This is a genomic window from Huaxiibacter chinensis, assembly GCF_022171985.1.
In the GTDB taxonomy this organism is placed as follows: Bacteria; Pseudomonadota; Gammaproteobacteria; order Enterobacterales; family Enterobacteriaceae; genus Enterobacter; species Enterobacter chinensis_A.
In genome coordinates this window covers 338,510-394,177 of sequence record NZ_JAJVHF010000003.1, presented here as the reverse complement: position 1 = coordinate 394,177, position 55,668 = coordinate 338,510, and the positions used below count along the sequence as shown (strand labels likewise).

The following is a 55,668-nucleotide window of genomic DNA, read 5'->3' as shown; positions in this document are numbered from 1 at the left end:
ATCACATGCAGCTTAAACGTGTGGCAGAAGCCAATCTGCCAACCCCATGGGGCGATTTCCTGATGGTGGGTTTTGAAGAACTGGCAACCGGGCAAGATCACGTCGCGCTGGTATTTGGTGACATCTCGGGGCAAACCCCGGTCCTGGCGCGTGTTCACTCTGAGTGTCTGACGGGCGATGCCCTTTTCAGCCTGCGCTGCGATTGCGGTTTTCAACTGGAAGCGGCACTTTCGCAGATTGCCGAAGAAGGTCGCGGCATCCTCATGTATCACCGTCAGGAAGGCCGTAATATCGGTTTGTTGAATAAGATCCGCGCCTACGCGTTGCAGGATCAGGGCTATGACACCGTCGAAGCGAATCATCAGCTGGGCTTTGCCGCCGACGAGCGTGATTTCACCTTGTGCGCGGACATGTTCAAACTGTTAGGCGTCGATGAAGTGCGTCTGCTGACGAACAACCCACGTAAAGTAGAGATTCTGACGGAAGCGGGGATCAATATCGTTGAGCGTGTGCCCCTGATTGTGGGCCGCAACCCCAAAAACGCGCATTATCTCGATACCAAAGCCGCCAAGATGGGACATCTTCTCAGTAAATAAATGGTTTGCCCGGCAAACGCATGCCTTTGCCGGGCAACGGTTACTGCATTAATTCAGCATATTACGAATCACATAATGCAATATGCCATCGTTCTGGTAATAGGTCAGCTCGGTCGCCGTATCAATTCGACAGCGGCATTCCAGCACTTCCGTTTTCCCGTCCGCACGCGTTAACTGCACCGGCACCGTCGCACCGGGGGTCAGGCTTTGCAACGCCCGGATATCGATGCGTTCTTCTCCTGTCAGCCCCAGCGTTTTACGCGTCACGCCCTGCGGGAATTCCAGCGGTAAAATCCCCATACCAATCAGGTTAGAACGGTGAATACGTTCAAACGACTCGGCAATCACGACACGCACGCCCAGCAGTCGTGGACCTTTCGCGGCCCAGTCGCGGCTGGAACCAGAACCGTACTCCTTACCGGCAAGCACCGCCAGTGGCGTACCCTCCTGCTGGTATTTCATGGCCGCATCGTAAATTGAGATCACTTCCGTGCCGGGCAGATGACGCGTCATCCCCCCTTCCACGCCGGGAACCATTTCGTTACGGATGCGAATATTGGCAAAGGTGCCGCGCATCATCACTTCGTGGTTACCGCGACGCGAACCGTAGGAGTTAAAATCACGACGCTCAACGCCCCGGCTTTGCAGATAACGTCCTGCCGGGCTGTCTGCTTTGATACTCCCTGCCGGCGAAATATGGTCAGTGGTGACTGAATCCCCGAGCATGGCGAGAATGCGGGCACCGTGAATATCCTCCAGCGGTTTAGGCTGCGCTTCCATATCGTTGAAGAACGGTGATAAGCGAATGTAGGTGGAATCACTCTGCCAGTCGTAGGTATCCGAACGCGCCACGTCGATGGATTTCCACTCGGGTGTGCCTTCAAACACTTCGGCATACTCTTTGCGGAACATATCCGTCGACACTTTTTCAACCGCGCGGGCAATTTCCTGAGCAGAAGGCCAGATATCCTTCAGATAGACAGGATCGCCTTTTCGGTCATGGCCAAGCGGATCGGTTGCGAGGTTAATATTCATATTCCCCGCCAGCGCATAGGCCACTACCAGCGGCGGTGAGGCCAGCCAGTTGGTCTTGACCAGGGGATGAATTCGACCTTCAAAGTTACGGTTACCGGAGAGCACAGCACCGACGGTCAAATCCCCCTGCTTAATGGCCTGCTCAATGGGATCCGGTAACGGGCCGGAGTTACCAATACAGGTCGTACAGCCATAACCCACGAGGTTAAACCCCAGCTCATCAAGGTATGGCGTCAGTCGCGCCTGCGCCAGGTAATCCGAGACGACTTTCGACCCCGGGGCCAGCGACGCTTTAACCCACGGCTGGCGTTTCAGGCCCAGCGTCACCGCTTTTTTCGCCAGCAAGCCGGCTGCCATGAGTACGCTTGGGTTAGAGGTGTTGGTGCAGGAGGTAATCGCCGCGATAACAACCGCACCATCCGGCAGTTGATACTGATGTCCGTTCATAACATAGTCGACGGGACGGTGATCTTTTTGCGCCGCATTCACCTCCAGTTCGTTACTGGCCGCGAACGCTTTCGGCACCTCCGCCAGCGCCACGCGATCCTGTGGACGCTTAGGCCCGGCAAGGCTCGCTACCACTTCGCCCATATCCAGCTCCAGCGTGCTGGTGAACACAGGTTCATCACCGGTATTGCGCCACATGCCTTGTGCTTTGGCATAGGCTTCAACCAATGCAACCTGTTCATCGCTGCGTCCGCTCAGCTTCATGTATTCAAGCGTAACGCCGTCGATTGGGAAGAATCCGCAGGTGGCGCCATATTCCGGCGCCATGTTGGCGATGGTTGCCCGGTCGGCAAGCGGTAAGGAATCCAGGCCGTCACCATAAAACTCAACGAACTTGCCCACGACGCCATGTTTACGCAGCATTTGCGTTACCGTCAGCACCAGGTCCGTTGCGGTAATGCCCTCGGATAATTTACCCACCAGCTTGAAACCTACCACATCCGGGATCAACATCGAGACGGGCTGACCCAGCATGGCGGCTTCTGCTTCTATGCCCCCCACGCCCCAGCCAAGGACGCCCAGACCGTTAATCATGGTGGTATGTGAATCGGTACCCACCAGCGTATCCGGGTAGGCGATCCACTCTTTATCCTGCAGCTCGCTCCAGACGGCTTTTCCAAGATATTCCAGATTCACCTGGTGGCAGATGCCAGTGCCGGGCGGGACAACGCTAAAACGGCTGAAGGCCTGCTGGCCCCATTTCAGGAAAACGTAGCGTTCGTGGTTACGCTCCATTTCAAGACGGACGTTTTCTTCAAACGCGTCGTCATCGCCGAAGTGGTCAACGGTGACGGAGTGGTCAATGACCAGATCGACCGGAGAAAGTGGGTTCACTTTTGCGGTATCGCCACCAAGGCGCTTGACGGCTTCGCGCATCGCAGCAAGATCGACCACGGCGGGTACGCCGGTAAAGTCCTGCATCAGGACCCTTGCCGGACGATAGGCAATTTCCCGGTCGGCATGGGCATGTTCCAGCCACCCCGCAAGGGCATGAATGTCTTCTGCCGTGACGGACGCTTCATCCTGCCAGCGAAGTAAATTTTCCATTAAGACTTTCAGGGACTTGGGGAGTCGCGAGATGTCTCCAAGTGTGTTAGCGGCCAACGGCAAGCTGTAGTAGTGGTAGGTCTTGTTCTCTGCCTGCAGCGTATCCTTACTGGCTTCGCGTAGGGTTAACGACATAAGCTCCTCCTTCATTACAGGGATACCCCGACAGTCATCGGGGCTGTAATTAAAGATAACACAAACATGCCGTAACGTTTTGATAACAACCCAAATTGATAAACCGCCTGGCCAGGCTGATATGAGACCCAACAAAAAACCTCGCCGGAGCGAGGTTTTTACGTTTAGTTTAGGGCCAGCCAGATAAGCTGGGACCAGAACAGGATGGATACAGTGAAAGCGCCGATCCATGACCAGTATTTAGCGTTCTGTAGGATATTCATCATCGTAACACCAGACTTTTATATATATACCGGACCGGGGTAATTCCCCATTGAATATTGCTGATGTGTATTTATTAAAGAGTACAAAAGCGCAGTCATTATTAACCCTGGGGGCTTTATGACTAAATTATTGTTTTTTCGGTTCGTCTTCCGCGAACAAATCAATAAAGGCCTGCTGCTGTGCCGTCAGCGTCCATGAGGTGGGCACGCTTGTCGCAAGTACCTTACTTACTTTGCGATTGTCGTCACATGGGCGACACAATTTCTTAACCCGTTCAACCTGCAACAGAGCTGCCATATTCATCCCCAGTAATTCCAGACCAGTAACGCCACCACCACCCAAAACAGGGCGGAGCCAAGGAATACCGCCAGCCAGGCTTTACGTTTAAGCGCTGGGTCCCTTTGCGGCTCTTCACTTCCTGACGGCATTGCTAACCTCATACAATCGATATCGCTTATCATTTCGCTACCAAACAATCGGCATAAGTAATCATGACTGAGATAAATCCTAAAGAAACTTTAGTCGAAAAGCCAGCGAATTTACGTATGAAAACGTATGAAATATTCAATCTTTTGACATGAAATAAATAATTGAAACGTGGAATTTGCGTAGCGGGGAATTACTTTCTACTTTTGTCGCAAATTTGCGACAGTTTGCCCCTGAGTTTCTCGCGGTTATGCCGTTTAAACAGGGCGTAAATGAAGTTGATGATAATTCTAATTTAGCTTTAAGGAGGGAAAACGGTATCTTTCGCCACCGGAAAGATACCGACGGTGATTATTTTTCAGGAAGCTTAATATCGTTAAACATCGCTTCGATATCTTCATTCGATCGCAATGCAACGGCGGTATCCACCACGTCACGAGTCAAATGCGGTGCAAAGCGTTGAATAAAATCATACATATAGCTTCGCAAGAAGGTGCTGCGACGGAAACCAATTTTGGTGGTGCTGTGGCTGAATACATCATGCGCGTCCAGGCGAACCAGGTCTGGATCCGACACCGGATCGACGGCCATGCTCGCAATGACCCCAACGCCCAGCCCCAGTCGGACATAGGTTTTGATCACATCCGCGTCGGTGGCAGTAAACACAATACGGGGTGTTAAGCCAGCGCGATTAAACGCGGTATCCAGTTCAGAACGTCCGGTAAACCCAAATGTGTACGTGACCAGGGGATACTGTGCCAGCTCCTCAATGGTGACCGACCCCTTGCCTGCCAGAGGATGATCGGGCGTGACCACAATTGAACGGTTCCAGTGGTAACACGGCAGCATAACCAGGTCGTCATAGAGATGCAGCGCTTCGGTGGCGATAGCGAAATCCGCATTGCCCTTCGAAACGGCTTCAGCAATTTGCGTCGGCGAGCCCTGATGCATATGAAGCGATACGCGAGGATAGCGCTCGATAAAGCCCTTGATGACGCCGGGAAGAGCATAACGCGCCTGTGTGTGTGTCGTGGCGATATACAGAGAACCTTTATCTGGCCAGGTATGTTCCCCTGCCACGGATTTAATGGCGTCGACTTTCGAGAGCACTTCCCGGGCGATACGGATAATCTCCTGCCCTGCGGGTGTCACCTGAGTCAGGTGTTTGCCGCTGCGGGCAAAGATCTGAATGCCAAGTTCATCCTCCAGCATACGCACCTGCTTGCTGATGCCAGGCTGGGAGGTGTAGAGACCTTCTGCGGTGGAAGAGACGTTGAGATTGTGGTTAACCACCTCAACGATATAGCGAAGCTGCTGTAGTTTCATGCCAGACCATCCGATTGAGCGCACACGGGCAATCGCTTAAGACGATTTAATAATAAGAAATGGGTTAACTATAACCACTATATCATTTATATCCTGACTGTATAGTACGGAACAAAAAATAATAACCGTGCAATAAAAAAGGGCCGGAACACCGGCCCTTTAAAGGTAACTAACGGGAATGAAAGGTTATTTCTTACCTTCAACCCATTTACCGTCCACAAAGAATGCAGACCAGCCGGTCGCTTTACCCTCTTTTTCAGCGGCAACATACTGCTGCTTGGTTTTGCGGCTAAAGCGGACCACGGTTTCGTTACCTTCAGGATCGGCCTGCGGCGCGTCGGCCAGATAGCGCAGCTTCTCCGGTAAACGATCGCGGAAACGATACAGTTCAGCCACGCGTGGGGCGCGCGTTTCACGGGATTTCGGGAAGGTGTTGGCCGCAAGGAAAACACCCGCAGCACCATCACGCAGCACGAAATAAGCGTCTGATTTCTCACACGGCAGTTCAGGCAGCGGAACCGGATCTTCTTTCGGCGGCGCCACTTCCCCGTTACGCAGGATTTTACGCGTGTTCTTACATTCGTCGTTGGTACAGGCCATGTACTTACCGAAACGCCCCATTCTCAGGTGCATTTCAGAACCACATTTTTCGCACTCCACGATCGGGCCATCATAGCCTTTAATGCGGAACTCGCCCTCTTCGATCTCGTAACCGTCACAGGTCGGGTTATTACCACAGACATGCAGTTTACGTTTAGGATCGATCAGGTAGCTGTCCATCGCGGTGCCACACTTCTGGCAGCGGCGTTTTGCACGAAGCGCGTTGGTTTCCGCGTCGTCGCCTTCCAGGACGTTAAGCACTTCGTTTTCAGGCACCAGGTTAATGGTGGTTTTGCAGCGCTCTTTCGGTGGCAACGCATACCCGGAGCAGCCCAGGAAGACCCCGGTGGTGGCAGTACGAATGCCCATTTTACGACCACAGGTCGGGCAATCGATGCTGGTCATCACCATCTGATTTGGCTGCATGCCGCCTTCTTCAGGATCCTTCTCCGCTTTGTTTAACTGAAGCGTAAAGTCGCTAAAGAAGCTGTCGAGCACCTTTTTCCATTCTGCCTGATGATTGGCGACTTCATCCAGACGGTCTTCCATCTGTGCGGTAAAGTCGTAATTCATCAATTCGCGGAAGTTCTCTTCCAGCCGATCGGTGACAATTTCACCCATTTTTTCGGCATAGAAGCGACGGCTTTCGACACGAACATAACCGCGATCCTGGATGGTCGAAATGATCGAAGCATAGGTCGACGGACGGCCGATACCGCGTTTTTCCAGCTCTTTTACCAACGACGCTTCACTGAAACGCGCGGGTGGTTTGGTAAAGTGCTGGGCCGGGAGCAGTTCTGTCAGGGACAATTCATCCCCTTTGTTCACTGCGGGCAGCGTACGATCTTCATCGCCTTTACGCAGGGCTGGCATCACTTTTGTCCAGCCATCGAAGCGCAGGATACGGCCACGCGCTTTCAGGCGGAATTCACCTGCGCCAACGGTCAGCGTGGTGGAGTCGTATTTTGCCGGAGTCATCTGACAGGCAACGAACTGACGCCAGATAAGCTGATACAGCTTCTGCGCGTCGGCTTCCATGTCTTTTAACGCTTCGGCCTGCACGGAGACGTCAGAAGGACGAATGGCTTCGTGCGCTTCCTGAGAGTTCTCTTTGCTGGCGTACTGAATCGGGCTTTCCGGCAGATATTTTTTACCGAAGTTATCGCTGATGTAGTCGCGTAACTGGGTCACGGCATCCTGGCTCAGATTCGTTGAGTCAGTACGCATATAGGTGATGTAACCCGCTTCGTAAAGACGCTGCGCCATCATCATCGTTTTCTTCACGCCATAACCCAGACGCGTGCTCGCCGCCTGCTGGAGTGTCGAAGTAATGAAAGGCGCACCGGGTTTACTGCTGGTCGGTTTATCTTCGCGATCCACCACCTGATAACGGGCTTTTTCCAGCAGGGCTACCGCAGCCATGGTCTGATCGCGGTTTTCCGGGCGGAACGCCTTATCGTTGTGATGCGTCACCTGCAGCGGCAATGCATCGCCGCCAGGCGTGGTGACATTTGCGTCAATTTCCCAGAACTCTTCCGGAACGAACGCTTTGATTTCGCGTTCGCGCTCAACAACCAGACGCACTGCAACGGACTGTACACGTCCAGCGGAAAGGCCACGGGCGATTTTCTTCCACAGCAGTGGCGAAACCATGTAACCCACAACGCGGTCCATAAAGCGGCGCGCCTGCTGGGCATTAACACGGTCGATATTCAGTTCACCCGGCTTTTCAAACGCCTGGCGAATCGCATTCTTTGTGATCTCGTTAAAGACAACGCGGCTATAGCGTTTGTCATCACCACCGATAATTTCCCGCAGGTGCCATGCAATGGCCTCCCCTTCGCGGTCAAGGTCGGTTGCGAGATAGATATGGTCGGCTTTCTCTGCAAGCTGCTTCAGCTCGTTGACGACTTTTTCTTTCCCTGGCAGCACTTCGTACTGAGCCTGCCAGTCATGCCATGGGTCGACACCCATACGGTTGACGAGCGCACTACGTTCATCCTTTTTAGGCTTCTTAGCCCCTTTGGTGGAGGTAGAGTCTGCGCTCTTTTTGCTGGCTGAGCCACTTGTCGGCAAATCGCGGATATGACCAACGCTGGACTTAACCACGTAGTCATTACCCAGATACTTATTGATCGTTTTGGCTTTTGCCGGGGACTCAACGATGACGAGAGCTTTACCCATATTCACCTTTACCTAATTTAATTCTTCCAGGAATACGCCGCACGTTGATTTCCCTTCCGCTAGCGACGAGCCATGTATATTGCGACGACGCCAGGGGATATCAACCCCTTTTTCTGAATGAACGCCGTAAGAGATGCGTCCAGGCGATTGAGTTATCGGGCTTTTTTCTCGCACTGAAATGACTATGCGACGAGCTTTGGGTCGAATGTCAAGCAATTCTGTTGCCAGAATGACGAAAGCGCACACTGTACCTGATAAAATCTGTTACGCAACTTTATTAGCATGCAAAAGCAAATCGCGCCAGCCCAGCACCTTTGCTTTAGCCCCTCAAAAAACAGGGAAAATTTGCCCATGGTGCAGGTCAGGCGTAGACTAATGTCACTGTTTAAGGAGTGGAAAATGCAACAAAGTACCCAACCTATCAATCGCGTGACGCTGCTTCTCGAAGCCAACAAACTGATCCGTGAACATGAAGACACCCTGGCGGGTATCGAAGCCACCGGTGTTGAACAGCGCAACGGCGTGCTGGTGTTTAGTGGCGAGTACTACCTGGATGAACAAGGTCTCCCGACACCCAAAAGTACGGCGGTATTTAACATGTTCAAATACCTGGCACATACCCTCTCTGAGAAGTATCACCTGGTCGATTAAACAAAACGCGAGGCAAATGCCTCGCGTTTTGTTTGGTGCTCAAAGCAGCGGTTTCTGGCCTCGCTGTAGCCAGCGCAGCAACAGACGATCGGCACTTTCAGCCGCACTGTTGGTGAATCGGTCGATCATTCTTTTGCGTTGCGTATAGCGCACGCCGATAAGTTCGCGACCGTCCATCAGCCCCAGTAACAGATCGTCACTGGTTCCCACCTCGTCAACCAGCCCTTTTTCCCGGGCCTGAATGCCGTACCAGTGTTCACCTGTCGCCACCTGGTCAATATCCAGAGACGGACGCATTTCTTTAACGAAATCCTTGAACAGCAGATGGGTTTCGTTGAGATCCTCGCGGAACTTCTGCCGCCCTTCTTCGGTATTTTCACCCAGCAGGGTCAGGGTGCGTTTGTATTGCCCTGCCGTGTGCAGTTCAATATCGATCTCTTTGTTTTTCAGGAAGCGATTAAAGTTCGGGATTTGTGCCACCACTCCAATCGAACCCAGAATAGCAAACGGCGCGGCAACGATTTTATCGGCCACGCAGGCCATCATGTAGCCTCCGCTTGCTGCAACCTTATCAACAGCCACGGTGAGCGGAATATTCTTCTCACGCAGACGCTGCAGTTGTGACGCCGCCAGGCCGTAGCCGTGGACCACGCCGCCGGGGCTCTCAAGGCGCAGAACCACCTGATCTTCGGGTTTTGCTACCGCCATCACTGCCGTCACTTCTTCCCGCAGCGAGGTGACTTCATGCGCATCCATACTGCCTTTGAAATCGAGTACATAAACACGTGGTTTGAGGGCTGCCTGTTGCCCCTGTCTGGCGTTGACTTTCGCCGCTTTCTCATCCTGCTTGTGCTTTTTCTTTTGAGCTTTATGCCACAGTTTTTGCTGATACCTGTCCAGCAACCCCACGGACATATCCTCCTGCATCTCCTTATATTGCTCACTTAAGCGGGTGATGCGTAACTCACCACGCTGACGCTTGCGCTGCGTCAAATTCACCACCAGGACGGCGATGACTGCGATGGCGATGACAACCGTCGCGATTTTCGCCAGAAACAACCCATATTCAGAAAGTAACTCCACGTGTTCCACCTTGATTTAGCCACGACTCTTTCATGCTCAGTGTACAACAGCCAAAACCAGGCGTCTCGTTTGCGACACCTGAGTTGCGAGGCGTTGTCAGAAAGAGATCATTCATCGCCAAATCATTGCAAATTGTTAATTTGGAAGTGTTATCTCCTGTAGACTGATTGAAATCACGCGCCATTTCGGGCATAAACCCGAAAAGCGAACAGAACAGAAGGCGTAGCAGCGCGTGCATCGCGCCACAGGAGTCACCGTGCATTATCAACCGCAAAAAGATTTACTGCAGAACCGCATCATACTGGTCACCGGTGCCAGCGACGGGATTGGCCGCGAAGCCGCCCTGACCTACTCACAATACGGCGCAAGGCTTGTACTGCTTGGTCGTAATGAAGAAAAACTGCACCAGGTCGCCCAGGAGATAGCCGATGCAGGCGGTGCGCCGGCTCGCATCTTCACCCTCGATCTCCTGACCTGCACACCAGAAACCTGCCGCGAGCTGGCCGAGCGTATTGCTGAGCACTACCCACGCCTGGATGGCGTCTTGCACAACGCGGGCCTGCTGGGAGATGTCTGTCCGATGGATCGGCAAAACCCGGATGTCTGGCAACAGGTCATGCAGGTGAATGTGAATGGCACCTTCTTCCTGACTCAGGCACTCCTTCCTTTATTACTCAAGTCTGATTCCGGATCGCTTGTCTTTACCTCTTCCAGCGTGGGCCGTGAAGGCCGGGCAAACTGGGGAGCCTATGCGGCGTCAAAGTTTGCCACGGAAGGAATGATGCAGGTCCTGGCGGAGGAGTATCAAAACCAGGCGCTTCGCGTCAACTGCATTAATCCGGGCGGCACACGCACCAAAATGCGCGCCAGCGCCTTCCCCACTGAAGATCCACAAAAGCTCAAAACGCCGGCTGATATTATGCCGCTCTATTTATGGTTGATGGGTGACGATAGCCGCCGCAAAACCGGAATGACCTTTGATGCCCAACCGGGCCGTAAACCAGGAATTTCGCAATGAGTGAAGATCGTCATCAGCAGCGCCAGCAGCGACTGAAAGAGCAGGTTGATGCGCGTGTCGCCGCCGCGCAGCAGGAACGCGGTATCGTTATCGTGTTTACGGGCAATGGTAAAGGGAAAACCACTGCCGCGTTTGGTACAGCGACGCGGGCCGTCGGCCACGGTCAACATGTGGGCGTAGTGCAATTTATTAAGGGTGAATGGCCCAACGGTGAGCGTAATCTTCTTGAGCCGCACGGCGTGGAGTTTCAGGTTATGGCGACCGGTTTCACCTGGGATACCCAGAATCGCGAAAGCGATACCGCCGCCTGTCTCGCCGTCTGGGAGCACGGCAAAAGAATGCTGGCCAATCCGGACCTGAACATGGTCGTGCTGGATGAGATCACCTATATGGTGGCCTACGACTATTTACCGCTGGATGAAGTGCTGGAGGCGTTAAAAGCGCGCCCCTCTCATCAGACGGTCATCATTACGGGTCGTGGCTGCCATCGGGATATTCTTGATTACGCGGACACGGTCAGCGAACTTCGCCCGGTGAAACACGCGTTTGATGCGGGAATAAAAGCGCAGATTGGCATCGACTATTAATAAAAAACCCGGCAGCGCCGGGTTTTTTTACGTTAGCCGTTGTTGTTACGGCTACCGGAGCGACGTCCGGTGCTTACCTGAGTATGACGTTTCACCGCACGGCGAATCTGATTCGCTTTCACACGGCGACGATCTTTCTCAACCGCCACTTTTGACGTGGTTTCCGGCGCCAGGCCTACCAGCTCGCGCAGGTAGTTAGTCTGGGTTAAATCAAGCTCGGTGTACCCCCCGCGCGGCAGCCCTTTAGGCAGCAGGATATCGCCGTAGCGAACGCGGATCAGTCGGCTGACCTGAACGCCAACGGCTTCCCAGAGACGGCGAACCTCACGGTTGCGGCCTTCAGTGAGGGTCACGTTATACCACTGGTTAATCCCTTCACCACCGGTAAATTTAATGGTTTTAAAGGCGGCCGGGCCGTCTTCTAACTGAACGCCACGCGACAGATCGCGCAGTTTATTTTCATCAACTTCACCGAATACGCGCACCGCGTATTCGCGTTCGACTTCACGGCTCGGGTGCATCAGGCGGTTCGCCAGCTCACCGTCGGTGGTGAACAGCAGCAGGCCGCAGGTGTTCACATCCAGACGCCCAACGGCAATCCAGCGTGCGCCACGCAGTTTTGGCAGGCGGTCAAATACCGTCGGACGGCCTTCCGGATCGTTGCGGGTGCACAACTCGCCTTCTGGTTTGTAGTACGCCAGCACGCGACAAATCTGCTCTGCGGATTCTTTCACCGAGATGATGTGCCCGTCGAGACGGATCTTCATCCCGGGAACGACTTCCACGCGATCGCCCAGCCTGGCAATTTTGCCATCTACGCTGACACGACCAGCTTCGATAATCGTTTCGATTTCACGGCGTGAACCGTGGCCGGCGCGCGCCAGCACTTTCTGTAATTTTTCGCTCATTGAGCATCCTTCAGGTGTCGCCTTCACAGGCGTCGAATAGGGTCAATTATCGCGGCAGGGCCGCAATAATGATGGCCGCGTAGTATAGCGACTTACATGATTACAAGAAAGGTTTAACGTCGCCCACGCCTTCACGAATGACTTCAGGTGCTTCTTCGGTGAGATCAACCACCGTGGTGGGCTGTTGTCCCAGGTAGCCGCCGTGAATCACCAGGTCGACAACTTTCTCCAGACGATCCTTAATTTCATCAGGATCGGACTCGGTAAAATCGCTGCCCGGCAACATTAAAGAGGTGGACAACATGGGTTCGCCCAGCGTTTCGAGCAGCGCCTGAGCGATGGGATTAGACGGAACGCGCATTCCGATAGTTTTACGTTTTTCCTGCAGCAGGCGACGAGGCACCTCTTTCGTCCCTTTCAGGATAAAGGTGTAGTTGCCCGGCGTGTTGTTTTTGATAAGACGAAACGCCACGTTATCGACATAGGCATAGGTCGACAACTCGGACAGGTCGCGACACATCAGCGTAAAGTTATGGCCGTTCGGCAGCTGGCGAATCCGACAAATGCGCTCCATTGCGCCTTTATCTTCAATTTTGCATCCCAGGGCGTAGCCCGAATCCGTTGGATAGACGATGACCCCACCTTTGCGGACGATCTCCACGGCCTGATTGATCAGGCGTGGCTGCGGATTATCTGGATGAATATAGAAAAATTGACTCATACTTCCCTCTCTTCAATTTGGTGCTGCGGCTGTTCCCAGAGCTGCCAGACCGGCTCCACGCCTGCGGGCAACCAGAGCTTGCGCCCCAGTTCTATCCACGCACAAGGCTGATGGAAATCAGATCCTTGTGATGCCAGTAATCCATACTGGCGGGCATAGGTCGCCAGCTGTGTACGCTCGTTGGGTGCCTGCTGACATTGCGAGACTTCCATCGCCTCACCGCCGCATTCGGCAAAGTGTGCCAGCAGTCTTTTCAGCCACTTAGCAGAAAGGTTATACCGGCCCGGATGCGCCAGTACGGCCTTGCCGCCAGAATGATGAATGACATCAATAGCTTGTTTTATTGTACACCACTGTGGCGGAACGTAGCCGGTTTTCCCGCGTGCCAGATATTTTTTAAAGACATCGGCAAAGTTATTCGCTTTCCCGGCTTCAACCAGAAAACGTGCAAAGTGACCGCGGGTCACCGCGCCCCCGTTAGCCAGTGTGTAAGCCCCGTCGAGCGCGCCCGGAATTTGGGCTTTTTCGAGGCGTTCGGCAATCAACACCGCGCGCTGGTGGCGACGCTCTTTTTGTTCGTTAAGAAACGCACGCAGCAGGGGATGCTCAATATCAATGTTCAGACCCACGATGTGGATCTCATGGTTTTCCCAGACGGTGGATATCTCGACCCCTGACACCAGGTTCAACGGGATTCCGCTGCGAAGGATTTCTGCCCGTGCAGCCGGAATCGCATCCGTTGTGTCGTGATCGGTAATAGCCAGGGTACCCACCCGCATTTCCACGGCCCGATGAACAAGCGCTTCTGGCGTAAGCAGACCGTCAGAGGCCTGCGTATGGCTGTGTAAATCATAAATCACGGCGTAGTTTGTTTCGCTCAAAGCAGTTCTCATCACAGGTTTATCAAATGCAGTCACCCCATGATAACGGGTTGGCGCGAAATTCTGAAATCAAGGGTTGACAACATGCCATCGAACTAGTTAACTAGTACGCAAGTTCACACAATACAGGTATCTGAAAATGAGAGCACTTATCACTCTGCAAGGCTGGTGGCGTACTTCCTGACTTACGGGCAGTGTCATTCGTCTGCGAAACGCAAACAGATACCCGGCCCGCGATTAAGCGGGCTTTTTTTGAACAGAATTAATGAGAATAAGATCATGCAAACCGGCAAAACACATCTTGAGTTACTGGCCTGCGATGCGGCTTATCGCCATAACCCCACCGCGCTGTTTCATCAGCTGTGCGGTGCGCGACCGGCAACCCTGCTGCTTGAATCCGCGGACATCGACAGCAAAGATGATTTAAAGAGTCTGCTGCTTGTCGATAGCGCGTTGCGCATTACCGCGCTTGGTGACACTGTCACCCTTCACGCGCTGTCGGATAACGGCTCCGCCCTGCTTACGCTGTTAGATACCGCGCTGCCGGCAGGTATCGAGAATGAACAGCGCCCTGATATGCGTGTGTTGCGTTTCCCGCCCGTCAGCCAGCTGCTGGATGAAGATGCCCGTCTGTGCTCCCTCTCGGTCTTCGACGCGTTTCGTCTTCTGCAAAATCTGGTCGAGGTCCCGGCGCACGAACGCGAAGCCATGTTCTTCGGCGGGTTGTTTGCCTATGACCTGGTCGCGGGTTTTGAAGCGTTACCGGAAACCGACCAGGGCAATAACTGCCCGGACTACTGTTTCTATCTGGCCGAAACGCTGCTGGTTATCGACCATAAAAAGAAAAGCACCCGCATTCAGGCCAGCCTGTTCACCCCGTCGGCCGCAGAAAAAGAACGTCTCGAACATCGCATTGCACAACTGCAGCAGCAGATGAATGAAGAGCCGCCTGTCTTACCGGTGCAGCACGTTGAACATATGCGCTGCGAATGTAACCAGACCGACGACCAGTTCGGCGCAGTGGTGCGTCAGATGCAAAAAGCGATACGCGCGGGCGAAATCTTCCAGGTGGTTCCTTCTCGTCGATTCTCCTTACCCTGCCCGTCGCCGCTGGCGGCCTATGATGTGCTGAAGAAGAGCAACCCGAGCCCGTACATGTTCTTTATGCAGGATAACGATTTCACCCTGTTTGGCGCGTCACCGGAAAGCTCTCTGAAGTATGACGCCACCAGCCGCCAGATCGAAATCTATCCGATCGCCGGCACGCGCCCTCGTGGCCGCCGCGCCGATGGAACGCTGGATCGCGATCTTGATAGCCGCATTGAGCTGGAGATGCGTACTGATCAAAAAGAGATGTCCGAGCATCTCATGCTGGTCGACCTGGCCCGTAACGACCTGGCCCGCATCTGCACCCCGGGCACACGTTATGTGGCCGATTTAACAAAAGTAGACCGTTACTCCTTCGTGATGCATCTGGTTTCCCGCGTGGTGGGTGAGCTTCGTCACGACCTCGATGTCCTTCACGCCTACCGCGCCTGCATGAATATGGGCACCCTGAGCGGCGCGCCAAAAGTGCGCGCCATGCAGCTTATCGCCGCAGCCGAAGGGCGTCGCCGGGGGAGCTATGGCGGTGCTGTCGGGTATTTCACCGCCCATGGCGACCTGGATACCTGCATTGTCATCCGCTCCGCCTACGTTGAGGACGGCATCGCCACCGTTCAGGCCGGCGCGGGCGTTGTTCTGGATTCTGTTCCGCAGTCTGAAGCTGACGAAACGCGTAATAAAGCCCGTGCGGTATTGCGCGCGATTGCCACTGCACACCATGCCCAGGAGACTTTCTGATGGCTGACATTCTGCTTCTCGATAACATCGACTCCTTTACCTATAACCTGGCAGACCAGCTTCGTGCCAGCGGGCATAACGTGGTGATTTACCGTAATCATGTTCCGGCGCAGACGCTGATTGAGCGTCTGGCTACCATGCAAAATCCGGTTCTGCTGCTGTCACCCGGGCCGGGTACACCGAGCGAAGCCGGTTGTATGCCTGAATTGCTGACCCGCATGCGCGGCAAGCTGCCCATCGTCGGTATCTGTTTAGGTCATCAGGCCATCGTTGAGGCATATGGTGGCTATGTTGGCCAGGCGGGTGAAATACTGCACGGAAAAGCCTCGAGCATCGAACATGATGGTCAGGCGATGTTTGCGGGTCTGCCAAATCCACTGCCGGTTGCCCGTTATCATTCCCTGGTGGGCAGTAACATTCCAGCGGGCCTGACCATTAACGCCTCATTTGACGGCATGGTCATGGCCGTGCGGCACGATACCGATCGCGTGTGCGGCCTGCAGTTCCACCCGGAATCTATTCTGACCTCAAACGGTGCTCGCCTGCTGGAGCAGACGCTGAACTGGGCGTTACAGAAACTGGAGCAGACCAATACCCTGCAGCCTGTTCTGGAAAAACTGTACCAGGCGCAAACCCTGACCCAACCGGAAAGCCACCAGCTTTTCTCCGCTGTTGTTCGCGGAGAACTGAAGCCAGAGCAGCTGGCCGCTGCGCTGGTGAGCATGAAGGTGCGCGGCGAGCACCCGCTGGAAATCGCCGGGGCCGCCACAGCACTTCTGGAAAACGCGGCGCCGTTCCCCCGTCCTGACTACCCGTTTGCCGATATCGTGGGCACCGGCGGTGACGGCAGCAACAGCATTAACATTTCTACGGCCAGCGCCTTCGTGGCAGCCGCCTGCGGGATGAAAGTCGCCAAACACGGTAACCGCAGCGTGTCCAGCCGTTCAGGCTCGTCCGATCTGCTGGCCGCGTTTGGTATTAATCTGGAAATGAACGCTGAACGCTCCCGTGAGGCGCTGGACGACTTAGGCGTTTGTTTCCTGTTCGCGCCGAAATATCACGCCGGTTTTCGCCATGCGATGCCCGTGCGACAGCAGCTGAAAACCCGCACCCTGTTCAACGTCCTGGGTCCGCTTATCAACCCTGCGCATCCTCCCCTTGCGCTGATTGGGGTTTACAGTCCGGAACTGGTGCTGCCTATTGCCGAGACGTTACGGGTCCTGGGCTATCAACGTGCGGCGGTCGTCCACAGCGGTGGGATGGATGAGGTGTCGCTTCATGCTCCAACGCTGGTGGCTGAGTTACGCGACGGTGAAATCCAGAGCTACCAGCTGGAAGCAAAAGACTTTGGCCTGACGCCGTATCGTCAGGAACAGCTGGCAGGCGGTACACCGGAAGAAAACCGTGACATTCTGACGCGCTTATTACAAGGTAAAGGTGAAGCCGCCCATGAGGCCGCTGTCGCCGCCAATGTTGCGATGCTGATGCGTTTGCACGGCGACGAAGATTTGCAGTCCAACGCGCAAAAAGTCCTGGCAGTATTGCGTTCAGGTGCAGCCTATGACCGCGTAACCGCACTTGCGGCAAGAGGGTAAATAATGCAGACCGTTTTAGCGAAAATTGTTGCCGATAAGGCCATTTGGGTTGAAGCCCGTAAAGCTCAGCAACCGCTGGCAACCTTTCAAAATGAAGTCGTACCGAGCAGTCGCCGCTTTTATGATGCGCTACAGGGTGCCCGCACGGCGTTTATTCTGGAGTGCAAAAAAGCCTCTCCGTCTAAGGGCGTGATCAGAGAAGATTTCGATCCTGCCCGTATTGCTGGCGTCTACAAACACCATGCGTCAGCGATTTCGGTCCTGACGGATGAGAAATATTTCCAGGGCAGCTTCGATTTCCTGCCCGTCGTCAGCGGCATTGCTCCGCAGCCGATACTGTGTAAAGACTTTATCATCGATCCTTATCAGATTTGGCTGGCGCGTTTCTATCAGGCCGATGCATGCCTGCTGATGCTGTCGGTGCTGGATGATGAACAGTATCGTCAGCTGTCTGCGGTGGCACATAGCCTGAATATGGGTGTCCTGACCGAAGTCAGTAACGAAGAGGAGTTAGAGCGGGCGATTGCGCTGGAGGCGAAAGTGGTTGGCATTAACAACCGCGACCTGCGCGATCTCTCCATCGATCTGGACCGCACCCGTCAGCTTGCGCCACGTCTGGGTGCGGGGGTGACGGTTATTAGCGAATCCGGTATTCATACCTATGCACAGGTTCGCGAACTGAGCCATTTTGCCAACGGCTTCTTGATTGGTTCGGCGATGATGGAGCATGACGATCTGAATGCCGCCGTCCGCCGCGTGCTGTTAGGCGAAAATAAAGTCTGCGGCTTAACGCGTGCGCAAGATGCCACCGCCGCCCTTGAAGCCGGTGCGGTGTATGGCGGGCTTATTTTTGTCGAGTCATCGCCTCGTTTTGTGACCGACGCACAAGCGCGTGACGTGATGGCTGGCGCCCCCCTGAGCTACGTGGGCGTCTTCCGTGACGCCGCTATCGACGATGTTGTCGCCAAAGCAGAAGCTCTCTCACTGGCCGCGGTTCAGCTTCACGGCAGTGAAGACCAGGCGTATATCGATGCGCTGCGTCAGGCGTTGGCGCCGAAGGTACAAATCTGGAAAGCACAGAGCGTGAGTAACATTTTACCGCCACGCAACCTGACGCATGTTGATAAGTACGTCCTGGACAATGGCCAGGGCGGCAGTGGTGAACGTTTCGACTGGTCGCTGCTCAGCGGCGAAAAGCTGGACAATGTTTTGCTTGCGGGCGGTTTAAGCCCGGATAACTGCGTCGAAGCGGCAAAAGCCGGCTGTGCCGGCCTTGATTTTAATTCAGGCGTAGAGTCCCAACCGGGCATCAAAGATGCCAGCAAACTGGCCTCGGTATTCAAGACGCTGCGTGCCTATTAAGGAAGAAAAGATGACCACATTACTCAATCCCTATTTTGGCGAATTCGGCGGTATGTATGTCCCGCAAATCCTGATGCCTGCACTGCGCCAGCTTGAAGAAGCCTTTGTCAGCGCACAAAAGGATCCGGCGTTTCAGGCCGAGTTTACCGACCTGCTTAAAAACTACGCCGGGCGTCCGACGGCGCTGACGAAATGTCGTAACTTGACCGAAGGCACCCGTACCACCCTCTACCTCAAGCGTGAAGACCTGCTGCACGGTGGCGCGCACAAAACTAACCAGGTGCTGGGTCAGGCCTTGCTGGCAAAGCGCATGGGTAAAACCGAAATCATCGCTGAAACCGGAGCGGGTCAGCACGGCGTAGCGTCCGCGCTTGCCAGCGCGCTTCTCGGCCTGAAATGCCGTATCTATATGGGCGCAAAGGATATTGAACGCCAGTCGCCTAACGTATTCCGGATGCGGTTAATGGGGGCAGAAGTTATCGCGGTTCACAGCGGTTCCGCCACGCTGAAAGATGCCTGTAACGAAGCGCTGCGTGACTGGTCTGGCAGCTACGAGACCTCACATTACATGCTCGGTACGGCGGCAGGCCCGCATCCGTTCCCGACTATCGTGCGTGAATTCCAGCGCATGATCGGTGAAGAAACCAAAGCGCAAATTCTTGAAAAAGAAGGCCGTCTGCCGGATGCGGTGATTGCCTGCGTAGGCGGTGGTTCGAATGCCATTGGTATGTTCGCCGACTTTATTGACGACACCAGCGTCGGGCTGATTGGCGTTGAGCCAGCGGGTCACGGCATTGAGACCGGTGAACATGGTGCACCGCTGAAACACGGACGCGTTGGGATCTACTTCGGTATGAAATCACCGATGATGCAGACCGACGAAGGCCAGATTGAAGAGTCTTACTCCATTTCCGCCGGTCTGGATTTCCCCTCAGTGGGGCCGCAACATGCGCATTTGAACAGCATTGGACGCGCCGATTATGTCTCTATCACCGATGACGAAGCGCTGGACGCCTTTAAGATCCTGTGTCGTAAAGAAGGCATCATTCCGGCTCTGGAGTCCTCTCACGCGCTGGCACATGCCCTGCGTATGATGAAAGAGAACCCGGAAAAAGAGCAACTGCTGGTGGTGAACCTGTCCGGCCGCGGTGATAAAGATATCTTCACCGTTCACGATATTTTGAAAGCACGAGGGGAAATCTGATGGAACGCTACGATAACGCATTTGCCGAACTGAAGGCCCGCAAGGAAGGCGCGTTTGTTCCCTTCGTCACGCTGGGCGACCCTGGCCCGGAGCAGTCGCTTAAAATTATCGATGCGCTCATTGAAGCCGGTGCCGACGCGCTGGAACTGGGGATCCCCTTCTCCGATCCGCTGGCTGACGGCCCGACTATTCAGAACGCGACTCTGCGCGCCTTCGCCGCAGGCGTGACCCCGTCACAGTGCTTCGAAATGCTGGCCACTGTTCGCCAGAAGCATCCGACCATCCCGATTGGCCTGCTGATGTATGCCAACCTGGTCTTTAGCCGGGGCATTGATGAGTTTTATGCCGAATGCGCACGCGTTGGGGTCGACTCGGTGCTGGTCGCCGATGTCCCTGTAGAAGAGTCAGCGCCGTTCCGTCAGGCCGCTATGCGCCACAATGTTGCGCCTATCTATATCTGCCCACCTAACGCGGATGACGAACTCTTGCGTCAGATTGCCTCCCATGGCCGCGGCTATACCTACCTGCTGTCCCGTGCGGGTGTGACGGGCACGGAAAATAAAGCCGCACTGCCACTGCATCATCTGGTGGAAAAACTGGCGGAGTACCATGCGGCTCCTCCTCTGCAGGGCTTTGGTATCTCATCGCCGGAGCAGGTCACGGCAGCAATCGAAGCCAATGCGGCGGGCGCCATCTCTGGCTCTGCCATTGTTAAAATCATTGAGAACAACGTCGATCAGCCTGAGCTGATGCTGAGCGAATTAAAGACCTTCGTCCGGGCGATGAAAGCCGCCACGCTGTCAGCCTGATGCCAAAAGCCGCCTGATCGCCAGGCGGCTTAACTCCTGAGAGTTATCTTCCTCTTTTACCGGAGCAGGTAGAAATTGATCTGATCGAGTTTTTACGCTTGTCAGACTTTTCAAATCTTTACTTGCGCGTATTATCCTCCCTTCTTTTCGGCTTATCGGCCACATACACCTTCTGAGTTCAGAGGCTTACCTATGTCCTGGCAACACTTCAAACAGGCGTACCTGATTAAATTCTGGTCACCCGTACCGGCCGTCATCGCGGCGGGCATCCTTTCAACCTACTACTTTGGCATCACCGGCACCTTCTGGGCCGTTACCGGCGAATTTACCCGCTGGGGCGGGCAGCTTTTACAGCTTGCCGGTGTGCATACTGAAGAGTGGGGATATTTTAAATTGATTCATCTTGAGGGAACGCCGCTTACGCGTATCGACGGGATGATGATTATCGGTATGTTTGGGGGCTGTTTTGCCGCCGCGCTATGGGCAAACAACGTTAAGCTGCGTATGCCCCAAAGCCGCATTCGTATCGCGCAGGCCGTGGTCGGCGGCATTATCGCCGGATTTGGCGCGCGGCTGGCGATGGGGTGTAACCTCGCGGCGTTCTTTACCGGCATTCCACAGTTTTCACTGCACGCCTGGTTTTTTGCGGTGGCGACCGCCATCGGGTCTTACTTTGGGGCACGCTTCACCCTGCTGCCGTTTTTCCGCATCCCGGTCAAAATGGTTAAGGTCAGCGCCGCCTCGCCGTTAACCCAAAAACCGGATCAGGCGCGCCGCCGTTTCCGACTGGGCATGCTGGTCTTCTTTGCCATGGTCGCCTGGGCGCTCTGCACGGCATTCAATCAGCCAAAACTTGGCCTGGCGATGCTATTTGGCGTCGGGTTTGGCTTACTGATTGAACGTGCGCAAATTTGTTTTACCTCTGCTTTCCGCGATATGTGGATAACGGGCCGTACCATGATGGCAAAGGCCATCATTGCCGGGATGGCGGTGAGCGCCATCGGTATTTTCAGCTACGTCCAGCTTGGCGTCGAACCCAAAATCATGTGGGCGGGTCCAAATGCCGTCATTGGTGGACTGCTTTTTGGCTTTGGTATCGTCCTCGCGGGCGGATGCGAAACCGGATGGATGTACCGCGCCGTTGAAGGCCAGGTGCATTACTGGTGGGTAGGTCTGGGCAATGTGATCGGCTCCACCCTGTTGGCCTATTACTGGGACGATCTCTCTCCGGCGCTGGCCACCCGTTGGGATAAGATCAATTTGTTATCTACTTTCGGTCCATTGGGTGGATTACTGGCGACCTATGCCCTGTTGCTGATTGCCTTTTTGCTGGTCGTTGCGCAGGAGAAACGCTTCTTCCGCCGCACTGAACGTCAGGTTGAAACTCAGAAGGAAGCCGCATGAAAACGATCGTTCCCGACTACCGTCTGGATATGGTGGGTGAACCCTGTCCTTATCCGGCCGTGGCCACCCTTGAAGCCTTGCCGCAGCTTAAAAAGGGTGAAATTCTGGAAGTGGTGAGCGACTGTCCACAGTCCATCAATAATATTCCGCTGGATGCCACGAATCACGGCTATACCGTGCTGGACATTCAGCAGGATGGGCCCACCATTCGCTATTTGATTCAGAAATAAGCATGACTAAGCGCCTCTGACGGGGCGCTTTTCTCCCCCTTCCACCCTGCCCGATTATCGTCTCTTTCTGCGCAATAACCTGTCAGCCAGTTCAAGGAGAAATAACACTCCTGATATGGTCTTTCCTGCCGATAACTTACCTTATTTCAGCACTGAAAATGTGAAAGATACGCCAAAGGAAGCCAAATGAAACTCGTCCCCTATGACCAAACCGCTTTAAAGCAGATCCATCAATGGAAAAACCCAGAAACCACCTTTTTGACACGATCGCTTGAAATGATCGGTAAGCCGCTGAACAGCGCCGGTGAAGTGGTTCTCTCAACCCCGGTCGTCGGGGAGGCGATTCAATCTGCCGTTCAGGGGCTGGTGAGTGTCTGTAATGACGCAGCGCTTTGGTCCGTTCGTTCTGAGTCTATTTTTGATGAGTTCCGAAAAGATGGGCATGAGCATATACATTGCTATGGCGATATCGAAACGCTGCGCCTTGAGGATATCGATAAAACGGTAGGCTGGTTAGCAGCAAAGTATAAAGGACTGGCGCTGGCAGAAGGCGCTGGCACCGGGGCCTTAGGCATTGCCGGAATCGCCATTGATATTCCGTCTTTGGTAACCCTCAACCTGCGCGCCATTGGGGAATATGCCACCTATTATGGTTTTGATATCAACAGGCAGGAGGAAAGACTGTTCGCCTTCAATATTCTTGGTTTGTCTTCGGCCTCGTCAGCTATGGCAAAGAACGTGGCGATGGCTCAGCTGGTAAAAATCTCCCAGCAGGTGGCAAAAAAAGTCGTCTGGGAAGAGCTTGAAAAACAACTTTTCGTCAAAATCATTAAGCAGATCGCCAGTAGCCTGGGTATCAAAATAACCAAAGCCAAACTCGCGCAAATTATTCCGGTCGCGGGTGCTGCCGTCGGTGGCGGTTATAATGCATGGTTTACCAGTAATGTATGCGAAGCAGCGTATAACCTTTACCGGGAGCGTTTCCTGGCAATGAAATACGATCCTTCTGTCATTAGTGAATGCGTCAAACCCGCAGAAAGCTTTTTTGCTGAGGGTGCCGAGGTCGTTATCGATTAATCGCATCCCCGCCTTAGCAGCACTGTTAAGGCGGGAAACTCTATCGTCAGAAGCGATAGCCGGCAGAGAACATAAATACCCACGGGTCCAGTCGCGTATGGACGCTCTGCTGCTCGCCCCCCGCTTTAAAGCGCACATCCGTATCAATGTCCATATACCAGACCGACATGTTTAACAGCCAGTCGCGATTGATGAGATAATCCATCCCCACCTGACCTGCCGCGCCCCACGAGTCCTTGAGGCTGAGATCGGACAGCCCGGCTTCTTTACCGGTGTCATTAAATTTCTCATCAAAGAAGGTGGTGTAGTTCACCCCTGCCCCAATATACGGGCGCACCTTGCTGTGCGCATCGCCAAAGTACCATTGCGCCATCAACGTTGGCGGCAGCTGGTGTACGGTGGCGATGTTTCCCGTTGGCCCTGTGCCCACTTTGTGACGAAACGGCGTTGCCGCCAGGAGTTCAACGCCAATATTGTCCGTTGCCATATAGGTGAACGTCAGGCCCAACTGGGTATTGTTGCTGACGTTAAACCCTCCGAGCCCTAATACATTATCCGATCCTTCAGTAGGGCGAACCGTTGCCGAACCGGCACGCATAAAGAATTCCCCCGCCTCATGCGCATAAGCGCCACCAGAGAAAGTGCTTAACACAAAGGCTGCCACCGCTAATTTTTTCATATCCGCTCCATCGTTGTGGTTTTGTTGGCGCGGTGAATATAACCAAAAATGAGTACAAGATGATCCAACTCAGATCACATTCATTCAGTCAATTTAACATTCATTGATCCAGATTAATTTTTACCTGCGATGTGCAAAAACATTCTGCCAGCACAGGTCAATTTTCGTCATTGCACTTTGCTTTACAAAGATATGCTTTTCCATACAAGTCATGATACTGCCACCGCAGAGTTATCCAGGGTACAATTGCCCGCTTATTCATACCTGCAATACTCAAGGAGAGTGCATGTCTATCACGGCGAAGTCCGTCTACCGTGACACGGGGAACTTTTTCCGCAATCAGTTCGTGACTTTTTTACTGATTGCTTTGCTTTGCGCCTTTATTACGGTGGTGCTTGGCCATGCGTTTTCACCGAGCGATGAACAAATTGCGACGCTGAGCCAGGGTGATAATCTTGCGGGGAGCGTGGGGTTATTTGATCTGGTGCAGAACATGACGCCTGAACAGCAACAAATCCTGTTGCGTGCCTCTGCAGCGTCGACTTTCTCCGGCTTGATCGGCAACGCCATTCTGGCCGGTGGGGTATTGTTGATGATCCAACTGATCTCGGCCGGGCAGCGTGTCAGCGCCCTGCGCGCGATCGGTGCCAGTGCGCCACAGTTACCTAAACTGTTCATCCTGATCTTCTTAACCACCCTGCTGGTGCAGATGGGGATTATGCTGGTTGTGGTGCCTGGCGTGTTGTTAGCTATCGTGCTCTCTTTTGCGCCGGTAATGATGGTGCAGGACAAAATGGGCATTTTCGTCGCCATGCGCAGCAGTATTAAGCTGGCATGGGCGAATATGCGCCTGGTCGCCCCCGCGGTGATTGGCTGGCTTCTGGCCAAAACCCTGCTGCTGTTATTTGCGCCGAACTTTGCAGTGCTGACGCCAAATGTAGGAGCCGTGGTGGCCAATACGATCAGTAACCTTATCTCTGCGGTGCTGCTGGTCTATCTTTTCCGCCTGTATATGCTGATCCGCCAGTAATTTATTGATGACAAAGCCGGCTGTTTACGTCGGCTCCCCACAAAAAATGGAATCGAAGAATGAAGCAGTTTCTTGATTTTTTACCGCTCGTCGTCTTTTTTGCATTTTATAAGCTGTACGACATCTATGCCGCGACCACCGCGTTAATCGTCGCGACGGCCGTCGTGCTGATCTACAGCTGGTTCCGCTACCGTAAAGTCGAGAAAATGGCCCTGATCACGTTTATTCTGGTCGCTGTTTTCGGCGGGCTTACCGTGTTCTTCCACAACGATGAATTTATCAAATGGAAGGTCACCGTTATTTATGGCCTGTTTGCGGGGGCCTTGCTAGTGAGCCAGTGGGTAATGAAAAAACCATTGATTCAACGTATGCTTGGGAAAGAGCTTACTCTGCCACAAAGCGTCTGGTCCCGCCTGAATCTGGCCTGGGCTGTCTTCTTCATTCTGTGCGGCCTGGCAAACATCTATATTGCCTTCTGGCTGCCGCAAAATATCTGGGTCAATTTTAAAGTGTTTGGCCTGACGGCGCTGACGCTGATCTTTACCCTCTTAAGCGGCGTGTATATCTATAAGCACATGCCGCAGGACGATAAGCATTAATCCCCCAGGCCAGGCAGGCGACTGTCTGGCCTTTTTCGTTTATAACCTTACCCTTTTCGTGTTTCCCCCAGACTGTAAATCATAGTAGCATCCCGCCTGTCGTCTTCCGTAACGAGCTAATTGATCAATGACAACAACAATTGACGCCCCTCAGGGCGAACTGGTTTTACGCACACTTGCAATGCCCGCCGACACCAATGCAAACGGTGATATTTTTGGCGGTTGGTTAATGTCACAAATGGATATGGGTGGCGCTATCCTCGCAAAAGAGATCGCGCAGGGTCGCGTGGTCACGGTCAGAGTGGATGGGATGACGTTTCTGCGCCCGGTCGCGGTCGGTGACGTGGTCTGCTGCTATGCGCGCTGCGTGAAGCGCGGCAATACCTCGATCTCGATTAATATCGAAGTCTGGGTTAAGAAAGTGTCGTCTGAGCCTATCGGTCAGCGTTATAAAGCCACTGAAGCGCTGTTCATCTATGTTGCTGTGGATAACGACGGAAAGCCCCGGGCGTTGCCAAAAGCATAAAAAAAGCCTCCATCCGGAGGCTTTTTTTGCGTTATTCCATCTGTGCCCCGCCATTGATGCGGAAGACAATATTAACGATAAGCCCGCGCCCCGGCTTACCGGGTTCATAACGCCATTTACGCATGGCCGATTTCACTTCACGGTCAAACATATTCGATGGCTGTGCAGACAGCACTTCAACATTATCCACGCGCCCGTCGGCGGTGACGTCAAATTTCACGCGGACACGGCCTTCGATGCGCAGCGCCTGAGCACGTGCCGGGTATTGCGGCTGGTTACGGCTTAATGCACGTGGACCGGCCGGTGCCGCGACAACAGGTTTGGTTGTCGCTGGCGTATTGTTCATCACCGTTCTCGCGGGCGCGCTGTTTTCGACAGGCTGCGTGGCACGAGGCTCAACCGGGCGCTCCTGTCGTTTCGGGCGCTCTTCCACCTTTTTCACCGGTTTTGGCTTCGGTTTAGGTTTCGGCTTTGGCTCAGGCTTATGGATGACGACAGGCGCCTCCTTCGGTGGCTCCGGCACTGGCTCAGGCTCGGGTTCCGGTTCAGGTTCCACTACCGGCTGTGGCGGCGGTGGAGCAACCTGAGGCTCCAGCTCGGCAGGGGTCACCATGGTCACGGAGATCGGCTGCGACGGAGCGGGCATTTCAATAACCTGATGTACCGATGTGTAAAGCAGACCCGCAATCACCGAGGCGTGAATGACAACGGACAGCAGCGTTGGCCAGGGGAAGCGGCGAGGTAAATCCAGAGTCATCGAAGTCATAATCACTAAAGTTGAAAAACCAGACCCTGATTTTAAATGCAAATAGCAATCATATTCAACAACGCACTCTATCTTCCCTTGATTTTAAGTGCGTCATTGGCGAAAAAACCCGTTGAGTGTTACGGATTTAACAAGGCTGTTATCTTTACATTGCAGTCACAGATGCTTTCACATAACGTAAATGACACTTTTACTGGCTAAGGAGCTGTGCCGTGTTTTACGTCATCTACGCTGAGGATGTTGCTGATTCTCTGGATAAACGATTGTCCGTTCGCCCTGCCCATCTTGCGCGCCTGCAATTACTCCATGACGAAGGAAGATTACTGACCGCCGGCCCAATGCCTGCCGTGGACAGCAACGATCCGGGCGCAGCGGGTTTTACCGGTTCGACGGTTATCGCCGAGTTTGAATCCCTGGAAGCCGCGCAGTCCTGGGCAGAAGCAGACCCGTACACTGCCGCAGGCGTCTACGGTAAAGTGACCGTGCGTCCGTATAAGAAAGTGTTCTGATCGCGGGTGACGGGATAAGGTTTGAAAAAGGCTCCCGCAGGAGCTTTTTAAAAAACTTCAACACTATGAAATAAAAGGATTTATTTCAGGTCACGTCCACAGATTGACCACATCGATATTATAAGCCCTGTAAATACAGGGCTTATTTAAACTAAATGCTTACAGAGGGGGACTTTTTTGGCGTTCTTAAACGACAACCACTAAAATATTTAGCATGTTAATTATAACAATAAAAAATTATTTGAAAGTTTACCTATAACGCCTCAATGAATCCCGGATCAGGATATAGAACGCGAGAAATTTTAAGAAGATAATGAATTATTAAAAAGTAATCTATACTATTATATAACCTAAGTTCACAACTCTGAATTCCATGATATTTTTATCTAAAAACTCACAAACTATGAAAAACAAAATCGATACATTAATTAATAACGTTTGTCATAATGTTTCTGGTGGCGAACTGGTACAACTTGGAGCATTATTTAGCGATACTTTTTTGATACAACTTTCATCTATAATTTACTCCCAAAAACTAAACAAACCCACCACGTTTTCTGTTACTGTAGACACTAAACTGTGTTGGATTGACAAAGCACCTTATGCTCAACTTAGCAATAATGGTCAACCTAAGCCCTTCTCTAACAAAGTAGAATTAGGGGATGCAATGTTCATAATCAATGAGAGCTTTATAAATAATGGGATAATAAACCCGAGCTTAATCACAGATAAAGCATTCATTCTGCAAGCTAAAGTAACGAAAAACAAAACTAAGGCATGCTATGTGCCAATTACAACTAACACAGGGAAAAATAGCACTTATAAAGAACTTGAGCTGTATAAAAACTGGCTACCTTTTGATATTTATTATTCAACCAGAGGTTCGGCTAAAGATAAAAATATTAGCTTGCCAACTCCCGCAGAGAAATATGCCTGGTATGGCGTTGTGCAACATGAGCAAAACCACAGCAACTCAAACTGGCCCTGCCGCTGGATGATTGGCAAATCTAGAGATGGTACACCTTGCAACAAAACACTAGGACATTTGCTATCTTCCTTTTACGAAGGTAAAACGATTGATGGCATTGAGGTAGGCGATCATTTTTCAGGAGCAAAGGTTAACCCTGAGTGGAAAAAAGTAGTTGACCATGTCATTAACTGCAGCAAAGAACTGAAGATGCCAAAATACGTCCTTAGCAAAAAAAGCATAACAGGAAGAGTACTTCAAACGCAAAACACTTTCTACCTATTTGACGACCCAGTATTTAACAGAGTGTTAGGCGAATCTGGAAAAAAAATGTTTTTCATGTTCTTACGGAAGTTTCCAAGCCTCATTGGATATCCAACATTGAAAAAAGAAATGAGAAGATATTTAATGAATAATGCATTAAATGCAAATGAGTTAGATATATCAAGGATGGCAAATATCTTCACCCATGTACTACACTATCGGGATGGGATAAACTTTAATAAAATTGGCAACTATAAACCAGGCGCCTTCCCCATAGTATATATTTCCGTAACGAATCATAATATTGATGATTTTGAAAAAGATGAGATTGAACACTATAATGACTGAATTATGTCAACCATACATTGGTTGATAATTTGAACATGAATTAATATTGCCTTGGTCTACAACTGAAAGCCCCGCATTTGCGAGGCTTTCTTATTATCACATCCAGTGAATTTGTTGCTGACCTGACGGTGTAAGATGCGGTGGCGCTGGCACTACCTCACCCGGTGAAACAATAAAACGCTCGACCGTTTCAGTCGTGACAAATGTGCAACTGCAATTGATATTTGTGCACTGATGATAGCGCTCCTTTGTCGTATCAGTGAAATAGCGACTCGTGCGGGCGTGTGCAGCGAATTTGCATTTTGGACAGTGAAACATGATGAGCACCTTTAAACGTTTTCGATGCGGTTATTTTACTAAATTTAACCTTGTAAAACAAACACATACAATATATTTACTCGTCTATTTCATCCGCTTCATACTCCACGTCTGAGACCTTCACCTCAAGCTCTAGGCCCGTCGTGTAGCCGCTCCCGTTGAGGTTATGCACCACCCGGCTGATTATCCACGCCTGCTCGTCTATAACGCGCTTAAAGCCTTTCACCGCAACCGGCGTTTCAGGAAATAAATCTGCACGGCCTGACGCCAGAGAGATTGAAAACTCCGCGACGCCGCGCTGTAGCTTGTCCCATTTTGCTTGAGCCGCGCGCATCGCCTGCGCCTTTGTCGCGTAGATGGTTGTGAGCTCCAGCACGTTGTCAGATTCACCGGCCATATACTCGCCCTCGCGCGCTTCCTGCTCCTTTTTCGCCTGGCGCTTTGCCGGTGCTTTGACGGCTTTCGGGTGCTGCAGCGCGCGCAGATGTTGCACCTTTGGCTTACGTTTCAGCTTCACCTTTTGCTTTTGCGGTTTCGGGTCTTTCGTGTGCAGCCATTTTGCCGTGACGCCGGTGTACGCCTCACGGTCGGCAATAGCGAACTGATGCCGGTCGCCGTCGCCGCGCTCGACGGTCATTTGCGGGATCGGTTTGCCGCTGGCCGTCACCGCGCTACCGGCTTTCAGGAATAATAATTTTCCGTATTTCACCGAAACGGATGCGCCGTTGCGCTCCGCCAGCCGCGCCAAAAATGCCGCGTCGGATTCCTGAGACTGGTCGATATGCGGCACGGCGATCGCTTTCAGGGTGTCAGCTACGCTGGCCGTCAGTTTATTACGCTGCGCGATGGTCTCCAGAATCACCCCGAGCGTGGTGTCATGCCATGACTGCTCGCGGCGTGAGTTCAGCGTCCCGCGAAAATCAGCACTACGCCCACGGATGGTCAGCGTATCAGGTGCGCCCCGGTGCTCGATTTCATCGACCGTGAAACTCCCCTTGTTCAGCAGCGCCGACCCCTCCCAGCCCAGCCACAGCGTCAGTAATGCACCGCGCGGGGGCAGTTCGACAAGTCCGTCAGTATCATCGAGCTCGATGTCGAGCTGGTCGGCCTCAAATCCGCGATTGTCCGTCATGGTCAGACTGATTAAGCGGTCGCTGAAATTCTGCGTGATATCCGCGCCATCGAGGGTGAGCATAAACGCCGGGGCGATTTTCGTACCGGCCTGAATATTCATTCCCGTAATCATCCTGCCAGCCCTCCCAGCCAGTTACCGGCAGACGTGACCAGATTGTCAGCCTGCGTTTGCAGATCGCCATAAATCGACGCGAGCGATTCATCGACCCGTTTCAGCGACAGGCTAAATTCAATTTTTCTGGCCGCGCCATCGCTGAATAACTCACTGTGCGCATGGGTCACTTTCTCGATGATATACATCCCGTGGATCATGCCCATTCCGTCAATCAGCGGCCACGCGCGCCCCTCATCAGCCATCAGCTCAATGGTCGTGAGTGACAGACGACCGCCGGTGATTTCAGGATAAAGCACTCCCGAAAGCGTGCGCGAGGTTTCCCCCTCCCCGAGAAACTGATAAGCCGGTGGTTTGCCGATGCGGTCGTTTGATGCCCAGCGGTAATCCTTTGAATACTGCATCGACTGATGCGGCAGCGTGCGGCGCTCAAACACAAATAAACCCAGTACCATTAACATGCTTTAGCCCTCATCCGTCGTGGCGCAGACTTGAGCGCTGGCGCGCCCGTTCTTCGCGGTCGATTCTGTCGACAGCCTCACGCAACTGTCGGTCAAGGTCAGTACCCGTCCCGACGCCACCCGGCAGCGTGATGTTGTATTCCCGCTTGCTCTGGTCGATGTAAGACCGGCCTGCAGGAGCCGTCACCGGCTGATAAGCCTGATACCCTCCATAACCTGACGTCGCCGGGACATAGGACCCGTTTTGCGCACCGGCTGCAGCACCTGTTTTCGCTGCGGTCTGGTCTATGTCACCTGACTCTTTTTTGAGGACGCCGAGTTTTTCCAGCAACCAGTCAACCTTTCCACCGAGGAAGTTAAACATTTTCACGGGACCCATGAGCGTATTCGCAAGGAGTCGGCCAAACTCCACTCCAGCATTTTTGCAGCTATTGAGCGATTCCTGCGTCGCCTTAACCGGCGCAATCAGATTAGTAAACCACTGCCAGACCTCGCGCAGTTTTCCCGCCACGGCGTCAAATACCGGTACGAGTGGCGAAAACATTTCATTCAACGGCGCAATGACGGCTTTCAGGCCCTCACCGACACCCGAGAAAAAAGCACCCAGCGGCTCCCAGTATTTACGAATGAGGATCGCACCGGCCACCACGGCAGCGACCACAGCGACCACCGGCAGACTGATTGCCCCGAGCGCGGTCACAATGGCCGTTCCTGCAGTAGTGAAAATCACACTCAGCAGACCTGCAGCGGCGATGATGCCGTTAATCCCGGCGATGACAGGCCATGCAACAAGACCAATCCCGCCCAGCACGCCGACCAGCGCCAGCGCACCGGCGGTCACACTGAAAATGGTCTGCGTCATCTCAGGATTCGCTTTCGCCCAGGCGGCAACCTTGCCGAGCATATCGGTCGCGGAAACCGTCAGACGACGCAGCGCAGAATTCTCTTTATCGAATACCTCAATCTGCAAATCTTCATAAGCCGACTGCAGGTTTTTTAAATCTCCGTCGAGGTTGTCGGTCTGGATTTTCGCGATCCGCTCCGTGGTTCCCTTTGAATCCCCGATTTGCTGGCGCTTGCTGGCAAGCGAGCCATCACCGGCAGCGGCGACGAGTTTAATCGCCCCCTTCATTGCTTCCTCACCAAAGATGACTTTCAGGTATTCACCCTGCTCCGCCGTCCCGAGCTTGTTTTTCGCAAAGGATTTATGAATATCCTTGAGGATTTTCTCGACCGGCAGCACGTTCCCTTTGCTGTCGCGGGTTTTCACGCCCAGCTCTGAGATAGCAGCAACCGCTTTGCCCATCGGTGCCTGCAGGCGGTTGAAAATGGCGCTCGCACCGGTCCCGGCCATCGAGCCTTTTATCCCGTTATCAGCCAGAATGCCGAGCATGGCGGTCGTGTCTTCAATGCTCGCCCCTGCAGCCTCCGCGATAGGTGCGACATATTTCATCGCCTCGCCCAGCTCGACGAGGCCGGTGTTGGATGACGTAAAGCCTTTCGTCATCGCATCCGCGACGCGTTCAATCTCAGTGGTCGGCAGGTTAAATGCAGACTGCATGTTAGTAATGATGTCTGCGGCTTCTGCGATATCCACGTCAGCCGCAAGGCTCAGATTGACCGTCGAGCCGGTCGCAGCCAGCACGTCATCAGCGTTATAACCCGAGCGCGCCAGTGTGGTCTGCGTGCGCGCCACGTCGCCCGGTGAAAAGGCCGTAGTAGCCCCGATGTCACGCGCCTGTTTACGGATGGCCGCGAGCTTATCATCGCCCTTATCGAGCCCGAGGATCGCCTGCGTGCCTGACATCTGCTTATCAAAACCGATGCCCGGTGCAATAAAGCGAGACGCCCCGTAAAGCCCGGCGGTAGCCACCCCGACGCCGACCATCCCGGCATTTCGCGCACCGGCGGCGAGCTGTTGCCCGGATTCATAGCGTTTTTTTACCGCGCTCAGTTTCGCCTGTTGCTGACTGACCCGCGCCAGTGCCTCGCGCTGACGGTTAAGCTGTGCGGTCGTCTCGCTGATACTGCCTTTCAGGCGACGCTCATCGGCTGACAGGGTGCGGGTGTTTATCCCGGCCTGTGCGAGCTCGGTGCGCTGGCGCTGTACCGACTGCCTGAGCCCGTTATATTTGAGCTGCAGGTCAGCGGCAGATTTCTTTGCCGCTTCCATCGCGCGCGCCTGCGCCGTTGTGGGGTTTTGGGTATTTTTGAACTGGACAGCCAGCGCGGCGGCTTCCTGTTTCGCTTTAGTTAGCGACTGACCAGTCACGGCAAGCTGTGCGCTTGCTTTCCTGAATCCGTCAATTCGTGAGGCCTGCGCATTCAGATCGCGCAGGCTGGTTTGTGAAGTGCGGATATCGCCAGACAGGGATTTGCTGGCGTTCTGGATAGCTTTAAGCGGTCGGCTTGCCCGGTCTACTGCGTTCAGCAGCACCTCAAGTCTGACGTTATTGCTCATGGTGGTTTCCGCTTCGCTGTAGCGCCTTATCGCGCCATGTAATGAGCTCGGTCACGCTCAGGGAATTTAGTTCTGATGGCGGCCAGTGAAAAATCACTGCGATATCCGCCATCAGGTCATCGACCGACAGGTTTTCGGGAAATTTCAGCGAGCCGAAGATGGCGACAAAAAACCGACCACCTGACCGGCAAACAAAATCAGGTCGGACGCTTCCAGACGCATGACCTCATGCTCGGTGAGTGCCGGGTAAGTCATACGCGGCAGCACTTTAATCAGGGCATCGACGTCCGAGTTTGCCAGCGAGGCCAGACTCACACCGCGCAGGGTTCCCGCGTTGGGTTTGAATACCTTCACCTTCTCGATTTTTTGCTCACCGCGCATGACAGGATTATCGAGGGTCACGACGTTCGGGTTTTCGGTTTCGGTGGTGGCGCTTTCGTTAATGTTTTCCATGATATTTCTCTCTCAACGTTAAGTGACCGGCCAGCAACGCTGACCGGGTCAGGGGGGTTACAGGCCAATCGCCTTACGGTGCTCCGCCAGACGGTCGACGCCGTCGACTTTCAGCACCATGTTGATGACGTCAATCTCGATGACTTCGCGGCCATCGATCGTGAGCTGGTAATAGGCGCACTCGGTCGACATTTTGGTCGAGCCGCTTTCACCCTGTTTATTTTCGCCGCCGTCGTATTCTTTGTGACGGCCACGCATCACCACCTCAACGGCTGAAATCGCGCCGGTGTCGTCACGCTGGTAAGAGCCGGTAAAACGCAGCGGCACACTGTCAGCACCCGGCGAGGCGTACTGCGCCCACAGCTCAATGTCAGGCAGACCGCCGAGAGTCCACTCAAGCGACAGCGCGTCGTCATCGAGACCGAGGTCAATCGAGACTGAGCCCGGCATCCCGCCGCCACGATATTTCTCAAGCTTGCGGGTCAGCTTCGGCAGGGTGACGGATTCCACAACGCCCATGTAGCTGAGGCCGTCGTTAAACATATTCAGGTATTTCAGTTTGCGTGGTAGTGCCATGCTTGCAGCTCCTTAGCTGTTGACCGAGTCCGACAGGTTCGCCAGATAGGTATCGGTGATGCGCTGGCGCAGGGTCAGGTTTTCCAGCGGCGGGACGGGGGTGTAGTCGTAATCGATATACAGTTTCCCCACTTTCAGTGACGCGGGGTCGTTCGACTCGGTGTCGTACCAGCACGAACCATCGACGATATAGCCGTTCGTTCTCAGTTCGCGGAATTTGGCATTGATACCGGCAACAATGTCGCGGATAAGCGTTGCGGTAATGGGTTTATCCATCGCCCACGCGTGCGCCTCCGCCATGGTGTCAGCCAGCACCTGCGCAGTGCGGGTGTAGTTCTCAAACAGGAAAAGCGGGTCATCAGAACAACAGCGGTTTCCCCAGAATTTAAAACCGTCGTTGCGAATCAGCGTAGTGACACCGGCCTGATTCAGCAGGTTCGCGTCGGTGGCAGGCTCCTGCAAATCCCATGACACCGAGGCACTGACGCCAGTGACGCCATTCACGCCGACGTTAGACAGCGTTTTATGCCAGCCGACGGTCTGGTCGATTTTGGCACGCAGGCCGAGCGCGCGCGCCGTCGCCCATGCAATATCGGTTTCGTTCGTCGTGGTGTCCCATGCCAGAAAATCAGGGAAGATCACCATCAGCTCGCGCTGGCTGAAATTCTCGCGATAGTCGATGGCTTCGGAAATGGTTTTGCAGCCCCATGCACTGACGTAGCCAAACGCGCGCAGGCTCTGACAGGTGGACGCAAGCGCGGTCGCCACTTCCTGAGAATCCAGCCCCGGCACACCGAGAATGCGCGGCTTAACGCCGGTGACGGTCTTCGCCGTTAACAGCGCTTTGAGCCCGGTATATTTCCCGTTTTCGTCGGTCGTCCCGATGATGTTCGAAATGGTTTCTTTCAGTGCCGCTTCGGGGGCTTCGGGGTCGTCGACACCCTCAGCCACGCGCACAACCACAATGACCGGTTTGCACTGGTCAGCGATAGCCTGCAGGGAGTGTGAAAGCGTGCCTTTTTTACCGGCTTTACCGATAGCGCTTTGCACGCTGGTAATCAGTACCGGCTCATTCAGGGGAAAAGTCTTTTCGTCAGCATCGCTGGCCGTACAGACCATGCCGATGATGGCCGTCGAGACCGTGGAAATGGTGCGCGTGCCATCGTTAATCTCGATGACCTCGACGCCGTGATGATAGTCGCTCATCCGTTAAACTCCGTGGTGAAGTGGAGTTGCTATTTTCTGACGAGTACCACGCAGGCGCGATGCATTGCCGTTGGCAGAGGGATAACACAACCAACAAAAAGCCCTCCGGGTGGAGGGCTTCGAATTACTCAGGCACCGGCGGCCAGTCGACCTGACCCGCGACGGTTTCCGTTTTAATTTTTTCCACGATATCGATGTAATCAAGCACCACATTTAGCTTTTCAGTTTCGGCATCACTGAGCACGCGCCCGGCCTGCAGCTTGAGCTGAATGACGCTGACCGACTGCAGGGCGTTACTGATGAGTAACTCTTTTTGCGCTCTTGCGATGGCAGGATAATCAATTTTAACGGCCTGCAGAACGGGCTGACCGTACTCATTCGGGACAATCGAACTGCCTTTCGCCTGATTCTCAATTAAATACTGATACCAGCGTTCAGATATTGCGCTGGCATCCTCCGGCCACCCGGCACCGGCAACGCACGCCGCTTTATCAGACTCAAAATAAAAACCCTGCCTGCCCGCACTGTAATAAATTTGATTGTCCATTTAATACCCCACAGCTCTTATCAATGCGGCAACCTGACCGACACTGCCGTATGCCCTGTTAGCCATCACGACGCAGCCGGTGTTTGTTTTCGAAATGAGCTGGAACATCCCTTCCGTGTCTCTGTTGTTATTCACGTTTACCGTTCCCACGTCCACATGGAGACAGGCACTCGGGAACGCTTTCGGGAACGTGATGGCCTGCGTCGCTTCGCTGGTCATGGTCGCCCCCATACACCACTGGTCAATAATCCCGGTGCTCCCGTCCTGCCACCATCCATTGTCACCCTTTGAGGCTGCATTCGGCGCAGCAAATGAGCCTTTCGGCTGAAATCGACCGTCACTTTCACTTCTGGTGTATGCGTCACCGGCTTTGGCCATAACAACAACTGCATTACTGGCGGTATGACGCAGGTAAGGCTGTGCAGCGTTACCCGAAACGAACCCGCCAATATGCGAACCATCACGCTGTATGCAATTAACATCGTTCGATGTTGGTCTGTTGTTTGGTCCGTACATCTCTATCCAGCCCGCCCACGGGCCTGAGCCATTCCATGTGCCTGTTACCGAACGCAGGAAAATTCGTCCGGTGTAAGTGATATACATTTGCTGACAGCCGTAAGCGGATTGCGTCACAAACAGCGTGCCAGCAATGGCTACCGGATAGTTATTAGCAGCCGTGGCACCTGCATTTGACGGCTGATAGTAAATTCCATGGTGATTCCGGTCGCCCAGGGTATTTAAGTTGACTGTCAGGGCATTTAGCGGCGCAGGCAGTGCGCCAATATCGTCAGGAGTGGGTTTGTTTAGTGGCCCCCAAAGCTTTTGAATGCGCCGGGAAGCAATAGCCCCATCAGCCTTTTTGATCGCAAGCCATTCAGCAGATAAATTACCGGAAGAGTCGACAAACAAATTGGCACTCATAGCCTGAGAGCCATCGCCACTACTGCCGTAATTAAGATGAACGCCGCACCCGTAGCTCCCAAAGTGAATGCTGTTTGATCCTCCCCCCTGGTTAAACAACATCGAGACGAGACCGTTTTTTTCAAGAAGATTGGCATCTGTCACTGAAAGCGCCTGACCTAATAATCCCCCGTCACCAACTTTAAGCACTTTTCCCGCTGTCGGGTCGCTTGTTGAAGTGGTGACATCTGCTTTTGCCGCCGTTCCCAGACTCTTTTTAAAGCCGGTCAGGTCATCATTAACGGCTTTCACCGCTTTTGGCGTCGCGGCGTGCGTCTCAGACGTGCTGTCGGTCGCACTACTGAGCTGGACAATGCCTTTCTGCGTTGTGGAGGCGTCCTGTGCCGTATATTTACCTTTTGCAAGGTCATACGACGCCTTAACCGCTTTCGGCGTCGCTGCGAGCGCCTCAGACGCGCTGTCGGTCGCACTACTGAGCTGGACAATACCTTTTTGCTTTGTGGAGGCGTCTTGTGCCGTGTATTTCCCGTCGGCAAGGTCATACGCCGCCTTAACCGCCTTCGGCGTCGCTGCGAGCGCCTCAGACGCGCTGTCGGTCGCACTGCTTAACTGTGTAAATCCTTTTTCTTTCAGCGTGGCGTCAGGATGGAGGCGAGACTGCTCATGCTCCGCGAGCTTGTCGTCGACATAATCCTGCGTTGCCATCACCAGCGTGGTATCGATGGACAGCTCGACCGACTCGATGTCGCTCACCATGATGACCATTCGCAGGGTTTGCGCGCGCCCCGAGCCCTCCGCGAGTTCAGGCTTATAGCTTTCGGCCATGTTACCGACCGCAATCAGCGTGCCGGTGTCATCATAAAGCCCCATTTCACGCAGCCAGAATCCGCCGGTCTCAGGGGGAATGACCAGCTCCGCGACGACATAGTTTTTATGTTTATTGTCCTGGCTGATTTTGTTCAGCGCATGACGCCAGACCTCATTCACCAGCTTTGTCTGGCTGGCGTTCGGCTCGGGCAGTTTGCCGCCGCCGTCCCCGACGGCCATCGCTACAAAATTGACTTTCTTGCCGTTCGGGACGCTCGCCGCCGCCAGCTTTTCCGCACCGGCTTTGGTGATAACGGTTTTATATTTTACTGTCATTGTGCTCTCACTTATCCGGGGTAAACCGTGGTGATATCGCCGTCATAGGTCAGCGCGCCGTAATACAGATGCCCCGGAATATCCTGAATAATATTCAGGCCGATAAGATGTCGGCTCGCGGGTTTGGCATCGGCGATCAGCCGCTCCATTTCGTAATACATTTCCTCAGTGATGCCGGTTTCCAGCACACCGATATCGAGGCGGAATGTGCCGGGCGGGTCGTTGGTTTCCCACCACTCTGTGACGTTAATCAGATACCCGAGCGGCTCGACCACCCGCCGCACCGCGCCTATCGTCCCTTTGTGCGCATGGATAAACCACGCCGCGCGGATCACCTCGCGTTTGGTTTCTTCCGGCCAACTCTCATCCCAGCGGTCGACCGAAAACGCCCAGGCAAGCCACGGCAGCAGATTTGCCGGGCAGGTGTCAGCGTTCCATAAGCGGCGCAGCGGGACGGGTGTATTTTCGATATCCGCACAGGCGCGCGCCGCCGCCACCTCAAGCGGTGACGAGCCGACAGGCAGCAGACGGGTCTCACTCATCGTTACCCCCTACCGTCACGCTGGACGCGGTGCAGAAAGAGGCCTGCGTATCATCGAGCACAATATCAGCCACCGGCGCGGCCAGTTCGACACGCTGCACACCCTCGACGTGTAGCGCGGCATAAATGGCGGATTTGCGGATATCCCGCCCGAGCCGGTGCTGCGCGCTGATATAGGTCTGCAGCTTCGCTTTTGCGGCACTGAGCACCGGCTCGCTCTCGGGGCCGGGGTAAAGGTAAAGCGCCGCATCGATGGTGTAGTCAACAATCGCGGCCGACTGGACGGTCACACGGTCAGCCACTGGCCGCACGTCCTCATCATTGAGCGCCGCGCGCACCACTGCAAGCAGCTCGTCGGACGCCGCGCCGTTATTCTCGCGGGACAATACCGACACAGTCACGCAGGCCGGTTCCGGGCTGATAACGGAAATATCCGCGACCCGCCCGTCGGCGCTGCGGCCATGAAACTGGTATGCGCCGGTCGCACCGGCGGTGCTCAGTCCTTCCGGGGCTTGCTGGATGCGCAGGCGATAGTCGGTGTCCGATTCCATCACGGCAGGCGTTGGCGGCAGCGTGGTCTCGTCAGCAGGCGTGATAACAAGTCGCCCGACGCTGGCGTTTGCCCCGAGCTGGTCGAGGTCAGCACCGGCAGCGTAGGCCAGCATCACCGCACGCGCGGCCTCGTTGACACGCTGACGCCAGATGACTTCACGATAGGCGTTCTCCTGCAACAGCTTCACAATCGGCTCAGATTCGAGCGTCAGCGTGCGCGCGACCGCCTCCTGTTGGTCTTCGGGATAAAGCGAGACGAGCGTCGCTTTTCGTTCGGTCAGGATGGTTTCATAATCCAGCGTTTCCACGACATCGGGCGCGGCGAGCTGGCTCAGGTCAACAATGGTCGCCATAGTGTTTAACTCAGTGGGATTGACAGTGAAAAAGGCTGCGCAGACGTCGAGCGCGTCCCGGTGATATCGACATACATCGCCCCGTCAGCCTCACCGCGTTCAAAGGTGATGGTCGACAGGCTGACGCGCGGCTCCCACTTCTGGATCGCGGAATAGCACGCGGCCATAATCTGCAGGCGCAGTGCCGGTGTCTGCGGCTGGTCAATCAGCGCTGACAGGAGCGAGCCGTATTCACGGCGCATCACGCGCGAGCCAACCGGCGTGACCAGAATGTCGCGTACGCTTTGCCTGATATGCTCGACCTCAGAAATACTGAGCCCGGTGTGGCTGTTCATGCCCAGATAACGCACCGTCATTTTGTGTCCACCGTTCTGTCATCGCCGCGCTTGACGCCGCCGTGGTCGTGGTCATCCACCTGCACGCCGTTGGAAGTCAATTTCCCGCCGGTGTGCGTGATATCCCCTTTCATCGTTCCGCCTTTCTGCACTTCGAGTGAGCCGGTGATGAGCTTGTTGGTACAGACCACCTCGGGTGTGTCGAGCGTGATGCGCGTCGAGGCTTTCACCAGCACCACCGGCACGGTGGCGGTAAGGGAATCCGACGCGGTGACGTCGGCGGTTTTGATACCGGACACGGTGAGCGCTCCGCTGTCGGGGTCGTATTCGATAATCGCCCCGTCAGGAAAGGCAATATGAAACGCATCAGGCGAGGCAGACGGCGCGGGATGGTCATCAGAGAAAATGGAGGGCAGCACAAAAGCGGTATCGAGCTCACCACCAATGGCAAGAATCAACACCTGCTCACCGACCGAGGGAGCCCACCACACCCGCGAACGACCCGCGCGGGAGGTGAGCCAGTTAAGCCAGGTGGTTTGCATCCCGCCGGTCTGGACCCGACAAAGACCCTCGACGGTGTCGATGTCGGTCACGATGCCGGTGCGGATGAGGTTTCGGATCGCGCGTGCGATGTCCTGCAGAGAAGTTAGATTGTTCATGGGGAAAGGATGCCGCCGGTTAAGGTTAGCGACAATCAAATCGAGTTTTATGAAGGATGAAACAACAACCTTGAACTCCTACTTTCTGACTTGAAAATGGAACGAATCCGCTGATAACGTCGAACGAAACCCAATCATTAAAAAAGAATAGGAGAAAAGAATTAAAATCCCCAAAAGATAAACCCAGAGGAAATTACAAAAATCATCAATCTTAGTTGAACCCGTGCAATTATGGCACTACCACAATTAGAAGGCCGTAAATGATCATCAAAAACGGCCTATAAAAAAGTCATCTATTAAATAATGGATGCACGACAAAAGTTCGATTCATATCAGTTATATCTAAATCCGGCTTATCATAAGATGAGTATACAATTAATGAGGGTGTTCTTTTTATCCCTATCACACCAACAATAAACCACACCTTCAACAACTCATCAAAATTCATTATTATCTTCGAATGGATTGGGTCATCTTCCGTTGAGGAAACTCTATCAAGTATATATGTTAAGACTTCATTTTTCTTAGCATCTTCAATTGAGTCTTTAGAAAATTCCGGAGATTGTAATAACGAAAGCGAGTCAACATAATTTGATATATTTTTATAAATACTCACCCACTCAGAAACTAAAGCCCTTTTCCTTGATGAAAAATATTTCTCCTCCGCCATTAAGACAATGTCTTTATTTATATTGATGCGTCCATCACATTCCTTCAGGCAATAATTAACAAAACTAATGGCATCCCTTGGCCTTAGCATAGTCCTATCTAAAATATAATCATCTGAAGGAACGCCGTCTATATCAAAATCAAAAATATCCTTCATAGTAATATTTCGAGAACCTTGATATTTATTTTTAATTAGATGATTGATACGCATATCAATGATCTCTCTTATTTCCGTCTTATTCCAAGCAACTGCGTATATCAATGACTGGTCTTTTTCGTCCTGCCTTAACGTTTTATTATATATTCCCATTAAGATATCAGTTCTAATAGAAATCAATATCTTAACTGATTTAATATCAAGAAGTTCTCTAAATGCCTCCAATAGAGCATTGATAAAATCATATCTAATATCACTTGAGCTTAACCAAGAGCGATCAAGATCATCAATGCTAATTATAATACGGAATTGACCAGTTTCAGAAAACTCTTCATTTAATATTTTTATTAATTCTTTTTGTTTTCTTATTAACTCTCTACTTACATAGCTTGAAGTTTCGGATTGTATTTTCTGAGTTTCTTCACTCCCAAGCTTTCCTCCAAAATCAATCCCTTTCATTCCAATTTTTGCAGATAGTTCATGCTGCATTTTATTGCTAATTTCGACTAATGCCTTATCATTAAAAAAGACATCTTTGAATTGCTCTATATATTCATTGGCTAACTCAGGATTATAAGGTTTCTTTTTCCCACCAATAAGCTCTTGAATTTTATTGAAGAAGCTTTGATAACTTGACCTATGTAATGCAGGTATAACCTTTATGAGTAGTGCGTGCAACCATAATGATTTATAAAAAACTCTTAAATCAATACCACTTTCATTAAGAGATGAAATAAATATATTATTTTTAACATGCTCGAAAATAGTATTTTCGGCTTCTATTTTATCATAAACCTTTATACTTCCCTCATCGAGGATTTTCCTCAACAGAGCTGATTTACCACTACCTGTTCTTCCTACTATAATCCTCCTAGTAAAATCCGGATTTTTTTCAGATGGGTCGAAATTCATTATCCCTTTGAAAATGTTAGTTTCATAAAAACATGAATCTAAAAAAGAATCAGATTCAGCCTCTAACTTCCCTATCTCTTCATTATTTCTAAAAATATGAGTATTCATCTTATTAATCCAATCCGCATAATGCCAATGAAATCAACACAAACAAACCCACACAACAACTAGTTTACACAAAGAACTCTGAATCATTCCCCCACCATCTAGTTGCTAGAAACGTTTTATAGCATCCGTATCTAAACAAACTTATAAAGCGGTCAATTCATAACCATTCTCACAGATAATTTCTCTAATAAGAGCAGTTTAGGTGCAAAGATACAACTTTTAAAGAAAAAACATCACGAATTGCATCAAATGCGATCACACTCTTTCTCAACTAATTCAGTGGGATTACTGATTTCATCTGAAATTTTTAATAATAAGTGCCGCTATGACATGTTTATCTTCTTGGCTGAATCCTAACAACCGGCGCTCTGGATACTGTAGATCTTGACTGTGTTGGTTTGGCCTGTCCTTAAGCCCGTACTGATGAATTCGCGCGATACGCTGCACCTTGCCGGTAAACTCCACCACGGCAGCATCATTGCGGCCACTGGCTTTCATATAACGAGCCGTGCGCAACTTCTGAAACATCGCACGTTTGATTCGCCCCGATTTTCCCCTGAGCGGCTGACGCTTTCGCGCCTTGTACGGCGTACCATCTGGCGCTTTTTGTTGTTTGATGCGCTGCTGTTGTGATTTGCGCAGCTCTTTCGCAATTTCTGCGGCCAGCTTCCGCCGTGCCGCTGGTGACAGCGCACCAATCAGCCCGGCCAGCTTATCGTCAAAAGGTTTAAAGTCACTCATCCCATTTGCTCACCAGCTCGCCATTGATATAGAGCTCGGTCGGACGTGTGACCGGCTCAGGCAATGGCGGCTCAGGCGCATAACTGACGTGCAGCGCGCCGTTCTCATCCCTGACGAGGGTTCGCTCGGTGAGCTGCAGGCTGATACTGATATCAACACTGTCGCCGTCGTTCAAATCCATCTGGAATCGATAACCTTTTTTGCGCCCCTCATCCGTGGTGCAAATGTCCGGCTGATTCTCTCGCAGCCACACGGCCACCGGCACGAAAATCAAATCAGGGTCGCCGACAAAATCACACACGATCACATTCAGGGTGTAAATCTTTTCGTGTGACAGCGAGGCTGCAAGCCGCGCATCAATATTCCCATCATCGGCAAAGATGCGCATCATTTCGGGATTCGTTTTTATCTGCGGTACGGCGTCAGTTAACGCCTGGCGCAGGCTGTGTGCTTTCTTCATCGAGTTTGTCCTGACAGTCTTTGACGGTTTCGACTTTGAGCGCGCAGGCAGTCAGCGCGCCCTCAAGCCTGCGAATATCGGCACTCAGGTCGCCGTTAGTGACGGGGTCGCTTCCCGGCATCGGGCAGAGGCTCACCTTCGGGCAGGCGTTGTAAACAATGCCCGGCGGAGGCGCAGGCGGTGCGGGTGTGCAACCGGCGCACAGCATCAGGCAAGTCAGCGCGATACCAGCGGCGCAGCTCTTCATTTTCATTCATCAGCCTCGTTATCGTTTCTTCACGTCTTGCCGCCAGCTCACCGGCAGCGGTCAGTTCATCCGCGAGCCTGACCTGACCGGCTTCATTCGTCCTGGCAATGCGTTGCGACACAGAAAGCTGATTTTTCAGCATCCCGATCGTCGTCTTTTGCTCACTGGCGACCCGGTTCGCTCGCTCAAAGGAGCGGGATAAATTCGCGTTATCGTGGCGCAGCCACAGCACCACAGCGAACAGCCCGACCAGCAGAATAATCAGCGCTTTCATTGCATCCCCTTAACGCAGTAAACCCTTTCCCGCGCACGGCGGTTCTCAAGCCCTTTGTTTCTGACGCCATTCACAAACACCCAGCGGGTGAGCTGGTCGCACGCCTGCCACCATTGATGACGCCTGATAAACGAGACCAGTGTCGAGCGACACGCCGCGCCGGTACCCACGTTGAATGAGAAACTCACCAGCGCGTCATATACTTGCTGCGGCATTTCAACCGGCGCGCAAACGGCGAGACGCTCCTCGACGTTCAGCACATCCGCGACAAGGTTCGCCGCCGCCTGTCGCTCGGTAATTTCCCCTTTCGGGGTGACACCGGCAGTGTGGCCGATGCCTGACGTCCACACTCCCGCGCTGCACTGGTAAGGCGTCAGGCGACATCCTTCGAGGTCAGCGAGTAGTGCCAGACCCTCGGGCGAGGTGTTAAGCAGACGAAAGTCAGGCATCAGTGCGGCCAGCGCCAGCACGGCGGCCACACTGCAGCGTTTAATGATTGAGCTCACGCATCGCCCCCTTATCCAGCCCGAGCGAGGTCAGATAGCGATAGGTTTTGCGCTTAAACCACAGATTCGTCAGCGCGGTAAAAATGGCGCAACCGCTACCCACATAAAGCGCCATTTTCTCGGGCGACATCGCCCCGAAGTACGCCAGCCCCACGGCCAGCCAGTAGGCGATAAACGTCGTGATTTTTTCCATGCTCAGTCCCATAGATTCACCGTTTCGATTTTCGGTGCGCTGTCGGTCTCGGGCAGTTCTATCGCCGTGCCGTGCGGCAGGATGACGCCCAGCTCCGACAGACCCGGATTCGCCTGCAGCACCGTCTCGACGACGCCCTCCGTGCGCCCGTAATAGCGCGCACACATCGCGTCGAGGGTGTCGCCCTGCATCGCATAGACCTTCATCAGATTTGCCCCACGATACAGCGCGCCTTGTCCTGGATACGCGCCACTGACCAGCGCATATCCCGCCACATCTCATCGATGGTGCTGTCGATACTGTCGGCCTTTTTATCGCCCTTGCTGGTCGCATCCACGCCGCGATAACGCTCGTAAAGCGTGGCGGTCGTCATCGAGCACACGGCGTTAAAGTAGTGGAAGCAACGCACGCTTTCGCCGTCGAGCTCGTCGGAAGGAACATCCGCGAGCGTGGCATGACCGGCGTCGAGCTGCAGGTCGCGCCAGTCGCGCAGCTCCGCGTTCGTCTCCGCGATGGCGGTCTTAATCGCCCGGCGCAGTCGCACAGGGGACACGGTCTGCTCCAGTCGCATTTCTTCGCGCACGCGCTGCGGATCGACATTAGGAAAAAAGCCCGTATTTTTAATCACCGGCTCGCTCTCGCCCGGCGGCGGTATCACCACGCCCGGCACGTCCTGCGGCGTTGTTTTGGGCTCAATAATCAGTGTCGTCATGACAACCTCAAAAAATAGGTGGGCGGTGGACGCCGGTCGCAGTCAGGGCAATTAATACCCGCATTGACCGGCGTGCCGCCCGGCTCGGGGAGCGTTCGGTTAACCTGCGGCTTTTGCCGCCTTTGGTGGACGTCCGCGCCGTGCCGCCGGTTTAGCAGCAGGCTTGCGCGTGCGGGGTTTATTCGTTTTCGGTGCGGGTTCGGGTTTAGGCTTGAGCTGGCGCTCAATCTGTTCGATATCCTTTTTCACGCCGATAGTTCGCTCTAACTGGATCGCACGCTGCAAGTGCGCCAGTGCCTCGGGCAGCTCTCCTGCGTCACGCTGCAGGTAGCCGGTGATTTTGTGCAGCTTCGCGCGAACGATGTCGGGCATATCCGCACGCTCAGTCAGCGCGAGGGTATCGAGCAGCAGCGCCAGCTCAGGTGACTGTTTAGCGTCACGCAGACGCTGCGCAGCAAGTGCCACCTCTTCGGCGAGCAGATACGGCGTAGTGCGGCGATGACCGCCGACCGGCATCGTCAGACCATACGTCAGCGCGTAACGGGCGATTTCCAGCGCACCGGCGATATCATCCGCATCAAGACGCCAGAGCATGACGGTCATGACAATGTCATCCTGCGCGCCCTTGCCATTCGCAAGGACACCCGCCACCCACGGCAGATAGAACGGCAGCAGCTCGCGCTTTTTCTCTGCCTTGCGCTCAGTGGATCGGATTTGTTTTAACGTGCGACAGTCTGCGGCCAGCTTAACCAGCATCTGCTCGTAGGCAGTTGCATTGCGCAGCGGGGCAACAGCCTGCCGTGCAGTTTCAGAGGCCGAGACCCGCATCATGTGAAGCGCTGCGGGGCTCGTCATGGTTTACTCTCCGCCGTTCTGGTCTGTAGGTGCAGCGAATTTGCCGAGGGTGATGTTTTCAATCAGGCAACCGGCGGCGTAAGCCTCGACCACATAATCAACATTCATTGATTCGTAGTTCTCGATGCGGTCCTTTTTCGGCTCCTCGATGATGGCGCGGCGATGCGCGTCATCCATGAAGTAAATCGACAGGTTATCGAGACGTGTCACCATCAGCGCATTCGCCGGGAAATACGGCACGCGCACGGCAGGCAGGTTGCCGATACGCTTCTGGCTGATGATGATGTCAGCGGCCAGCGTTTCGCTGTTTTCCTGCGTCTTGTTGACGATCGGGAAATATTTGTCAGCGAGCAGCTTGCGACCGGTAATGACGACGAGCTCCGGGTCATCCTGATAAATCTCGTCAATCAGGTTGGTCGTGGTGTCCATGACTAGCGCGTCGAGGTTTTGATAGTCGCCGTTCTCCCCCACGCGGATCACATCAGAAATGACCTTGCCGTCTGCGTCGGTGATTTTTGACATTACGCGCGCCGGGGCTTCATTGCGGTACTTCTGCAGCCAGCCCACAGCGACATCCTGCAGCATCGGATTGTTTTTGCGGTTGGAGGTTTCAGCGCGCTCGATACCGTTGAAACCGGCCATGATGAAGTCGAGCGACTGGCGTTTGATAATCGCGTCACGGATACGGGTCTGGAAGTCCTGGAATCGTGCCCACAAGTCGAGCTGTTTGTAACGGATATGGAAATCAAAGTTGATTTGCGCACATTCGTATTTGTTGGATTCCAGCGCCGTGAAATCGGCGGTCTTACGCTCGTCATCACCGGCAGTGTCGGCGGTGCTCGCAATCGTACCGTTGACACCAACCCCGACCTTTTCGCCTTTCAGCTCATCGACCGGCACGATGTTGATTTTGGTCAGAAACGCGGATGATACCTGCAGGGTATTCATCAGGGTTTGCGTCACGGACGGCTCGACGGTGAATTTCTTCGCCACGTCGTCAACTTCGACACCGTTCAGCTCCGCCACGCGGGACATGTAGGCATTAAATTTAAAGCGGGTTTCTTTACGCATTGTTATTCCTGTTTTCTAAAAATGGGGTATCAGGCCGGGCAGCGCCCGGCGCGTTATCAGCAGTTGGTCAGCAGCTCGTCGCCCGTCCCGCCTTTCGACTTCTCACGGCGCGGCTGGCGCTGGCTTTCGGTGTTATCGAGGGAGCTTTTCAGGGAGTTAAACGCCTGCGCACTTTCGTCTGCCTTGCGGGTCACGTCCTGCTTAAACTGCGCAAACGCGGTTTCCAACTCAGTAACGCGGCTGTCGGTGGCGGTGAGGTTTGTCTGCACCATTTCAGAGACTTCCGTCACCGCTTCATGCACATCAGCAAAACGCGCATCGTCAGTGGCCTGTTTGCGGCTGAAAATCGCCTTAACCCTGTCAGTCAGGCTGTTGAGTACGGTGTCGGGAACATCCTCAAATTCCAGCGCCGCCAGCGTGGCAACGGAAAACAGGTCGTCAGGATGGGCTTTTTTACCGGCGAGCGGGTTCTGCGTCGCCAGGCTGCAGAATTCGAGATATTCAGTGCCGAGGCTTGCCGGGTCATCGGTGACGGCGAGGCCCACGAGGTAACATTTGCCGCTGTTGGCAAAGTTCGGGCGAATCTCCATCGAGGTGTAAACCTTCTGCCCGGCTTTCACCATGCTCACCAGCTCGTCGAGCGGCGCGATTTTGCCAAACAGCGCTTTCTTGCCGTTCAGCGCCGAGTCATCGCTGATGATCTCGGCTTTCACTTCGGTCACGTCGCCATAACGTTTGAGCACGCTGTCGGGCAGGATGCCGCGCAGATGTTCGAGGTTAATGCGACAGCCATAGACACGCGGGTCGAAGGTGTCCGCCATATCCTGAATGTCAGCGCCACTGATGACACGGCCATCGCAGGTGTCGCCCTCGACGCCGATGCGAAACCATTTAGAAACTTTCTTTGCCATTGTTCAGGTGTCCTGATGTTGGGTTTTCGGTTCGGGGTTAGTTTCCCGACTCCGACCCGCATCAGCCACCGCTTAAGATCCGATTAGATCTGACACAACAGGGGCTTAGCGATAAATCATGTCCATTTCCATAGCCTTTCCTCGCGACATCAAAACGAGGTGAGAATGACAATATCGACTGATTTATCACTGCTGAATGACCCACGAAGACAGGCGCGCCTGCTGTTCTGGCAGGGATTTTCCGTGCCACAAATCGCCGACACGCTGCAGGTAAAGCGCCCGACGGTGCAGAGCTGGAAGCAGCGCGACGGGTGGGAAGAAACCGCGCCGCTCAACCGCGTGGAAACGACGCTTGAGGCGAGGCTCATTCAGCTCTACGCAAAGCCAGACCTGACGCCGCATGACTTTAAGGTCGCTGATTTTCTGTCGCGCCAGATGGAACGGTTCGCGCGCATCAACCGCTACGGCCAGACCGGAAATGAAGTGGATTTAAATCCCAACATTGCGAGCCGTAACAAAGGGGATCGCAAAAAGCCGAAACGTAACTATTTCAGCGAGGAGGCTATCGAAAAGCTGGAGGAGATTTTCCTCGACCAGTCGTTTGAGTATCAGCTCAACTGGCACAGGGCCGGGCTTGAGCACCGTATCCGTCACATCCTAAAATCGCGTCAGATTGGCGCGACGTTCTACTTTGCGCGTGAGTCTTTGCTGCGCGCCCTGAAAACCGGGCAAAACCAGATATTTTTGTCGGCGAGTAAAACACAGGCCTATGTGTTCCGTAAGTACATCATCGCCTTTGCGCGGCTGGTCGACGTCGACCTGTCAGGCGACCCGATTGTCATCGGTAACAACGGCGCAGAGCTGATTTTCCTCGGCACCAACTCCAACACCGCGCAGAGTCATAACGGCGACCTGTATGTCGATGAAATTTTCTGGATTCCCAACTTCCAGCGCCTGCGCAAAGTGGCCTCGGGTATGGCGTCACAGTCGCACCTGCGCACCACCTACTTCTCGACGCCGTCCACACTGGCGCACGGGGCTTATCCGTTCTGGTCAGGTGAGCTGTTTAACCGGGGGCGCAGCAACCGCGACGAACGGGTCGACATTGATATCAGCCACAAGGCGCTCGCCGGTGGCGTGCTGTGCCCGGATGGGCAGTGGCGGCAGATTGTCACCATCGAGGACGCGCTCGCCGGGGGCTGCACCCTATTCAATCTGGATCAGTTGAAACAGGAAAACAGTGCCGACGATTTCCGCAATCTGTTTATGTGCGAGTTCGTCGACGACAAGGCGTCGGTATTCCCGTTCGAGGAGCTGCAGCGCTGCATGGTCGATGCGATGGAAGAGTGGGAGGACTTCGAACAATTTGCCGACCGTCCGTTTAACTGGCGCCCGGTCTGGATTGGCTATGACCCGTCACACACCGGCGACAGCGCAGGCTGCGCGGTACTGGCTCCGCCACTGGTCGCAGGGGGCAAGTTCCGCATCCTTGAGCGTCACCAGTGGAAAGGGATGGATTTTGCGGCGCAGGCCGAGGCCATCAGGTCACTCACTGAAAAATACACCGTCGACTATATCGGCATCGATGCGACCGGCATCGGCCAGGGTGTTTACCAGCTCGTGCGCTCATTCTTCCCAGCAGCACGCGCTATCCGCTACACGCCTGAAATGAAGACCGCGATGGTGCTGAAAGCAAAAGACACCATCCGACGCGGGTGTCTGGAATACGACGCCGGTGCAACCGACATCACGCAGTCGTTTATGGCCATTCGTAAAACCATGACCAGCAGCGGGCGCAGCTCGACCTATGAAGCCAGCCGTAGCGAGGAAGCCAGCCACGCGGATATTGCGTGGGCGACCATGCACGCCCTGTTAAACGAACCGCTTTCCGCCGGGAGCGGGATGCACTCCAATTCAATTCTGGATATTAACTAAGATGAAAAAACGACAGAAAAAAACAACTACCATGGCCGCCAGCGCACCGCAAAAGATGGAGGCGTTTACCTTTGGCGAGCCCTCTCCCGTACTGGATCGTCGTGACATCCTCGACTATGTCGAATGTATTCATAACGGGAAATGGTACGAGCCGCCGGTCAATTTCTCGGGGCTGGCGAAAAGCCTGCGCGCCGCCGTACACCACAGCTCACCGATTTACGTCAAACGTAACATTCTCACGAGCACCTACATCCCGCACCCGTTGCTGTCGCGTCAGGATTTTAGCCGCCTTGTGCTCGATTATCTGGTCTTCGCCAACGGCTATCTTGAAAAGCGTATGAGCGTCACCGGCCAGCTTTTTAAACTGGAAACCTCCCCGGCGAAATACACCCGCCGTGGCGTCGAGGATGGGACTTACTGGTACGTGTCGAACTACGCCCAGCCGCACGAATTCGCGCCCGGCTCGGTGTTTCACCTGCTTGAGCCTGATATTAATCAGGAGCTTTACGGGATGCCGGAATACCTGAGCGCACTCAATTCCGCCTGGCTGAATGAGTCCGCCACGCTGTTTCGTCGCAAGTATTACCAGAACGGCGCGCACGCGGGTTACATCATGTATGTGACCGACGCCGCGCAAAGCAGCACCGACGTTGAGTCGCTGCGCTCCGCCATGCGTGATTCGAAAGGGCTCGGGAATTTTAAAAACCTGTTTTTCTACGCGCCCAACGGAAAACCGGACGGGATTAAGATCGTCCCGTTGAGTGAGGTCGCCACCAAGGATGACTTTTTCAATATCAAAAAGGTGAGCGCCGCTGACCTGCTCGATGCGCATCGCGTGCCGTTTCAGCTCATGGGCGGCAAGCCAGAGAATATCGGCTCATTGGGGGATGTCGAGAAGGTGGCAAAGGTGTTTGTCCGTAACGAGCTGTCACCACTGCAGGAGCGATTTAAAGAGATAAACGACTGGCTTGGGATGGAGGTGATCCGCTTTAAAGATTACAGCCTCGAATCAGAATAAATCCCGCCAAAAATGCCGCCTCCGGGCGGCATCATCACAGAATGCCTTAGACGCCCCACACACAACGCATTTATAAGCCAGCCCCGACGCAGACCGGCGAAGCGACAGCGCGCTCAGGACGCCCAAAGGCGTATTAAATTAAATGCTGTCACCACACTTGGCGCGCAATGCTTTCCCCGCCACGCCTGCCCGCTTAATGGGTCGCTTTTAATGCAGGTGCATCAGGAGCCTCGAGCCGCACCAGCGCTGGCGTAGCTTGGGACACAAAAAGTTAAGAAATGAATGCAAAAAAATGCAATCAGGATGTGCACATAAAATTGCACAAGATCATTTTTTTTTACACTAACAATTGAAGTTTTTACATCATATGGATAATTTTTAATCTTCACGGCAATAAACGCACTTGCGTAATGTTTGAACTAGGAGAAGTGATGAATTATGAGATTGATTTTTTAGCAGTTGGTGAAAAAAAAAGCGGCGATGCGATATGTATACGCTGGGGAAATCTTGAAGGGACTCGTGAGGAGCAGAAAGTAGTCGTTATTGATGCAGGGTACGCTGCAACAGGGGCTAAAATCGTCGAACATCTCGAAAAGTTCTACCATACCAAAACCATTGATTTGTTAATTTCTACACACCCCGATGCAGACCATGTCGGGGGATTAGAAACGGTTCTTGAAAACGCTGAAGTTAGAGAATTTTGGATACATCAACCATGGGAACACAATGATAATTTAGCACAAGAATTTCGTGATGGCAGAATTACAGACGCCAGCATAGCGCGACGCATGCAAGAAAATTTACAGAAAGCCTATGACGCAGTAAAACTTGCACGTAAGAAAGAAATTGAAATTAAAGAACCATTCCAAGGCATGACATGGGACAATGCGAACCTTGTTATAGTAGGCCCAATACACTCTTACTACGAAACATTAATTCCTGAATTTGCAAGAATGCCCGAAAGAGTTGCGGCAGAATCAAGCTCAGGCTTTATCAAACAGGGATTTGAAGCTTTTGTTGAAAAAGCAAAAAAAATCATAACCATTATAGCTGAATGGGCGTCTGATGAAGGAATTGACGATAAGGACACTACTTCAGCACAGAATAACTCAAGTGTAATTCTGAAATTAGAATTAGATGGTCACACTCTACTTTTTACTGGTGACGCAGGTATTACAGCACTTGAGAAAGCAATAGATTTTGTAGATACAACTTCATTGAAATTCATTCAGGTCCCGCATCATGGAAGTAAGCGAAATATAGGCCCAAGCATTCTCAATAAACTTATTGGAAACATACTTCCGGAAGGAGAAACTAGGGATATAGCAGCTTTTGTTTCATGTGCTCCTGGTTCTGACAAACATCCTTCACAGGCAGTGATTAACGCATTCACACGACGCGGGGTCAAAGTTATTGCTACAGAAGGTCTGGACAAATGTTATTTTAACGGAAAATTATCGAGGCAGGGCTGGACATCTGTTACGCCTCGCCCATTTGTTAGTGACTACAATATCGAAGAATGATTTTTTTGAACTGCCCTCAGGGCAGTTCTGTTAATTTATTTACTCTCCTTACAATATAGCGAATTTGCTTCACATAAGATATTATAAAAAGCAGAGCAAAAAGCGAACATGCTATTTGTGATAAAATATAATTTCCACCAGTCACTTTCGACATAAGATAAAGACTAACGAGCATGACAACAGAAACTGTAAAGAGAGTGCGATACATGTTCGCAACTTCCTGCAATACATCAATCTTGCTGTCCAACTTACTGGCTGCAACAAACTTATCGTAGGGCGCAAACTTCACCAATTTGAAAAGCTTGAACAAAGGTTCAATTATAATAGAACCGAGACGCCCCAGAACCAGCCCCAAAAAATAGTAAAGAACAATATTCTTAACAATATCTTCCGTAGATAATACCACATGCGAAGCCCTTTCAAAAAGGTACACAAACAAAGCTCCAGGAAAAAGATTATTAAAAATATTGTAAGATGAAATTTTCTCCCACAAACCATCCATTTTAAGCACCTCGTTCTAGTTAGTAAACCCGCATATAGTCTAGCAAAAAAAAGTAAAACTCAAGCATTTATGAAAATGTACATATTACATTTGGGATGATTGGTTACCTTCCCAAAAAGATTCAAGGATTGAGAATTCTGTTCTGTCGGGATAAAAATACTCATCCCCATCAAAAATTACCTTCCCTCCACGAGCAAGAACTTCAATTACCCATTTTTTAGGGCTAATACCAATTTGGATAAGATCTAAGCGAATTTTTGCGACGCGATCCCTTTCTAGCTTTGTCATCCTAGCTGATGGCGCTTGCTCACTCGTTTTGAGCGGCGCAGTGCTTCTTTGCTGGCGATTCTTGCGCGGCGTACCAGCTTTCAACGCACCATTAAGCACCTTCACGACGTCTGGCTCATTCCAGTCGATAATCCCGCGCTCAATCAGATTTAAAACCGCTGCGGCTTGCTCAGACGGTGTGGGGGTCATAATTGGATCGCTACCGGCGGTGAGCTTTCCACAGTTATTGACAGGACTCCGAGGCGCGGCAGAGCCGCTTTTTAAGGTCAAAGGCTCAACGGCCAAAACCTTTGGAACGATTCGCCATTCGGCTGTACGGGTTTCATGGACACGGTGAGCCCCGAGGTGAGGGGCATAAATACCGACCACCCTCTCGATATCTTCTTCGTACTCGTTAACCTCATCCGTCACCTTACGGGCGACCCTGACGACCTGAGCATCACGCGGCATGTTTGCCCCACCCTGTGCGATGATGTACCGCTCAAAATCCCCCTCATCTGCAGCAGCTCGCGCGGCCTCGACCTTGTCGTCAAACTCGCTGGCGATACTCACGCCGCGAGGCAGCTTGCGCAGTTCGCGGTAAGCGCCCATTGTCGGGAGGCCAATTGGTTTAAACTGCGGGATGCGCCATGTAGACGCCCATGCGGTGACGGCTGCGGCCGTATCTTTCAGAGGCTTGCCGGTGTCGTGGTCGAGCTGGCCGTCGAGCGCGTAGCCGTCGATATTTTTGGCAATGTATTTTGCGATATAACCCGCTGCGCCGCCCTGATTAAGATGACGAGACTCAAAGCGCTGTTTTGCCGCGCCCTTTTCTTGTCCGTCCTCTTTGAGGGCATAACGACGCATAATTTCGTTAATGGCTTTACGCTGACCGGGTTTGCAAAACAGCATCATGTGCCAGTGTGGCGTGCCGTCGTGGTGCGGTTCGACAACGCGCATCCCGTAAACATCTAAATCGTTATCTTTGAAAGCTGTACGCATCAGGCTCCAAATTCGACATAGATAGCGCTGGCCATCTTTGGGAGTGAATGCTGTTTCGTTCCAGCCGTGATTGAGCTGCACCGTTTTGCTTTCACCTTTGCCAACCTGACGGGTCGGGTGATACTTCGATGGCGTGGTCAGAGTGATAAACATCCCCACGTCCCCAACTCTGGTCGCGTAACGTTCAATCCCGGCGATAGTGTTCATCAGCTCCATGCGGCGTATTTCAGGGTTAGAAATACTCCCCATGACCTTACTGATGAGGTCGATACGTTCGCCGGTGACTTTGTTTTCCAGTTCACAGGATTTCAGGTATTCGAGATTAGCCAGGCGGCGCGAGTGAACATCGCGGATCGCCATTTTGCTTGCGTAAGGTGAACGGTCTTTGTTGACCTCACCGGCAGCAATGAGCAACGCCTCGCGCCAGCGCATCCTCTGCGCCTTAAGCTGATTAACCCACCACTCGTCTTTTATCAGTCGTGAAATAGCGGAAAATGCCATGCGGATCGTCATCTGACCCTTACGGTATTTTTTCCAGTACATCGGGGTGATGTTAAATGCGCGAGCAATACCGGCCACTTGCCCATATAGGTGCGACTGAGCTTCATCGGTGAAAAGTGTCTCTTTCCCGCCGTGAGCCTCCGCCCATGCGT

General features: G+C 53.1%; 61 protein-coding genes, 1 pseudogene and 1 other annotated feature (1 of these 63 running past the window's edge). Of the genes and pseudogenes, 22 read left to right on the top strand and 40 right to left on the bottom strand.

Annotated features, from left to right (window positions below; all coding sequences use genetic code 11):
* Positions 1-5: 5 nt before the first annotated feature.
* Entirely contained in the window at positions 6-596 is a 591-nt protein-coding gene (ribA, locus tag LZP96_RS10810; RefSeq protein ID WP_064326310.1) for a GTP cyclohydrolase II, read from the top strand.
* 48 nt (positions 597-644) lie between these two features.
* Here ribA and acnA read toward each other — a convergent pair whose 3' ends face one another.
* From acnA to topA, 6 genes are all read right to left on the bottom strand, one after another.
* Positions 645-3,320 carry an aconitate hydratase AcnA gene (gene acnA, locus LZP96_RS10805; protein WP_064326311.1) on the bottom strand — a complete coding sequence of 892 codons (2,676 nt, stop codon included), beginning with the start codon at positions 3,318-3,320 and terminating at the stop codon, positions 645-647.
* 164 nt (positions 3,321-3,484) lie between these two features.
* The gene (gene ymiC, locus LZP96_RS10800; RefSeq protein WP_064328139.1) at positions 3,485-3,583 is read right to left on the bottom strand and encodes a small membrane protein YmiC; all 99 of its coding nucleotides are present in this window, start codon (positions 3,581-3,583) and stop codon (positions 3,485-3,487) included.
* A gap of 127 nt (positions 3,584-3,710) precedes the next feature.
* Complete coding sequence (locus tag LZP96_RS10795; protein WP_496539333.1) at positions 3,711-3,887, bottom strand: YciX family protein; 177 nt, start codon at positions 3,885-3,887, stop codon at positions 3,711-3,713.
* Positions 3,884-4,024: a YmiA family putative membrane protein gene (locus tag LZP96_RS10790; protein ID WP_213083754.1), complete on the bottom strand. Its 141-nt coding sequence runs from the start codon at positions 4,022-4,024 to the stop codon at positions 3,884-3,886. The genes LZP96_RS10795 and LZP96_RS10790 overlap by 4 nt, the downstream gene beginning before the upstream one ends.
* A gap of 337 nt (positions 4,025-4,361) precedes the next feature.
* Positions 4,362-5,336, bottom strand: a complete 975-nt coding sequence (gene cysB / locus LZP96_RS10785) for an HTH-type transcriptional regulator CysB (protein WP_064326312.1) — start codon at positions 5,334-5,336, stop codon at positions 4,362-4,364.
* A gap of 186 nt (positions 5,337-5,522) precedes the next feature.
* Entirely contained in the window at positions 5,523-8,120 is a 2,598-nt protein-coding gene (gene topA / locus LZP96_RS10780) for a type I DNA topoisomerase (RefSeq protein WP_064326313.1), read from the bottom strand.
* A gap of 399 nt (positions 8,121-8,519) precedes the next feature.
* On the opposite strand from topA, the gene LZP96_RS10775 reads away from it, so the two are divergent.
* Positions 8,520-8,771, top strand: coding sequence for a YciN family protein (locus LZP96_RS10775; RefSeq protein ID WP_064328141.1), 252 nt, complete (start codon positions 8,520-8,522; stop codon positions 8,769-8,771).
* 39 nt (positions 8,772-8,810) lie between these two features.
* Here the strand turns inward: LZP96_RS10775 and sohB are convergent, their stop codons facing one another.
* Positions 8,811-9,854: a protease SohB gene (sohB, locus tag LZP96_RS10770; RefSeq protein ID WP_064326314.1), complete on the bottom strand. Its 1,044-nt coding sequence runs from the start codon at positions 9,852-9,854 to the stop codon at positions 8,811-8,813.
* Between the two features lie 256 nt (positions 9,855-10,110).
* Between sohB and LZP96_RS10765 the strand changes: the two genes are divergently transcribed.
* Positions 10,111-10,872, top strand: coding sequence for a YciK family oxidoreductase (locus tag LZP96_RS10765; protein ID WP_064326315.1), 762 nt, complete (start codon positions 10,111-10,113; stop codon positions 10,870-10,872).
* On the top strand, positions 10,869-11,459 hold the full coding sequence (cobO, locus tag LZP96_RS10760) for a cob(I)yrinic acid a,c-diamide adenosyltransferase (protein WP_064326316.1): 591 nt from the start codon (positions 10,869-10,871) through the stop codon (positions 11,457-11,459). The genes LZP96_RS10765 and cobO overlap by 4 nt, the downstream gene beginning before the upstream one ends.
* 32 nt (positions 11,460-11,491) lie before the next feature.
* On the opposite strand, the gene rluB is transcribed toward cobO, so the two are convergent.
* From rluB to rnm, 3 genes are all read right to left on the bottom strand, one after another.
* On the bottom strand, positions 11,492-12,367 hold the full coding sequence (gene rluB, locus LZP96_RS10755) for a 23S rRNA pseudouridine(2605) synthase RluB (RefSeq protein WP_064326317.1): 876 nt from the start codon (positions 12,365-12,367) through the stop codon (positions 11,492-11,494).
* 100 nt (positions 12,368-12,467) lie between these two features.
* Positions 12,468-13,088, bottom strand: coding sequence for an L-threonylcarbamoyladenylate synthase (locus tag LZP96_RS10750; protein WP_064326318.1), 621 nt, complete (start codon positions 13,086-13,088; stop codon positions 12,468-12,470).
* A complete protein-coding gene (rnm, locus tag LZP96_RS10745; RefSeq protein WP_064326319.1) occupies positions 13,085-13,969 on the bottom strand; it encodes an RNase RNM in 885 nt (294 codons plus the stop codon). The genes LZP96_RS10750 and rnm overlap by 4 nt, the downstream gene beginning before the upstream one ends.
* Positions 13,970-14,108: 139 nt before the next feature.
* Between rnm and trpL the strand changes: the two genes are divergently transcribed.
* The 9 genes from trpL (at position 14,109) to LZP96_RS10705 (ending at position 23,492) form a co-directional block, all read left to right on the top strand.
* Complete coding sequence (trpL, locus tag LZP96_RS24220; RefSeq protein ID WP_157685372.1) at positions 14,109-14,153, top strand: trp operon leader peptide; 45 nt, start codon at positions 14,109-14,111, stop codon at positions 14,151-14,153.
* Positions 14,130-14,224 (top strand) — a sequence feature (Trp leader region). (Overlaps the previous gene by 24 nt.)
* Before the next feature lie 24 nt (positions 14,225-14,248).
* Positions 14,249-15,811: an anthranilate synthase component 1 gene (locus tag LZP96_RS10740; RefSeq protein ID WP_064326320.1), complete on the top strand. Its 1,563-nt coding sequence runs from the start codon at positions 14,249-14,251 to the stop codon at positions 15,809-15,811.
* Entirely contained in the window at positions 15,811-17,406 is a 1,596-nt protein-coding gene (trpD, locus tag LZP96_RS10735) for a bifunctional anthranilate synthase glutamate amidotransferase component TrpG/anthranilate phosphoribosyltransferase TrpD (protein ID WP_064326321.1), read from the top strand. The genes LZP96_RS10740 and trpD overlap by 1 nt, the downstream gene beginning before the upstream one ends.
* A 3-nt stretch (positions 17,407-17,409) precedes the next feature.
* Positions 17,410-18,768: a bifunctional indole-3-glycerol-phosphate synthase TrpC/phosphoribosylanthranilate isomerase TrpF gene (gene trpCF, locus LZP96_RS10730; RefSeq protein WP_064326322.1), complete on the top strand. Its 1,359-nt coding sequence runs from the start codon at positions 17,410-17,412 to the stop codon at positions 18,766-18,768.
* Positions 18,769-18,778: 10 nt separating this feature from the next.
* Entirely contained in the window at positions 18,779-19,972 is a 1,194-nt protein-coding gene (gene trpB / locus LZP96_RS10725) for a tryptophan synthase subunit beta (protein ID WP_064326323.1), read from the top strand.
* Positions 19,972-20,781, top strand: a complete 810-nt coding sequence (trpA, locus tag LZP96_RS10720; RefSeq protein WP_064326324.1) for a tryptophan synthase subunit alpha — start codon at positions 19,972-19,974, stop codon at positions 20,779-20,781. The genes trpB and trpA overlap by 1 nt, the downstream gene beginning before the upstream one ends.
* Before the next feature lie 192 nt (positions 20,782-20,973).
* Positions 20,974-22,185, top strand: coding sequence for a selenium metabolism membrane protein YedE/FdhT (yedE, locus tag LZP96_RS10715; protein WP_064326325.1), 1,212 nt, complete (start codon positions 20,974-20,976; stop codon positions 22,183-22,185).
* Positions 22,182-22,415, top strand: coding sequence for a sulfurtransferase-like selenium metabolism protein YedF (gene yedF / locus LZP96_RS10710; protein ID WP_064326326.1), 234 nt, complete (start codon positions 22,182-22,184; stop codon positions 22,413-22,415). Before yedE ends, yedF begins: the two co-directional genes overlap by 4 nt.
* Positions 22,416-22,601: 186 nt before the next feature.
* The gene (locus LZP96_RS10705) at positions 22,602-23,492 is read left to right on the top strand and encodes an EcsC family protein (protein WP_064326327.1); all 891 of its coding nucleotides are present in this window, start codon (positions 22,602-22,604) and stop codon (positions 23,490-23,492) included.
* A 46-nt stretch (positions 23,493-23,538) separates the two neighbouring features.
* Here LZP96_RS10705 and ompW read toward each other — a convergent pair whose 3' ends face one another.
* On the bottom strand, positions 23,539-24,171 hold the full coding sequence (gene ompW, locus LZP96_RS10700) for an outer membrane protein OmpW (protein WP_064326328.1): 633 nt from the start codon (positions 24,169-24,171) through the stop codon (positions 23,539-23,541).
* A 180-nt stretch (positions 24,172-24,351) separates the two neighbouring features.
* Between ompW and LZP96_RS10695 the strand changes: the two are divergent.
* The 4 genes and pseudogenes from LZP96_RS10695 to yciA all read left to right on the top strand — a co-directional run.
* A pseudogene (locus tag LZP96_RS10695) lies at positions 24,352-24,426 on the top strand (YkgJ family cysteine cluster protein); the annotation flags it as partial.
* A 31-nt stretch (positions 24,427-24,457) separates the two neighbouring features.
* Positions 24,458-25,201, top strand: coding sequence for a YciC family protein (locus LZP96_RS10690; protein ID WP_064326329.1), 744 nt, complete (start codon positions 24,458-24,460; stop codon positions 25,199-25,201).
* A 59-nt stretch (positions 25,202-25,260) separates the two neighbouring features.
* Positions 25,261-25,800 (top strand): septation protein A, encoded by a 540-nt coding sequence (locus tag LZP96_RS10685; RefSeq protein WP_064326330.1) that lies wholly within the window; start codon positions 25,261-25,263, stop codon positions 25,798-25,800.
* A 127-nt stretch (positions 25,801-25,927) separates the two neighbouring features.
* Positions 25,928-26,326 (top strand): acyl-CoA thioester hydrolase YciA, encoded by a 399-nt coding sequence (yciA, locus tag LZP96_RS10680; RefSeq protein ID WP_064326331.1) that lies wholly within the window; start codon positions 25,928-25,930, stop codon positions 26,324-26,326.
* Positions 26,327-26,357: 31 nt separating this feature from the next.
* Here the strand turns inward: yciA and tonB are convergent, their stop codons facing one another.
* The gene (gene tonB, locus LZP96_RS10675; protein WP_064326332.1) at positions 26,358-27,083 is read right to left on the bottom strand and encodes a TonB system transport protein TonB; all 726 of its coding nucleotides are present in this window, start codon (positions 27,081-27,083) and stop codon (positions 26,358-26,360) included.
* A gap of 221 nt (positions 27,084-27,304) precedes the next feature.
* Between tonB and LZP96_RS10670 the strand changes: the two genes are divergently transcribed.
* A complete protein-coding gene (locus tag LZP96_RS10670) occupies positions 27,305-27,601 on the top strand; it encodes a YciI family protein (RefSeq protein ID WP_064326333.1) in 297 nt (98 codons plus the stop codon).
* A gap of 403 nt (positions 27,602-28,004) precedes the next feature.
* Positions 28,005-29,180 carry a hypothetical protein gene (locus tag LZP96_RS10665; protein WP_258925984.1) on the top strand — a complete coding sequence of 392 codons (1,176 nt, stop codon included), beginning with the start codon at positions 28,005-28,007 and terminating at the stop codon, positions 29,178-29,180.
* 96 nt (positions 29,181-29,276) lie between these two features.
* Here LZP96_RS10665 and LZP96_RS10660 read toward each other — a convergent pair whose 3' ends face one another.
* From LZP96_RS10660 to LZP96_RS10535, 26 genes are all read right to left on the bottom strand, one after another.
* Positions 29,277-29,498, bottom strand: a complete 222-nt coding sequence (locus LZP96_RS10660; RefSeq protein ID WP_258925983.1) for a DNA-binding transcriptional regulator — start codon at positions 29,496-29,498, stop codon at positions 29,277-29,279.
* A gap of 76 nt (positions 29,499-29,574) precedes the next feature.
* Positions 29,575-30,744: a phage late control D family protein gene (locus LZP96_RS10655; RefSeq protein ID WP_258925982.1), complete on the bottom strand. Its 1,170-nt coding sequence runs from the start codon at positions 30,742-30,744 to the stop codon at positions 29,575-29,577.
* Positions 30,741-31,205 (bottom strand): phage tail protein, encoded by a 465-nt coding sequence (locus LZP96_RS10650; RefSeq protein WP_258925981.1) that lies wholly within the window; start codon positions 31,203-31,205, stop codon positions 30,741-30,743. Before LZP96_RS10650 ends, LZP96_RS10655 begins: the two co-directional genes overlap by 4 nt.
* Positions 31,206-31,215: 10 nt before the next feature.
* Positions 31,216-33,666 (bottom strand): phage tail tape measure protein, encoded by a 2,451-nt coding sequence (locus tag LZP96_RS10645; RefSeq protein WP_258925980.1) that lies wholly within the window; start codon positions 33,664-33,666, stop codon positions 31,216-31,218.
* Entirely contained in the window at positions 33,656-33,778 is a 123-nt protein-coding gene (locus tag LZP96_RS10640) for a GpE family phage tail protein (RefSeq protein WP_032658721.1), read from the bottom strand. Before LZP96_RS10640 ends, LZP96_RS10645 begins: the two co-directional genes overlap by 11 nt.
* A 32-nt stretch (positions 33,779-33,810) precedes the next feature.
* Positions 33,811-34,119, bottom strand: a complete 309-nt coding sequence (locus LZP96_RS10635) for a phage tail assembly protein (protein WP_258925979.1) — start codon at positions 34,117-34,119, stop codon at positions 33,811-33,813.
* A gap of 57 nt (positions 34,120-34,176) precedes the next feature.
* A complete protein-coding gene (locus LZP96_RS10630) occupies positions 34,177-34,695 on the bottom strand; it encodes a phage major tail tube protein (RefSeq protein ID WP_258925978.1) in 519 nt (172 codons plus the stop codon).
* 12 nt (positions 34,696-34,707) lie between these two features.
* A complete protein-coding gene (locus LZP96_RS10625; RefSeq protein ID WP_258925977.1) occupies positions 34,708-35,901 on the bottom strand; it encodes a phage tail sheath protein in 1,194 nt (397 codons plus the stop codon).
* Between the two features lie 124 nt (positions 35,902-36,025).
* The gene (locus tag LZP96_RS10620) at positions 36,026-36,448 is read right to left on the bottom strand and encodes a tail fiber assembly protein (protein ID WP_258925976.1); all 423 of its coding nucleotides are present in this window, start codon (positions 36,446-36,448) and stop codon (positions 36,026-36,028) included.
* Complete coding sequence (locus LZP96_RS10615; RefSeq protein WP_258925975.1) at positions 36,449-38,512, bottom strand: phage tail-collar fiber domain-containing protein; 2,064 nt, start codon at positions 38,510-38,512, stop codon at positions 36,449-36,451.
* 11 nt (positions 38,513-38,523) lie between these two features.
* Entirely contained in the window at positions 38,524-39,054 is a 531-nt protein-coding gene (locus tag LZP96_RS10610) for a phage tail protein I (RefSeq protein WP_258925974.1), read from the bottom strand.
* Positions 39,047-39,958 (bottom strand): baseplate assembly protein, encoded by a 912-nt coding sequence (locus LZP96_RS10605; RefSeq protein ID WP_258925973.1) that lies wholly within the window; start codon positions 39,956-39,958, stop codon positions 39,047-39,049. The genes LZP96_RS10610 and LZP96_RS10605 overlap by 8 nt, the downstream gene beginning before the upstream one ends.
* A gap of 5 nt (positions 39,959-39,963) precedes the next feature.
* A complete protein-coding gene (locus LZP96_RS10600; RefSeq protein WP_258925972.1) occupies positions 39,964-40,314 on the bottom strand; it encodes a GPW/gp25 family protein in 351 nt (116 codons plus the stop codon).
* Complete coding sequence (locus LZP96_RS10595) at positions 40,311-40,952, bottom strand: phage baseplate assembly protein V (RefSeq protein WP_258925971.1); 642 nt, start codon at positions 40,950-40,952, stop codon at positions 40,311-40,313. Before LZP96_RS10595 ends, LZP96_RS10600 begins: the two co-directional genes overlap by 4 nt.
* Positions 40,953-41,241: 289 nt before the next feature.
* A complete protein-coding gene (locus tag LZP96_RS10590) occupies positions 41,242-42,798 on the bottom strand; it encodes a P-loop ATPase, Sll1717 family (RefSeq protein WP_258925970.1) in 1,557 nt (518 codons plus the stop codon).
* Between the two features lie 294 nt (positions 42,799-43,092).
* Positions 43,093-43,539, bottom strand: a complete 447-nt coding sequence (locus LZP96_RS10585) for a phage virion morphogenesis protein (RefSeq protein WP_258925969.1) — start codon at positions 43,537-43,539, stop codon at positions 43,093-43,095.
* A complete protein-coding gene (locus tag LZP96_RS10580) occupies positions 43,532-43,999 on the bottom strand; it encodes a phage tail protein (protein ID WP_258925968.1) in 468 nt (155 codons plus the stop codon). Before LZP96_RS10580 ends, LZP96_RS10585 begins: the two co-directional genes overlap by 8 nt.
* Positions 43,962-44,207 carry an Rz1-like lysis system protein LysC gene (gene lysC, locus LZP96_RS10575; protein WP_258925967.1) on the bottom strand — a complete coding sequence of 82 codons (246 nt, stop codon included), beginning with the start codon at positions 44,205-44,207 and terminating at the stop codon, positions 43,962-43,964. The genes LZP96_RS10580 and lysC overlap by 38 nt, the downstream gene beginning before the upstream one ends.
* Complete coding sequence (gene lysB, locus LZP96_RS10570) at positions 44,095-44,520, bottom strand: Rz-like lysis system protein LysB (RefSeq protein ID WP_258925965.1); 426 nt, start codon at positions 44,518-44,520, stop codon at positions 44,095-44,097. Before lysB ends, lysC begins: the two co-directional genes overlap by 113 nt.
* Positions 44,517-45,026 (bottom strand): lysozyme, encoded by a 510-nt coding sequence (locus LZP96_RS10565; RefSeq protein WP_258925963.1) that lies wholly within the window; start codon positions 45,024-45,026, stop codon positions 44,517-44,519. Before LZP96_RS10565 ends, lysB begins: the two co-directional genes overlap by 4 nt.
* The gene (locus LZP96_RS10560) at positions 45,010-45,231 is read right to left on the bottom strand and encodes a phage holin family protein (RefSeq protein WP_258925962.1); all 222 of its coding nucleotides are present in this window, start codon (positions 45,229-45,231) and stop codon (positions 45,010-45,012) included. Before LZP96_RS10560 ends, LZP96_RS10565 begins: the two co-directional genes overlap by 17 nt.
* Entirely contained in the window at positions 45,222-45,425 is a 204-nt protein-coding gene (locus LZP96_RS10555) for a tail protein X (protein ID WP_258925958.1), read from the bottom strand. Before LZP96_RS10555 ends, LZP96_RS10560 begins: the two co-directional genes overlap by 10 nt.
* A complete protein-coding gene (locus LZP96_RS10550; protein WP_258925957.1) occupies positions 45,425-45,931 on the bottom strand; it encodes a head completion/stabilization protein in 507 nt (168 codons plus the stop codon). Before LZP96_RS10550 ends, LZP96_RS10555 begins: the two co-directional genes overlap by 1 nt.
* Positions 45,932-46,030: 99 nt before the next feature.
* Positions 46,031-46,786 carry a phage terminase small subunit gene (locus LZP96_RS10545; protein WP_181826447.1) on the bottom strand — a complete coding sequence of 252 codons (756 nt, stop codon included), beginning with the start codon at positions 46,784-46,786 and terminating at the stop codon, positions 46,031-46,033.
* 3 nt (positions 46,787-46,789) lie between these two features.
* Positions 46,790-47,857: a phage major capsid protein, P2 family gene (locus LZP96_RS10540; protein ID WP_181826448.1), complete on the bottom strand. Its 1,068-nt coding sequence runs from the start codon at positions 47,855-47,857 to the stop codon at positions 46,790-46,792.
* Between the two features lie 56 nt (positions 47,858-47,913).
* A complete protein-coding gene (locus LZP96_RS10535; RefSeq protein ID WP_258925956.1) occupies positions 47,914-48,768 on the bottom strand; it encodes a GPO family capsid scaffolding protein in 855 nt (284 codons plus the stop codon).
* A gap of 165 nt (positions 48,769-48,933) precedes the next feature.
* Between LZP96_RS10535 and LZP96_RS10530 the strand changes: the two genes are divergently transcribed.
* The 3 genes from LZP96_RS10530 to LZP96_RS10520 all read left to right on the top strand — a co-directional run bounded on the left by LZP96_RS10530 (position 48,934) and on the right by LZP96_RS10520 (position 53,244).
* Positions 48,934-50,703, top strand: coding sequence for a terminase ATPase subunit family protein (locus LZP96_RS10530; protein WP_258925954.1), 1,770 nt, complete (start codon positions 48,934-48,936; stop codon positions 50,701-50,703).
* A 1-nt stretch (position 50,704) separates the two neighbouring features.
* Positions 50,705-51,721: a phage portal protein gene (locus LZP96_RS10525; protein WP_181826451.1), complete on the top strand. Its 1,017-nt coding sequence runs from the start codon at positions 50,705-50,707 to the stop codon at positions 51,719-51,721.
* A 431-nt stretch (positions 51,722-52,152) separates the two neighbouring features.
* Entirely contained in the window at positions 52,153-53,244 is a 1,092-nt protein-coding gene (locus LZP96_RS10520; protein ID WP_258925952.1) for a ComEC/Rec2 family competence protein, read from the top strand.
* 16 nt (positions 53,245-53,260) lie between these two features.
* On the opposite strand, the gene LZP96_RS10515 is transcribed toward LZP96_RS10520, so the two are convergent.
* Both LZP96_RS10515 and LZP96_RS10510 read right to left on the bottom strand, forming a co-directional pair.
* The gene (locus tag LZP96_RS10515; RefSeq protein ID WP_211438167.1) at positions 53,261-53,746 is read right to left on the bottom strand and encodes a phosphohistidine phosphatase; all 486 of its coding nucleotides are present in this window, start codon (positions 53,744-53,746) and stop codon (positions 53,261-53,263) included.
* Between the two features lie 84 nt (positions 53,747-53,830).
* Positions 53,831-55,668 carry the 3' portion of a replication endonuclease gene (locus tag LZP96_RS10510; RefSeq protein WP_258925951.1) on the bottom strand. The gene runs 472 nt beyond the window's last position, so 1,838 of the gene's 2,310 nt are visible here — the last part of the coding sequence; its start codon lies off the right edge, out of view — the gene reads right to left on this strand; it ends in the stop codon at positions 53,831-53,833.

Excerpts from the sequence above, each read along its gene's own strand:
- LZP96_RS10630 (WP_258925978.1), bottom strand. The coding sequence starts at position 34,695 with ATGGCACTACCACGCAAACTGAAATACCTGAATATGTTTAACGACGGC.
- trpA (WP_064326324.1), top strand. The coding sequence starts at position 19,972 with ATGGAACGCTACGATAACGCATTTGCCGAACTGAAGGCCCGCAAGGAA.
- lysC (WP_258925967.1), bottom strand. The coding sequence starts at position 44,207 with ATGCTGTGCGCCGGTTGCACACCCGCACCGCCTGCGCCTCCGCCGGGC.
- LZP96_RS10690 (WP_064326329.1), top strand. The coding sequence starts at position 24,458 with ATGTCTATCACGGCGAAGTCCGTCTACCGTGACACGGGGAACTTTTTC.
- LZP96_RS10595 (WP_258925971.1), bottom strand. The coding sequence starts at position 40,952 with ATGAACAATCTAACTTCTCTGCAGGACATCGCACGCGCGATCCGAAAC.
- LZP96_RS10555 (WP_258925958.1), bottom strand. The coding sequence starts at position 45,425 with ATGAAGGTCTATGCGATGCAGGGCGACACCCTCGACGCGATGTGTGCG.
- topA (WP_064326313.1), bottom strand. The coding sequence starts at position 8,120 with ATGGGTAAAGCTCTCGTCATCGTTGAGTCCCCGGCAAAAGCCAAAACG.
- cobO (WP_064326316.1), top strand. The coding sequence starts at position 10,869 with ATGAGTGAAGATCGTCATCAGCAGCGCCAGCAGCGACTGAAAGAGCAG.
- LZP96_RS10515 (WP_211438167.1), bottom strand. The coding sequence starts at position 53,746 with ATGGATGGTTTGTGGGAGAAAATTTCATCTTACAATATTTTTAATAAT.
- LZP96_RS10580 (WP_258925968.1), bottom strand. The coding sequence starts at position 43,999 with ATGAAGAAAGCACACAGCCTGCGCCAGGCGTTAACTGACGCCGTACCG.
- LZP96_RS10560 (WP_258925962.1), bottom strand. The coding sequence starts at position 45,231 with ATGGGACTGAGCATGGAAAAAATCACGACGTTTATCGCCTACTGGCTG.
- ymiC (WP_064328139.1), bottom strand. The coding sequence starts at position 3,583 with ATGAATATCCTACAGAACGCTAAATACTGGTCATGGATCGGCGCTTTC.
- LZP96_RS10665 (WP_258925984.1), top strand. The coding sequence starts at position 28,005 with ATGAAAAACAAAATCGATACATTAATTAATAACGTTTGTCATAATGTT.
- LZP96_RS10540 (WP_181826448.1), bottom strand. The coding sequence starts at position 47,857 with ATGCGTAAAGAAACCCGCTTTAAATTTAATGCCTACATGTCCCGCGTG.
- LZP96_RS10655 (WP_258925982.1), bottom strand. The coding sequence starts at position 30,744 with ATGATTACGGGAATGAATATTCAGGCCGGTACGAAAATCGCCCCGGCG.
- LZP96_RS10640 (WP_032658721.1), bottom strand. The coding sequence starts at position 33,778 with ATGGCGGATATCGCAGTGATTTTTCACTGGCCGCCATCAGAACTAAAT.
- LZP96_RS10750 (WP_064326318.1), bottom strand. The coding sequence starts at position 13,088 with ATGAGTCAATTTTTCTATATTCATCCAGATAATCCGCAGCCACGCCTG.
- trpCF (WP_064326322.1), top strand. The coding sequence starts at position 17,410 with ATGCAGACCGTTTTAGCGAAAATTGTTGCCGATAAGGCCATTTGGGTT.
- LZP96_RS10610 (WP_258925974.1), bottom strand. The coding sequence starts at position 39,054 with ATGAGTGAGACCCGTCTGCTGCCTGTCGGCTCGTCACCGCTTGAGGTG.
- acnA (WP_064326311.1), bottom strand. The coding sequence starts at position 3,320 with ATGTCGTTAACCCTACGCGAAGCCAGTAAGGATACGCTGCAGGCAGAG.
- yedF (WP_064326326.1), top strand. The coding sequence starts at position 22,182 with ATGAAAACGATCGTTCCCGACTACCGTCTGGATATGGTGGGTGAACCC.
- LZP96_RS10740 (WP_064326320.1), top strand. The coding sequence starts at position 14,249 with ATGCAAACCGGCAAAACACATCTTGAGTTACTGGCCTGCGATGCGGCT.
- LZP96_RS10795 (WP_496539333.1), bottom strand. The coding sequence starts at position 3,887 with ATGAATATGGCAGCTCTGTTGCAGGTTGAACGGGTTAAGAAATTGTGT.
- LZP96_RS10620 (WP_258925976.1), bottom strand. The coding sequence starts at position 36,448 with ATGGACAATCAAATTTATTACAGTGCGGGCAGGCAGGGTTTTTATTTT.
- yedE (WP_064326325.1), top strand. The coding sequence starts at position 20,974 with ATGTCCTGGCAACACTTCAAACAGGCGTACCTGATTAAATTCTGGTCA.
- trpD (WP_064326321.1), top strand. The coding sequence starts at position 15,811 with ATGGCTGACATTCTGCTTCTCGATAACATCGACTCCTTTACCTATAAC.
- LZP96_RS10530 (WP_258925954.1), top strand. The coding sequence starts at position 48,934 with ATGACAATATCGACTGATTTATCACTGCTGAATGACCCACGAAGACAG.
- LZP96_RS10790 (WP_213083754.1), bottom strand. The coding sequence starts at position 4,024 with ATGAGGTTAGCAATGCCGTCAGGAAGTGAAGAGCCGCAAAGGGACCCA.
- tonB (WP_064326332.1), bottom strand. The coding sequence starts at position 27,083 with ATGACTCTGGATTTACCTCGCCGCTTCCCCTGGCCAACGCTGCTGTCC.
- LZP96_RS10535 (WP_258925956.1), bottom strand. The coding sequence starts at position 48,768 with ATGGCAAAGAAAGTTTCTAAATGGTTTCGCATCGGCGTCGAGGGCGAC.
- trpB (WP_064326323.1), top strand. The coding sequence starts at position 18,779 with ATGACCACATTACTCAATCCCTATTTTGGCGAATTCGGCGGTATGTAT.
- ribA (WP_064326310.1), top strand. The coding sequence starts at position 6 with ATGCAGCTTAAACGTGTGGCAGAAGCCAATCTGCCAACCCCATGGGGC.
- LZP96_RS10525 (WP_181826451.1), top strand. The coding sequence starts at position 50,705 with ATGAAAAAACGACAGAAAAAAACAACTACCATGGCCGCCAGCGCACCG.
- LZP96_RS10550 (WP_258925957.1), bottom strand. The coding sequence starts at position 45,931 with ATGACGACACTGATTATTGAGCCCAAAACAACGCCGCAGGACGTGCCG.
- LZP96_RS10615 (WP_258925975.1), bottom strand. The coding sequence starts at position 38,512 with ATGACAGTAAAATATAAAACCGTTATCACCAAAGCCGGTGCGGAAAAG.
- LZP96_RS10645 (WP_258925980.1), bottom strand. The coding sequence starts at position 33,666 with ATGAGCAATAACGTCAGACTTGAGGTGCTGCTGAACGCAGTAGACCGG.
- LZP96_RS10685 (WP_064326330.1), top strand. The coding sequence starts at position 25,261 with ATGAAGCAGTTTCTTGATTTTTTACCGCTCGTCGTCTTTTTTGCATTT.
- LZP96_RS10775 (WP_064328141.1), top strand. The coding sequence starts at position 8,520 with ATGCAACAAAGTACCCAACCTATCAATCGCGTGACGCTGCTTCTCGAA.
- yciA (WP_064326331.1), top strand. The coding sequence starts at position 25,928 with ATGACAACAACAATTGACGCCCCTCAGGGCGAACTGGTTTTACGCACA.
- LZP96_RS10625 (WP_258925977.1), bottom strand. The coding sequence starts at position 35,901 with ATGAGCGACTATCATCACGGCGTCGAGGTCATCGAGATTAACGATGGC.
- LZP96_RS10590 (WP_258925970.1), bottom strand. The coding sequence starts at position 42,798 with ATGAATACTCATATTTTTAGAAATAATGAAGAGATAGGGAAGTTAGAG.
- ompW (WP_064326328.1), bottom strand. The coding sequence starts at position 24,171 with ATGAAAAAATTAGCGGTGGCAGCCTTTGTGTTAAGCACTTTCTCTGGT.
- LZP96_RS10650 (WP_258925981.1), bottom strand. The coding sequence starts at position 31,205 with ATGTTAATGGTACTGGGTTTATTTGTGTTTGAGCGCCGCACGCTGCCG.
- lysB (WP_258925965.1), bottom strand. The coding sequence starts at position 44,520 with ATGAAAGCGCTGATTATTCTGCTGGTCGGGCTGTTCGCTGTGGTGCTG.
- LZP96_RS10520 (WP_258925952.1), top strand. The coding sequence starts at position 52,153 with ATGAATTATGAGATTGATTTTTTAGCAGTTGGTGAAAAAAAAAGCGGC.
- LZP96_RS10600 (WP_258925972.1), bottom strand. The coding sequence starts at position 40,314 with ATGACGGTGCGTTATCTGGGCATGAACAGCCACACCGGGCTCAGTATT.
- cysB (WP_064326312.1), bottom strand. The coding sequence starts at position 5,336 with ATGAAACTACAGCAGCTTCGCTATATCGTTGAGGTGGTTAACCACAAT.
- LZP96_RS10545 (WP_181826447.1), bottom strand. The coding sequence starts at position 46,786 with ATGACGAGCCCCGCAGCGCTTCACATGATGCGGGTCTCGGCCTCTGAA.
- LZP96_RS10635 (WP_258925979.1), bottom strand. The coding sequence starts at position 34,119 with ATGGAAAACATTAACGAAAGCGCCACCACCGAAACCGAAAACCCGAAC.
- rluB (WP_064326317.1), bottom strand. The coding sequence starts at position 12,367 with ATGAGCGAAAAATTACAGAAAGTGCTGGCGCGCGCCGGCCACGGTTCA.
- LZP96_RS10705 (WP_064326327.1), top strand. The coding sequence starts at position 22,602 with ATGAAACTCGTCCCCTATGACCAAACCGCTTTAAAGCAGATCCATCAA.
- LZP96_RS10660 (WP_258925983.1), bottom strand. The coding sequence starts at position 29,498 with ATGTTTCACTGTCCAAAATGCAAATTCGCTGCACACGCCCGCACGAGT.
- LZP96_RS10605 (WP_258925973.1), bottom strand. The coding sequence starts at position 39,958 with ATGGCGACCATTGTTGACCTGAGCCAGCTCGCCGCGCCCGATGTCGTG.
- LZP96_RS10585 (WP_258925969.1), bottom strand. The coding sequence starts at position 43,539 with ATGAGTGACTTTAAACCTTTTGACGATAAGCTGGCCGGGCTGATTGGT.